The 53,017-nt window shown below is 68.5% G+C and carries 66 protein-coding genes and 1 pseudogene; 55 read left to right on the forward strand and 12 right to left on the reverse strand.

Annotated features, from left to right (window positions below; translation table 11 throughout):
• Together C6Y14_RS41840 and C6Y14_RS41845 are read right to left on the reverse strand one after the other, a co-directional pair.
• Window positions 1-400 (reverse strand): annotated as a pseudogene (locus C6Y14_RS41840) (helix-turn-helix domain-containing protein); the annotation flags it as partial.
• 281 nt (window positions 401-681) lie between these two features.
• Entirely contained in the window at window positions 682-1,179 is a 498-nt protein-coding gene (locus tag C6Y14_RS41845) for an ATP-binding protein (protein ID WP_107022253.1), read from the reverse strand.
• A 140-nt stretch (window positions 1,180-1,319) separates the two neighbouring features.
• On the opposite strand from C6Y14_RS41845, the gene C6Y14_RS41850 reads away from it, so the two are divergent.
• Entirely contained in the window at window positions 1,320-2,171 is an 852-nt protein-coding gene (locus tag C6Y14_RS41850; RefSeq protein ID WP_107022189.1) for a helix-turn-helix domain-containing protein, read from the forward strand.
• On the forward strand, window positions 2,168-2,359 hold the full coding sequence (locus C6Y14_RS41855; RefSeq protein WP_107022190.1) for a DUF397 domain-containing protein: 192 nt from the start codon (window positions 2,168-2,170) through the stop codon (window positions 2,357-2,359). Before C6Y14_RS41850 ends, C6Y14_RS41855 begins: the two co-directional genes overlap by 4 nt.
• An 18-nt stretch (window positions 2,360-2,377) precedes the next feature.
• Here C6Y14_RS41855 and C6Y14_RS41860 read toward each other — a convergent pair whose 3' ends face one another.
• Window positions 2,378-3,421: a hypothetical protein gene (locus C6Y14_RS41860; RefSeq protein ID WP_107022191.1), complete on the reverse strand. Its 1,044-nt coding sequence runs from the start codon at window positions 3,419-3,421 to the stop codon at window positions 2,378-2,380.
• 53 nt (window positions 3,422-3,474) lie between these two features.
• On the opposite strand from C6Y14_RS41860, the gene C6Y14_RS41865 reads away from it, so the two are divergent.
• The 39 genes from C6Y14_RS41865 (at window position 3,475) to C6Y14_RS42060 (ending at window position 30,220) form a co-directional block, all read left to right on the forward strand.
• Complete coding sequence (locus tag C6Y14_RS41865) at window positions 3,475-3,885, forward strand: hypothetical protein (protein WP_225891549.1); 411 nt, start codon at window positions 3,475-3,477, stop codon at window positions 3,883-3,885.
• The gene (locus C6Y14_RS44390; protein WP_159074412.1) at window positions 3,882-4,310 is read left to right on the forward strand and encodes a hypothetical protein; all 429 of its coding nucleotides are present in this window, start codon (window positions 3,882-3,884) and stop codon (window positions 4,308-4,310) included. The genes C6Y14_RS41865 and C6Y14_RS44390 overlap by 4 nt, the downstream gene beginning before the upstream one ends.
• A gap of 39 nt (window positions 4,311-4,349) precedes the next feature.
• A complete protein-coding gene (locus tag C6Y14_RS41875) occupies window positions 4,350-5,072 on the forward strand; it encodes a hypothetical protein (protein WP_107022192.1) in 723 nt (240 codons plus the stop codon).
• A gap of 481 nt (window positions 5,073-5,553) precedes the next feature.
• Window positions 5,554-5,862, forward strand: coding sequence for a 30S ribosomal protein S10 (gene rpsJ / locus C6Y14_RS41880; protein WP_003948644.1), 309 nt, complete (start codon window positions 5,554-5,556; stop codon window positions 5,860-5,862).
• Window positions 5,863-5,878: 16 nt separating this feature from the next.
• Window positions 5,879-6,523 (forward strand): 50S ribosomal protein L3, encoded by a 645-nt coding sequence (gene rplC, locus C6Y14_RS41885; RefSeq protein WP_107022193.1) that lies wholly within the window; start codon window positions 5,879-5,881, stop codon window positions 6,521-6,523.
• A 7-nt stretch (window positions 6,524-6,530) separates the two neighbouring features.
• Window positions 6,531-7,187, forward strand: a complete 657-nt coding sequence (gene rplD / locus C6Y14_RS41890) for a 50S ribosomal protein L4 (protein ID WP_107022194.1) — start codon at window positions 6,531-6,533, stop codon at window positions 7,185-7,187.
• On the forward strand, window positions 7,187-7,603 hold the full coding sequence (gene rplW, locus C6Y14_RS41895) for a 50S ribosomal protein L23 (protein WP_107022195.1): 417 nt from the start codon (window positions 7,187-7,189) through the stop codon (window positions 7,601-7,603). Before rplD ends, rplW begins: the two co-directional genes overlap by 1 nt.
• Window positions 7,604-7,642: 39 nt before the next feature.
• A complete protein-coding gene (gene rplB / locus C6Y14_RS41900) occupies window positions 7,643-8,479 on the forward strand; it encodes a 50S ribosomal protein L2 (protein ID WP_028805741.1) in 837 nt (278 codons plus the stop codon).
• A 12-nt stretch (window positions 8,480-8,491) separates the two neighbouring features.
• Window positions 8,492-8,773 carry a 30S ribosomal protein S19 gene (gene rpsS / locus C6Y14_RS41905; RefSeq protein ID WP_006376029.1) on the forward strand — a complete coding sequence of 94 codons (282 nt, stop codon included), beginning with the start codon at window positions 8,492-8,494 and terminating at the stop codon, window positions 8,771-8,773.
• 42 nt (window positions 8,774-8,815) lie between these two features.
• Window positions 8,816-9,163 carry a 50S ribosomal protein L22 gene (rplV, locus tag C6Y14_RS41910; RefSeq protein ID WP_030619142.1) on the forward strand — a complete coding sequence of 116 codons (348 nt, stop codon included), beginning with the start codon at window positions 8,816-8,818 and terminating at the stop codon, window positions 9,161-9,163.
• Complete coding sequence (rpsC, locus tag C6Y14_RS41915; RefSeq protein WP_107022196.1) at window positions 9,163-10,014, forward strand: 30S ribosomal protein S3; 852 nt, start codon at window positions 9,163-9,165, stop codon at window positions 10,012-10,014. The genes rplV and rpsC overlap by 1 nt, the downstream gene beginning before the upstream one ends.
• Window positions 10,015-10,019: 5 nt before the next feature.
• On the forward strand, window positions 10,020-10,439 hold the full coding sequence (gene rplP, locus C6Y14_RS41920; RefSeq protein WP_099500627.1) for a 50S ribosomal protein L16: 420 nt from the start codon (window positions 10,020-10,022) through the stop codon (window positions 10,437-10,439).
• Window positions 10,439-10,663 carry a 50S ribosomal protein L29 gene (gene rpmC, locus C6Y14_RS41925; RefSeq protein WP_003998824.1) on the forward strand — a complete coding sequence of 75 codons (225 nt, stop codon included), beginning with the start codon at window positions 10,439-10,441 and terminating at the stop codon, window positions 10,661-10,663. Before rplP ends, rpmC begins: the two co-directional genes overlap by 1 nt.
• Window positions 10,660-10,947, forward strand: coding sequence for a 30S ribosomal protein S17 (gene rpsQ / locus C6Y14_RS41930; RefSeq protein WP_107022197.1), 288 nt, complete (start codon window positions 10,660-10,662; stop codon window positions 10,945-10,947). Before rpmC ends, rpsQ begins: the two co-directional genes overlap by 4 nt.
• A 102-nt stretch (window positions 10,948-11,049) precedes the next feature.
• The gene (gene rplN / locus C6Y14_RS41935; RefSeq protein WP_003992364.1) at window positions 11,050-11,418 is read left to right on the forward strand and encodes a 50S ribosomal protein L14; all 369 of its coding nucleotides are present in this window, start codon (window positions 11,050-11,052) and stop codon (window positions 11,416-11,418) included.
• A 2-nt stretch (window positions 11,419-11,420) separates the two neighbouring features.
• Complete coding sequence (gene rplX / locus C6Y14_RS41940) at window positions 11,421-11,744, forward strand: 50S ribosomal protein L24 (protein ID WP_107022198.1); 324 nt, start codon at window positions 11,421-11,423, stop codon at window positions 11,742-11,744.
• Window positions 11,744-12,301, forward strand: coding sequence for a 50S ribosomal protein L5 (gene rplE / locus C6Y14_RS41945; RefSeq protein WP_107022199.1), 558 nt, complete (start codon window positions 11,744-11,746; stop codon window positions 12,299-12,301). Before rplX ends, rplE begins: the two co-directional genes overlap by 1 nt.
• 5 nt (window positions 12,302-12,306) lie before the next feature.
• Window positions 12,307-12,492, forward strand: a complete 186-nt coding sequence (locus C6Y14_RS41950) for a type Z 30S ribosomal protein S14 (protein WP_003948630.1) — start codon at window positions 12,307-12,309, stop codon at window positions 12,490-12,492.
• Window positions 12,493-12,727: 235 nt separating this feature from the next.
• The gene (rpsH, locus tag C6Y14_RS41960; RefSeq protein WP_081218894.1) at window positions 12,728-13,126 is read left to right on the forward strand and encodes a 30S ribosomal protein S8; all 399 of its coding nucleotides are present in this window, start codon (window positions 12,728-12,730) and stop codon (window positions 13,124-13,126) included.
• A gap of 24 nt (window positions 13,127-13,150) precedes the next feature.
• Window positions 13,151-13,690, forward strand: coding sequence for a 50S ribosomal protein L6 (gene rplF, locus C6Y14_RS41965; RefSeq protein WP_107022200.1), 540 nt, complete (start codon window positions 13,151-13,153; stop codon window positions 13,688-13,690).
• Window positions 13,691-13,693: 3 nt separating this feature from the next.
• A complete protein-coding gene (gene rplR / locus C6Y14_RS41970) occupies window positions 13,694-14,077 on the forward strand; it encodes a 50S ribosomal protein L18 (protein WP_107022201.1) in 384 nt (127 codons plus the stop codon).
• A 42-nt stretch (window positions 14,078-14,119) separates the two neighbouring features.
• A complete protein-coding gene (gene rpsE, locus C6Y14_RS41975) occupies window positions 14,120-14,722 on the forward strand; it encodes a 30S ribosomal protein S5 (RefSeq protein ID WP_055513610.1) in 603 nt (200 codons plus the stop codon).
• A gap of 2 nt (window positions 14,723-14,724) precedes the next feature.
• A complete protein-coding gene (rpmD, locus tag C6Y14_RS41980) occupies window positions 14,725-14,907 on the forward strand; it encodes a 50S ribosomal protein L30 (RefSeq protein WP_107022202.1) in 183 nt (60 codons plus the stop codon).
• Between the two features lie 2 nt (window positions 14,908-14,909).
• Window positions 14,910-15,365 (forward strand): 50S ribosomal protein L15, encoded by a 456-nt coding sequence (gene rplO, locus C6Y14_RS41985; RefSeq protein ID WP_107022203.1) that lies wholly within the window; start codon window positions 14,910-14,912, stop codon window positions 15,363-15,365.
• A gap of 248 nt (window positions 15,366-15,613) precedes the next feature.
• A complete protein-coding gene (gene secY / locus C6Y14_RS41990) occupies window positions 15,614-16,930 on the forward strand; it encodes a preprotein translocase subunit SecY (protein ID WP_107022204.1) in 1,317 nt (438 codons plus the stop codon).
• The gene (locus C6Y14_RS41995) at window positions 16,930-17,640 is read left to right on the forward strand and encodes an adenylate kinase (RefSeq protein WP_107022205.1); all 711 of its coding nucleotides are present in this window, start codon (window positions 16,930-16,932) and stop codon (window positions 17,638-17,640) included. Before secY ends, C6Y14_RS41995 begins: the two co-directional genes overlap by 1 nt.
• Window positions 17,641-17,741: 101 nt before the next feature.
• Window positions 17,742-18,578 (forward strand): type I methionyl aminopeptidase, encoded by an 837-nt coding sequence (map, locus tag C6Y14_RS42000; RefSeq protein ID WP_107022206.1) that lies wholly within the window; start codon window positions 17,742-17,744, stop codon window positions 18,576-18,578.
• A gap of 333 nt (window positions 18,579-18,911) precedes the next feature.
• The gene (gene infA / locus C6Y14_RS42005; protein WP_003948620.1) at window positions 18,912-19,133 is read left to right on the forward strand and encodes a translation initiation factor IF-1; all 222 of its coding nucleotides are present in this window, start codon (window positions 18,912-18,914) and stop codon (window positions 19,131-19,133) included.
• Between the two features lie 57 nt (window positions 19,134-19,190).
• Window positions 19,191-19,304, forward strand: a complete 114-nt coding sequence (gene rpmJ, locus C6Y14_RS42010) for a 50S ribosomal protein L36 (protein ID WP_003998809.1) — start codon at window positions 19,191-19,193, stop codon at window positions 19,302-19,304.
• A 216-nt stretch (window positions 19,305-19,520) separates the two neighbouring features.
• The gene (gene rpsM / locus C6Y14_RS42015; protein WP_107022207.1) at window positions 19,521-19,901 is read left to right on the forward strand and encodes a 30S ribosomal protein S13; all 381 of its coding nucleotides are present in this window, start codon (window positions 19,521-19,523) and stop codon (window positions 19,899-19,901) included.
• 69 nt (window positions 19,902-19,970) lie between these two features.
• Entirely contained in the window at window positions 19,971-20,375 is a 405-nt protein-coding gene (rpsK, locus tag C6Y14_RS42020; RefSeq protein WP_003956432.1) for a 30S ribosomal protein S11, read from the forward strand.
• A 120-nt stretch (window positions 20,376-20,495) separates the two neighbouring features.
• Window positions 20,496-21,518 (forward strand): DNA-directed RNA polymerase subunit alpha, encoded by a 1,023-nt coding sequence (locus tag C6Y14_RS42025; RefSeq protein WP_003966937.1) that lies wholly within the window; start codon window positions 20,496-20,498, stop codon window positions 21,516-21,518.
• Between the two features lie 204 nt (window positions 21,519-21,722).
• Window positions 21,723-22,253: a 50S ribosomal protein L17 gene (gene rplQ, locus C6Y14_RS42030; protein ID WP_107022208.1), complete on the forward strand. Its 531-nt coding sequence runs from the start codon at window positions 21,723-21,725 to the stop codon at window positions 22,251-22,253.
• Window positions 22,254-22,398: 145 nt separating this feature from the next.
• A complete protein-coding gene (gene truA / locus C6Y14_RS42035) occupies window positions 22,399-23,256 on the forward strand; it encodes a tRNA pseudouridine(38-40) synthase TruA (protein WP_107022209.1) in 858 nt (285 codons plus the stop codon).
• Window positions 23,257-23,553: 297 nt separating this feature from the next.
• A complete protein-coding gene (locus C6Y14_RS42040) occupies window positions 23,554-25,164 on the forward strand; it encodes a glycosyltransferase family 2 protein (protein WP_404828924.1) in 1,611 nt (536 codons plus the stop codon).
• A complete protein-coding gene (locus C6Y14_RS42045) occupies window positions 25,164-26,189 on the forward strand; it encodes a glycoside hydrolase family 26 protein (protein ID WP_107022210.1) in 1,026 nt (341 codons plus the stop codon). Before C6Y14_RS42040 ends, C6Y14_RS42045 begins: the two co-directional genes overlap by 1 nt.
• Entirely contained in the window at window positions 26,189-28,081 is a 1,893-nt protein-coding gene (locus C6Y14_RS42050; RefSeq protein ID WP_107022211.1) for an ArnT family glycosyltransferase, read from the forward strand. The genes C6Y14_RS42045 and C6Y14_RS42050 overlap by 1 nt, the downstream gene beginning before the upstream one ends.
• Window positions 28,082-28,158: 77 nt before the next feature.
• Window positions 28,159-29,463 carry a UDP-glucose dehydrogenase family protein gene (locus C6Y14_RS42055; RefSeq protein ID WP_107022212.1) on the forward strand — a complete coding sequence of 435 codons (1,305 nt, stop codon included), beginning with the start codon at window positions 28,159-28,161 and terminating at the stop codon, window positions 29,461-29,463.
• 4 nt (window positions 29,464-29,467) lie between these two features.
• Window positions 29,468-30,220: a polyprenol monophosphomannose synthase gene (locus C6Y14_RS42060; protein WP_107022213.1), complete on the forward strand. Its 753-nt coding sequence runs from the start codon at window positions 29,468-29,470 to the stop codon at window positions 30,218-30,220.
• 144 nt (window positions 30,221-30,364) lie between these two features.
• On the opposite strand, the gene C6Y14_RS42065 is transcribed toward C6Y14_RS42060, so the two are convergent.
• The gene (locus C6Y14_RS42065) at window positions 30,365-31,234 is read right to left on the reverse strand and encodes a hypothetical protein (RefSeq protein ID WP_107022256.1); all 870 of its coding nucleotides are present in this window, start codon (window positions 31,232-31,234) and stop codon (window positions 30,365-30,367) included.
• Between the two features lie 379 nt (window positions 31,235-31,613).
• Between C6Y14_RS42065 and rplM the strand changes: the two genes are divergently transcribed.
• The 3 genes from rplM (at window position 31,614) to glmM (ending at window position 34,329) form a co-directional block, all read left to right on the forward strand.
• The gene (rplM, locus tag C6Y14_RS42070) at window positions 31,614-32,057 is read left to right on the forward strand and encodes a 50S ribosomal protein L13 (RefSeq protein ID WP_055614906.1); all 444 of its coding nucleotides are present in this window, start codon (window positions 31,614-31,616) and stop codon (window positions 32,055-32,057) included.
• A gap of 45 nt (window positions 32,058-32,102) precedes the next feature.
• Window positions 32,103-32,627, forward strand: a complete 525-nt coding sequence (gene rpsI, locus C6Y14_RS42075; RefSeq protein WP_107022214.1) for a 30S ribosomal protein S9 — start codon at window positions 32,103-32,105, stop codon at window positions 32,625-32,627.
• Window positions 32,628-32,970: 343 nt separating this feature from the next.
• Window positions 32,971-34,329, forward strand: coding sequence for a phosphoglucosamine mutase (glmM, locus tag C6Y14_RS42080; protein ID WP_107022215.1), 1,359 nt, complete (start codon window positions 32,971-32,973; stop codon window positions 34,327-34,329).
• Between the two features lie 145 nt (window positions 34,330-34,474).
• Here glmM and C6Y14_RS42085 read toward each other — a convergent pair whose 3' ends face one another.
• On the reverse strand, window positions 34,475-35,398 hold the full coding sequence (locus C6Y14_RS42085) for a DUF389 domain-containing protein (protein ID WP_107022216.1): 924 nt from the start codon (window positions 35,396-35,398) through the stop codon (window positions 34,475-34,477).
• Between the two features lie 39 nt (window positions 35,399-35,437).
• A complete protein-coding gene (gene coaA / locus C6Y14_RS42090; RefSeq protein ID WP_107022217.1) occupies window positions 35,438-36,427 on the reverse strand; it encodes a type I pantothenate kinase in 990 nt (329 codons plus the stop codon).
• A gap of 165 nt (window positions 36,428-36,592) precedes the next feature.
• Between coaA and C6Y14_RS42095 the strand changes: the two genes are divergently transcribed.
• Together C6Y14_RS42095 and glmS are read left to right on the forward strand one after the other, a co-directional pair.
• Window positions 36,593-36,853 (forward strand): hypothetical protein, encoded by a 261-nt coding sequence (locus C6Y14_RS42095; RefSeq protein WP_199855060.1) that lies wholly within the window; start codon window positions 36,593-36,595, stop codon window positions 36,851-36,853.
• A 94-nt stretch (window positions 36,854-36,947) separates the two neighbouring features.
• Window positions 36,948-38,795 carry a glutamine--fructose-6-phosphate transaminase (isomerizing) gene (glmS, locus tag C6Y14_RS42100; RefSeq protein WP_107022218.1) on the forward strand — a complete coding sequence of 616 codons (1,848 nt, stop codon included), beginning with the start codon at window positions 36,948-36,950 and terminating at the stop codon, window positions 38,793-38,795.
• On the opposite strand, the gene C6Y14_RS42105 is transcribed toward glmS, so the two are convergent.
• Complete coding sequence (locus C6Y14_RS42105) at window positions 38,756-38,968, reverse strand: DUF397 domain-containing protein (RefSeq protein WP_107022219.1); 213 nt, start codon at window positions 38,966-38,968, stop codon at window positions 38,756-38,758. The two genes, glmS and C6Y14_RS42105, sit on opposite strands and share 40 nt — an antisense overlap.
• 8 nt (window positions 38,969-38,976) lie before the next feature.
• Complete coding sequence (locus C6Y14_RS42110) at window positions 38,977-39,813, reverse strand: helix-turn-helix domain-containing protein (RefSeq protein WP_107022220.1); 837 nt, start codon at window positions 39,811-39,813, stop codon at window positions 38,977-38,979.
• 236 nt (window positions 39,814-40,049) lie between these two features.
• Here C6Y14_RS42110 and C6Y14_RS42115 point away from each other — a divergent pair, with 236 nt between their 5' ends.
• Window positions 40,050-40,472 (forward strand): ATP-binding protein, encoded by a 423-nt coding sequence (locus C6Y14_RS42115; RefSeq protein ID WP_107022221.1) that lies wholly within the window; start codon window positions 40,050-40,052, stop codon window positions 40,470-40,472.
• Between the two features lie 27 nt (window positions 40,473-40,499).
• On the opposite strand, the gene C6Y14_RS42120 is transcribed toward C6Y14_RS42115, so the two are convergent.
• The 3 genes from C6Y14_RS42120 to C6Y14_RS42130 form a co-directional block, all read right to left on the reverse strand.
• Complete coding sequence (locus tag C6Y14_RS42120) at window positions 40,500-41,180, reverse strand: TetR/AcrR family transcriptional regulator (protein ID WP_225891551.1); 681 nt, start codon at window positions 41,178-41,180, stop codon at window positions 40,500-40,502.
• Window positions 41,181-41,286: 106 nt separating this feature from the next.
• Entirely contained in the window at window positions 41,287-41,937 is a 651-nt protein-coding gene (locus tag C6Y14_RS42125) for a TetR/AcrR family transcriptional regulator (RefSeq protein WP_225891552.1), read from the reverse strand.
• 304 nt (window positions 41,938-42,241) lie between these two features.
• Window positions 42,242-42,934 (reverse strand): DUF3159 domain-containing protein, encoded by a 693-nt coding sequence (locus tag C6Y14_RS42130; protein WP_107022223.1) that lies wholly within the window; start codon window positions 42,932-42,934, stop codon window positions 42,242-42,244.
• A 265-nt stretch (window positions 42,935-43,199) separates the two neighbouring features.
• Between C6Y14_RS42130 and C6Y14_RS42135 the strand changes: the two genes are divergently transcribed.
• The 3 genes from C6Y14_RS42135 to C6Y14_RS42145 all read left to right on the forward strand — a co-directional run bounded on the left by C6Y14_RS42135 (window position 43,200) and on the right by C6Y14_RS42145 (window position 46,248).
• Window positions 43,200-45,089, forward strand: a complete 1,890-nt coding sequence (locus C6Y14_RS42135) for an alpha/beta hydrolase family protein (protein WP_107022224.1) — start codon at window positions 43,200-43,202, stop codon at window positions 45,087-45,089.
• A gap of 83 nt (window positions 45,090-45,172) precedes the next feature.
• Window positions 45,173-45,826: a GOLPH3/VPS74 family protein gene (locus tag C6Y14_RS42140; protein WP_107022225.1), complete on the forward strand. Its 654-nt coding sequence runs from the start codon at window positions 45,173-45,175 to the stop codon at window positions 45,824-45,826.
• A 50-nt stretch (window positions 45,827-45,876) separates the two neighbouring features.
• On the forward strand, window positions 45,877-46,248 hold the full coding sequence (locus C6Y14_RS42145) for a holo-ACP synthase (protein WP_107022226.1): 372 nt from the start codon (window positions 45,877-45,879) through the stop codon (window positions 46,246-46,248).
• A 261-nt stretch (window positions 46,249-46,509) separates the two neighbouring features.
• On the opposite strand, the gene C6Y14_RS42150 is transcribed toward C6Y14_RS42145, so the two are convergent.
• On the reverse strand, window positions 46,510-46,830 hold the full coding sequence (locus C6Y14_RS42150) for a hypothetical protein (protein WP_107022227.1): 321 nt from the start codon (window positions 46,828-46,830) through the stop codon (window positions 46,510-46,512).
• 154 nt (window positions 46,831-46,984) lie between these two features.
• Between C6Y14_RS42150 and C6Y14_RS42155 the strand changes: the two genes are divergently transcribed.
• The 5 genes from C6Y14_RS42155 (at window position 46,985) to tsaE (ending at window position 52,655) form a co-directional block, all read left to right on the forward strand.
• Window positions 46,985-48,421 (forward strand): NAD(P)H-hydrate dehydratase, encoded by a 1,437-nt coding sequence (locus C6Y14_RS42155; protein WP_107022228.1) that lies wholly within the window; start codon window positions 46,985-46,987, stop codon window positions 48,419-48,421.
• Between the two features lie 161 nt (window positions 48,422-48,582).
• Window positions 48,583-49,533: a L,D-transpeptidase family protein gene (locus C6Y14_RS42160; protein ID WP_107022229.1), complete on the forward strand. Its 951-nt coding sequence runs from the start codon at window positions 48,583-48,585 to the stop codon at window positions 49,531-49,533.
• Between the two features lie 106 nt (window positions 49,534-49,639).
• Window positions 49,640-50,809: an alanine racemase gene (alr, locus tag C6Y14_RS42165; protein WP_107022230.1), complete on the forward strand. Its 1,170-nt coding sequence runs from the start codon at window positions 49,640-49,642 to the stop codon at window positions 50,807-50,809.
• Between the two features lie 102 nt (window positions 50,810-50,911).
• Window positions 50,912-52,162, forward strand: coding sequence for an alpha/beta fold hydrolase (locus tag C6Y14_RS42170; RefSeq protein ID WP_107022231.1), 1,251 nt, complete (start codon window positions 50,912-50,914; stop codon window positions 52,160-52,162).
• On the forward strand, window positions 52,128-52,655 hold the full coding sequence (gene tsaE / locus C6Y14_RS42175; RefSeq protein ID WP_107022232.1) for a tRNA (adenosine(37)-N6)-threonylcarbamoyltransferase complex ATPase subunit type 1 TsaE: 528 nt from the start codon (window positions 52,128-52,130) through the stop codon (window positions 52,653-52,655). The genes C6Y14_RS42170 and tsaE overlap by 35 nt, the downstream gene beginning before the upstream one ends.
• Window positions 52,656-53,017: the final 362 nt, after the last annotated feature.

The raw sequence follows: 53,017 nt of genomic DNA on the forward strand, positions 1-53,017 counted from the left end.
GGGGCTCCCGGACCGGGATCTCGTTGACCCCCGGCTGGTTGTACGACACCGTTCGTGTGACGACGTGCCCGCTCGGCAGGCGGTGGCGCGTGCGGGTGAGGTAGCCGTGCGCCTCCAGCTCCCGCAGGGCCGACGCGATTCTCGTCTCGCCCTCGGGGAAGCGGTCCGTCAGCGTCCTGATGTCGACGCGGGCGCCGGTGGGCAGCGACTGGATGTGGACGCCGAGCCCGATCGCGAGCCCCGACAGCTGCGGGTGCTGGGCGAGGTGGTTGCCGATCACCGTGAACCGGGCGGTGTGGCGGACTTTGACGTGTGTGACGCCTCGCGGATGCTGCTGCGCAAACTGATGCGGAATCCGGGGCCGGGCGCACGTGGGCGCGCTAGGGTGCTGTTTATCCATGGGGAAGCGTCTTCTTCCTCGGTGGTCAGGCCCTCGATCGGGAGTCCAGTCCCGGCCGGGGGCCGTCGCATGTTCTGGGGTCTGTTCGGGCGAGCATATGACCGACAACCAGTCGGAAATCCAGCTGAGTTGCGGATTGTCACCCTTGTGGGCGATGCGGGTTCGCGGTGCTGACGAGAGGCCGAACCGGGTCAGGTGAGAGCCGGGCGGGGCTGGGTTTGGTGGGTTCTCTCCCTGAGTTCTTGAAAAGCATTTGATGCCGGGCGGTACCGGTCGGTCGTTTACCGGGACGGTGGAATCCGGGGGCCGGTGGGGGCGGGTCCGGAGCCGGCGGGCTTCAGCGCCGGCGTCAGTGCTGATGCCGGTGCCGGATGCGGTACGAAGTTGAGCTCGGCCCAGACCGTCTTGCGCGGGGGTCTGCCGGGCGTGACACCCCAACGGTCGGAAAGCGCCTCCACGATGACGAGCCCGCGCCCCGACTCGTCGGCGGGGCCCGGGTGTTGCGGGCCGAGGGTCCGACGGTCGCCGCGGGTGTCGGTCACCTCGATACGGAGGGTGCCGCCGATCACGTACAGCGTGAGGCGGAAGTCGCGGCCGGGGACGCGGCCGTGCGTGACGGCGTTGGCGGCCAGCTCGGCCACGATGTGCTCCGCGCGGTCGGGGTCCAACGGCAGCCCCCAGGCGCGGACTTGCTCGGTCGTGAACCGCCGGGCGAGACGGGCGCCGCGGGGTGTCGCTGAAAGGAGCAGGCTGAAGCTGCGGACGGTTTCTTGATTCACGTCACACAGCGTGGCCACCCGTGTCTACTCTGAACTGGGGTTACGACTCTGCGTATCGGGACTGTCACTCTGTGGTCCCGGTCTGTCCTGGTTGTCTCGGGTGTCGTACGGGTGCGGGTGGGTGTTGGAGGTGGGTGGAGATGAGCAGCGGTGAGGGCGTGGACGAGGCGGGCTGGGACCTCGAACCGGGGGACGAGAGCGCGCCGTTGGTGGAGGCCGTCGGGCGGCTGGTCAGGATCTGCCGCGAGGCGGCCGGGCTGCGGGTCGCCGACGTCGGTGAGGCCCTCGGATACGGCGAGGACATGATCCGCAAGATCGAGCGCGGGGCGCGGATTCCCCGGCCGGAGTTCCTCGACCGGGCGGACGAGGTGCTGAAGGCGAGCGGGCACCTCAAGGCGTTCAAGGGGGATGTGGAGAGGGCCCGGTACCCGAAAAAGGTGCGGGAGCTGAAGGAGTTGGAGGACGGGGCGGTCGAGTTGCTGCAATACAGCAACCACAACATCCAAGGACTGCTGCAGACGCCGGAGTACGCGCGGGCGCTGTTTGAGATGCGACAGCCCATGCACTCGCCGGACGCGGTGGAACGGGGTATCGCTGCGCGTCTGGCCAGAAAATCGATCTTCGAGCGAGAGCCCGCTCCGACGCTCAGCTTTGTCCAGGAACAGGTGACGCTGGAACGCCCCCTCGGTGGGAACATGGTGCTACGGCGGCAACTCGAACACTTGCTAGAGGTGGGGAAGCTGCGGAACGTCACACTTCAGGTCATGCCGACCAAGCGCGAAGAGCATGCCGGGGTGCAGGGTCTGATCCAGGTGCTGAAGTTCGCCGACGGAACCGCGGTTGGACGTTGCCCTGGCGCGTTCAACGGCCGCCCTGTCAGCGACCCCAGGGATCTTCGTATTCTTGAACTGCGCTATGGCATGATCCGGGCGCAGGCTCTCACGCCTGGGGAGTCGCTGGCCTTCATCGAACGAACGCTGGGAGAGCTATGAGCACCACGGAACTCCGCTGGTTCAAAAGCAGCTACAGCGACAGCGGCGAGATTGACGACTGCGTCGAAATAGCCAAAGCCCCCGCCGCCGTCCACGTCCGTGACTCCAAGAACCCTGCCGGGGCGCGGCTCACCCTCAGCCCTGCCGCCTGGGCGTCGTTCGTGGCCCCCCTGGCGCCGGGCCGCTAGCCGGGGTCGGGGGCCGGGTCACTGCATGTTCTGCACATGCGGATGGTCGGGCGCGGCCGTACACACGTACAGCTGCAAGTTGTAGCTGCGGCCGATGTTCAGCCGGGTCGAGCAGGCCGGGCCGAGGAAGTGCAGGCCCGTATAGCCGGCGTCCTCCACAGGACGCCAACTGCCGCTGCCGCCGTCCCATTCGCCGCCGTCGATCGTGAGCAGGGGCCGCACGTCCGAGCCGCACTCGGGGCACGCCATGGGGAACGGGTCGCTGAAGCTCCAGGGGGCGTGACCGCCGACCTTGCAACCCGGGGCGACGCTGAGGTCGTACTGATAGCCGATGGCGGCGGCGTCATCCAGCTCGTCCGACTCATCCAGTTCCTCCGGGTTCTGCTCTTCCTCCCAGGCCTCGATGCGGTCCGCCAGGTCCTCGGGCAGTTCGTGCGGGGCCGGGTACTCGGTGACCGTTTCGGGGTGGAGCACGCAGGGTTCGGGGAGGTAGTCGTCGTTGCCGATCACCGACGGCCGCGGGGCGGTGGTGAGGGGGTCGGTCACGTCGGCGGAGGCGCGCCAGCGGAGTGTGACCGCGGGGAGGTAGTCCTCGGTGTGGTCGAAGGGGCACCACAGGACCTGGAGCAGATCGGCACCGGCCGGGCGGGGCAGCGCGGGGACGTCGGCGGCGTACAGCTGGACCACGGGGATCATGGGGGCCGGGCCGTCCTGGGGTATCCGTGTCCGGCCGGAGAACGAGGCGCGGTCGACGACGACCTGCTCCTCGGGGGTGAGGAGATCGGCGCCCTCGGCACGTGGCCGCGCCCAGGCCTCGTCGAGGATGCGCCGTCCCAGCCGTACGTCGTCGGGGGTGACACCGCGGTGCGAGGGGCCGGCGTGATCCGGGCAGGTGGGCCACGGTTCGTGGGCCGGCCACAGAAGAGGACCGCCGATCGAACTGTCGGCGGCGGTCGGCGTACCGGCACGCGGGTGCAGTCGTACGGCGGTACGGGCCATCGGCGCCAACTCGGGGAAGAGGGCGGTGATGTCGAGGGGGCGGGGTGGGGTGGTGCGGGGCATGGGGGAGAGGCTATGTGTGCACGCAGGCGCAAGGTGAAGGTGGGGCACGTCCGATGGCCGACGGGGCGCGGGCGGCGGCGTACACCTGGTCCACCGAGGGGGATGCAAACGCCGTGACCGCGGAATTTCACATGAAGCTGGACGAAGGAATGCTCGGCTATTTCCGCGAGATAGCGGACGAAATGGCGGGGCGGTTCGGTATCTCCCGCGCGGAGGCGGTGGCGAGGGTCAGTGAGAGGTACGGAGGTACGGAGATATCTCCGTACCCCGATCTCATGTGCCATGAGCTTCCGGAGTTCTGGGCTTACGGCCTGTACTACTACCCCGACGACGCCGGACGTCTTCCGACGGGGGACGCGGACGCGGGTGTCGACCTGGCGCGACTGCGGATCCGTCCCCGGCCGCCCGAGGATTCGCCCGTGTGGACCCTCCGTGGGGACCTTCGAGGCGGGGGAGAGGCGTGAGCAGCACTGTCGAGTACCGGCTCCGGGGCTCCCGCTCGCAGGGCGGCCTGGCCGCGGACCTTACGGCGGAGCACCGCTCCCCTGGTACCGGTGACGGAAGCTGCCTGCAGATCCATCGCAACGTCTCGCTGGCGCTCCCGGGCGGCACTCACTGGCGCGACGCCGCATGGCTCGCCTTCGGGCTCTCCGTGCACTCCGCGGACCTGTCCTCCGCGCACCCCGACGGCCTGCTCGTCGAGGTCGCCGCGCTCACCTTCCCCCTCGCCCACTACCGGCCCGAGGTCGCGGCGCTGGTGATGGACGCCTGGCTGCGCAACGAATTCGCCCTGCCTGATCAGGGGCTGCGCGCCGCTCGCGACGAGGAGAAGGGGGAATGGGGATTCCAGTGGGGAGGGCATCCTGACCCCTTTTCGGGCGGGCCCTGACTGGTGGTCGTTACCGCGCCGCGCAAAGGAAGAGCTGCAATGGGTGATGCATACGCCTCGTGTGTCTTCTGTGGGGAATTCGTCCTGCATGTCCCCGGGTGGGCCAGCGATGTTCCCTCGTACCGGCTCATGCGGGCGACCTGGCGGGAGGAGCACGCGTTCCTCGTCGGGTCGCTCCACTTCTCCTGCCTGCGGGCGTCGGCCGTCCGGGCGGAGTTCGCCGCCGAGTTCGCGGGGATCGCGACCGGGCACGGGAGGGAGATTGCGTTTCAGGCGGCCGGCGGGACGCGGACCCTGGTCCAGCCCGGTCTCGGGTATGTCGAGGAGATCTTCCGGGGTGACGCGTGCGCCGTCCATCGCAGTGACACCCGGGACAGCTGGCTCGTACAGGAGCATGCCGGGCCCTGGTACGTGCTGGACCGGCCGCAGATCGAGGGCGTCGCGCGAGGGGAGCGGCCTCGTCTCGATTCCGGTGTGGAGCGGATCGTGCTCCCGGGGGAGCCGATGGCGGGCCTCGCCGATGCCACGCTTCCCGGGCTGTTGGACAGCCTCGGTGTCACGGACCGGTATCCGGGCCTCGCTGCGGGGGAGCCGGAGTACGAGTTCTGGAAGTACTCCGCCCCCAAGCGCGTACTGGAGTACGCGGTGATCGCCACCCCGCCCCTGCCCGCGGAGGCCGCCGCGTTCCTGCGTGACCACGCCCCGGGGTATCGGCCGATCGACTTCGACGCGCTCGGACGCGAGGAGCGGCACCGGGGCTGAGAACGCCGGGCGGCGATGCCTGGAAGGCCCCCGCCGGCACCGCCGACAGGGCCGGGATGCCCGAAGAGTTTGACGCGCGTCCCCCCGGGGGTATCCTCTCCGGCTCGATTCGCCAGGTCGGTGCCCCGTGTGGCAGACTGTCGGGGTTGCTCGGTTGAGTGCCGATGCTGCGCGCCTCCCGCCGGGAGGACCGGAAGCGAGTCCCACAGTACTCGTCGCCCCAACTGCCCCAGGGCAGCGCTGGAGCGGACGTACGGGAATCTTCCGGGAAGTGTCAGCGGGGTGCAGACCAGGCACCCGGTGGGTGTTCGGCCCCCGGTCCTGCGGTCGTCTTTGGGATGGGCCGCGTCCCTGGTAGGGAAATCCGCTTGTGGATATCTCTGCGGTGAGGATGCGACACACCCGACCGCGTGGGTCGGAGACAGGACGCGAACCCGCGGGTTGCAGAGCGTTTCACTAGACAAAGGACTACTGAGTAGCCATGGCGGGACAGAAGATCCGCATCCGGCTCAAGGCCTACGACCACGAGGTCATCGATTCCTCGGCGAAGAAGATCGTCGAGACGGTGACGCGCACTGGTGCGTCGGTCGCGGGCCCGGTGCCGCTGCCCACTGAGAAGAACGTGTACTGCGTCATCAAGTCGCCGCACAAGTACAAGGACTCGCGCGAGCACTTCGAGATGCGCACGCACAAGCGCCTGATCGACATTCTCGACCCGACCCCCAAGACCGTTGACTCTTTGATGCGACTCGACCTCCCGGCCGGTGTCGACATCGAGATCAAGCTCTAAGGGATGTGGTCTGAGAATGGTTAAGCAGATCAAGGGCATCCTGGGCGAGAAGCTCGGCATGACGCAGGTGTGGGACGAGAACAACCGTGTTGTTCCGGTCACCGTCGTCAAGGCCAGCCCCAACGTCGTGACCCAGGTCCGTACGAATGACGTCGACGGCTACGAGTCGGTCCAGATCGCCTTCGGCGAGATCGACCCGCGCAAGGTGAACAAGCCCCTCAAGGGCCACTTCGCCAAGGCCGACGTCACTCCCCGCCGTCACCTCGTCGAGATCCGTACCGCTGACGCCAGCGAGTACGTCCTCGGCCAGGAGATCACCGCCGAGACCTTCGAGTCCGGCATCAAGGTGGACGTGACCGGTACGAGCAAGGGCAAGGGCTTCGCCGGTGTCATGAAGCGTCACAACTTCAAGGGACTCGGCGCCGGTCACGGCACCCAGCGCAAGCACCGCTCTCCCGGCTCCATCGGTGGCTGCGCCACCCCGGGCCGTGTGTTCAAGGGCCTCCGCATGGCGGGTCGCATGGGCAACGAGCGCGTCACCACCCAGAACCTGACCGTCCACGCCGTTGACGCGGAGAAGGGTCTGCTGCTCATCAAGGGCGCGGTCCCCGGTCCGAACGGCGGCCTCGTCCTGGTCCGCACCGCGGCCAAGGGGGCCTGAGGTACCGATGAGCACTGTTGACATCATTTCGCCGGCAGGCGACAAGACCGGGACGGTCGAGCTCCCCGCGGAGATCTTCGACGTCGAGAAGATCAGCATCCCGCTGCTTCACCAGGTCGTAGTCGCTCAGCTGGCCGCTGCCCGCCAGGGCACGCACAAGACCAAGACCCGCGGCGAGGTTCGTGGTGGCGGTAAGAAGCCTTACCGTCAGAAGGGCACCGGCCGCGCGCGCCAGGGCTCGACCCGCGCCCCGCAGTTCGCCGGTGGTGGCGTCGTCCACGGCCCGCAGCCGCGTGACTACTCGCAGCGGACCCCGAAGAAGATGAAGGCCGCGGCCCTGCGCCACGCCCTCACCGACCGGGCCCGCAACGCTCGCATCCACGTCGTCTCCGGCGTGATCGAGGGCGACAACCCCTCCACCAAGGCCGCGAAGGTCCTGCTCGGCAAGATCTCGGAGCGCAAGAACCTGCTCCTGGTCATCGACCGTGCCGACGAGGCCGCGCTGCTCTCCGCGCGCAACCTGCCCCAGGTCCACATCCTGGAGCCGGGCCAGCTGAACACGTACGACGTTCTCGTCTCGGACGACGTGGTCTTCACCCAGGCCGCTTTCGAGTCCTTCGTGTCTGGCCCCCAGGCCTCTGACACCGAAGGGAGCGAAGCCTGATGGCTACGCGTCACCCGAGCATCGCCCCCAAGGCGGCCAAGGCCGCCAAGGCCGCGCGCATCGCCAAGGCGAAGCGCCACGAGGCCGAGGGCAAGAACACCGTTGAGACGCCGCTGAGCAAGAGCTTCACGGACCCCCGTGACGTCCTCATCAAGCCGGTCGTCTCCGAGAAGAGCTACGCGCTGCTCGACGAGGGCAAGTACACCTTCGTCGTCGCGCCGGGCGCCAACAAGACCCAGATCAAGCAGGCCGTCCAGGCGGTCTTCTCGGTCAAGGTCACCGGGGTCAACACGATCAACCGCCAGGGAAAGCGCAAGCGGACCAAGAGCGGCTTCGGCAAGCGTGCTGACACCAAGCGCGCCATCGTGACCCTCGCTGAGGGCGACCGTATCGACATCTTCGGCCAGGCCTCCTAACGGAGCGCCCTGGTCCGAATATCGGACGAGGACTGAGAAATGGGAATCCGCAAGTACAAGCCGACTACGCCGGGGCGTCGTGGCTCCAGCGTCGCCGACTTCGTCGAGGTCACGCGGTCCACGCCGGAGAAGTCGCTGGTCCGCCCGCTGCACAGCAAGGGCGGCCGTAACAACGCCGGTCGTGTGACCGTTCGCCACCAGGGTGGCGGACACAAGCGCGCCTACCGAGTGATCGACTTCCGTCGGCACGACAAGGACGGCGTGCCGGCGAAGGTCGCGCACATCGAGTACGACCCCAACCGCACCGCGCGCATCGCGCTGCTTCACTACGCGGACGGCGAGAAGCGCTACATCCTCGCCCCCCGCAACCTGTCGCAGGGCGACCGCGTCGAGAACGGTCCCGGGGCCGACATCAAGCCGGGCAACAACCTGGCCCTCCGCAACATCCCGGTCGGTACCACGATCCACGCGATCGAGCTCCGTCCCGGTGGCGGTGCCAAGTTCGCCCGCTCCGCCGGTGCCTCCGTGCAGCTGCTCGCGAAGGAGGGCCAGATGGCCCACCTGCGCATGCCGTCCGGAGAGATCCGCCTGGTCGACGTGCGCTGCCGCGCCACCGTCGGCGAGGTCGGCAACGCCGAGCAGTCGAACATCAACTGGGGCAAGGCCGGCCGCAAGCGCTGGCTGGGCGTCCGCCCGACCGTTCGCGGTGTGGCGATGAACCCGGTTGACCACCCGCACGGTGGTGGTGAAGGCAAGACCTCCGGTGGACGTCACCCGGTCTCGCCGTGGGGTCAGAAGGAGGGTCGTACTCGTTCGCCGAAGAAGGCTTCGAACAAGTACATCGTCCGCCGCCGCAAGACGAACAAGAAGCGCTAGGAGCGGGTTTAGATGCCGCGCAGTCTCAAGAAGGGGCCCTTCGTCGACGACCACCTCATCAAGAAGGTGGACGTACAGAACGAAGCCGGTTCCAAGAACGTCATCAAGACCTGGTCCCGTCGCTCGATGATCATCCCGGCCATGCTCGGCCACACGATCGCGGTGCACAACGGCAAGACCCACATTCCGGTGTTTGTCACCGAGTCGATGGTCGGCCACAAGCTCGGCGAGTTCTCGCCGACGCGCACCTTCCGGGGTCACGTCAAGGACGACCGGAAGTCGAAGCGCCGCTAACGCGGGGTGGAATCGACCATGACAGACACTGGAAGGACAACCATGGAAGCCAGGGCCCAGGCGCGGTACATCCGCGTCACGCCCATGAAGGCCCGCCGAGTGGTGGACCTTATCCGTGGCATGGATGCCACGGAGGCTCAGGCGGTCCTGCGTTTCGCCCCGCAGGCCGCGAGCGTGCCCGTCGGCAAGGTGCTTGACAGCGCCATCGCCAACGCCGCACACAACTACGACCACACCGACGCCGACAGCCTCGTCATCTCCGAGGCGTATGTCGACGAGGGTCCGACCCTGAAGCGGTTCCGTCCGCGCGCCCAGGGCCGCGCCTACCGGATCCGCAAGCGGACCAGCCACATCACCGTGGTCGTCAGCAGCAAGGAAGGAACCCGGTAATGGGCCAGAAGGTTAACCCGCATGGGTTCCGGCTCGGCATCACCACGGACTTCAAGTCCCGTTGGTACGCCGACAAGCTGTACAAGGACTACGTCAAGGAAGACGTCGCCATCCGTCGGATGATGACGTCCGGCATGGAGCGCGCCGGCATCTCGAAGGTAGAGATCGAGCGCACCCGTGACCGCGTCCGTGTGGACATCCACACCGCGCGCCCGGGCATCGTCATCGGCCGCCGCGGCGCCGAGGCCGACCGCATCCGCGGTGACCTGGAGAAGCTGACCGGCAAGCAGGTCCAGCTGAACATCCTTGAGGTCAAGAGCCCGGAGACGGACGCTCAGCTGGTGGCCCAGGCCGTCGCCGAGCAGCTGTCCTCCCGCGTCTCCTTCCGTCGCGCCATGCGTAAGAGCATGCAGGGCACGATGAAGGCCGGCGCCAAGGGCATCAAGATCCAGTGTGGTGGCCGTCTCGGCGGCGCCGAGATGTCCCGCTCGGAGTTCTACCGCGAGGGCCGTGTGCCCCTGCACACGCTCCGCGCGAACGTCGACTACGGCTTCTTCGAGGCCAAGACGACCTTCGGCCGTATCGGTGTGAAGGTCTGGATCTACAAGGGCGATGTCAAGAACATCGCCGAGGTCCGCGCCGAGAACGCCGCGGCCCGTGCGGGTAACCGCCCGGCCCGTGGTGGAGCCGGTGGCGGCGGCGACCGCCCGGCACGTGGCGGTCGTGGTGGCGAGCGTGGCGGCCGTGGCCGCAAGCCGCAGCAGCAGTCCGCGCCGGCAGCCGAGGCCCCCAAGGCCGACGCTCCCGCCGCCGCTGCCGCTCCGGCCGAGAGCACCGGAACGGAGGCCTGACCGAAATGCTGATCCCTCGTAGGGTCAAGCACCGCAAGCAGCACCACCCGAAGCGCCGCGGTCAGGCCAAGGGCGGTACGCAGGTTTCGTTCGGCGAGTACGGCATTCAGGCCCTCACGCCGGCGTACGTCACGAACCGCCAGATCGAGGCGGCTCGTATCGCGATGACCCGCCACATCAAGCGTGGCGGCAAGGTCTGGATCAACATCTACCCGGACCGCCCGCTGACGAAGAAGCCCGCCGAGACCCGCATGGGTTCCGGTAAGGGTTCCCCCGAGTGGTGGGTCGCGAACGTGCACCCGGGCCGGGTCATGTTCGAACTGTCCTACCCCAACGAGAAGATCGCCCGTGAGGCCCTCACTCGCGCAGCCCACAAGCTGCCGATGAAGTGCCGGATCGTCAAGCGCGAGGCAGGTGAAGCGTGATGTCGGCCGGTACCAAGGCGTCCGAGCTGCGCGAACTGGGTGACGAGGAGCTTCTTGCGAAGCTTCGCGAAGCCAAGGAAGAGCTGTTCAACCTCCGCTTCCAGGCGGCGACCGGTCAGCTCGAAAACCACGGGCGGCTCAAGGCCGTCCGCAAGGACATCGCGCGGATCTACACCCTGATGCGTGAGCGCGAGCTGGGCATCGAGACGGTGGAGAGCGCATGAGCGAGAACAACGTGACCGAAGAGACCAAGACGAGCCGCGGCTTCCGCAAGACCCGTGAGGGTCTCGTCGTCAGCGACAAGATGGACAAGACCGTCGTCGTCGCTGTCGAGGACCGCGTCAAGCACGCGCTGTACGGCAAGGTCATCCGCCGTACGAACAAGCTCAAGGCGCACGACGAGCAGAACGCCGCGGGCGTCGGCGACCGGGTTGTCATCATGGAGACCCGTCCGCTGTCCGCGACGAAGCGCTGGCGCATCGTCGAGATCCTTGAGAAGGCCAAGTAGTAAGTACCTGAGGGGTTTCCCGCAGGTTGGTTCCGCCAGGCTCGGCAGGGGTTTCCGTGAAGGAGCCCCTGCCGGGAACCGGCAGACAATCAGGAGATAGACGTGATCCAGCAGGAGTCGCGACTGCGTGTCGCCGACAACACTGGTGCGAAGGAAATCCTTTGCATCCGTGTGCTCGGTGGCTCCGGTCGCCGCTACGCGGGCATCGGTGACGTCATCGTCGCCACCGTCAAGGACGCGATCCCCGGCGGCAATGTGAAGAAGGGTGACGTCATCAAGGCGGTCATCGTTCGCACCGTCAAGGAGCGTCGTCGTCCCGACGGCTCGTACATCCGCTTCGACGAGAACGCCGCCGTCATTCTGAAGAACGACGGCGACCCTCGTGGCACCCGTATCTTCGGCCCTGTCGGCCGTGAGCTGCGCGAGAAGAAGTTCATGAAGATCATCTCGCTCGCGCCGGAGGTGCTGTAAGCATGAAGATCAAGAAGGGCGACCTGGTTCAGGTCATCACCGGTAAGGACAAGGGCAAGCAGGGCAAGGTCATTGCCGCTTTCCCGCGCGAGGAGCGCGTCCTGGTCGAGGGTGTCAACCGGGTCAAGAAGCACACGAAGGCCGGTCCCACCGCTCGCGGTTCGCAGGCCGGTGGCATCGTCACGACCGAGGCGCCCGTCCACGTCTCCAACGTCCAGCTGGTCGTTGAGAAGGACGGCAACAAGGTCGTCACGCGCGTCGGTTTCCGCTTCGACGACGAGGGCAACAAGATCCGCGTTGCCAAGCGGACGGGTGAGGACATCTGATGGCTACCACCACCATTCCGCGTCTCAAGACGAAGTACCGCGAGGAGATCGCGGGCAAGCTGCAGGAAGAGTTCTCGTACGAGAACGTCATGCAGACCCCGGGCCTCGTCAAGATCGTGGTCAACATGGGTGTGGGCGACGCCGCCCGCGACTCCAAGCTGATCGAGGGCGCCATCCGCGACCTCACCACGATCACCGGTCAGAAGCCGGCCGTCACCAAGGCCCGCAAGTCCATCGCGCAGTTCAAGCTGCGTGAGGGTCAGCCGATCGGTGCCCACGTCACGCTTCGTGGCGACCGCATGTGGGAGTTCCTGGACCGCACCCTGTCGCTCGCGCTTCCGCGCATCCGCGACTTCCGCGGTCTGTCTCCCAAGCAGTTCGACGGTCGTGGCAACTACACCTTCGGTCTCACCGAGCAGGTCATGTTCCACGAGATCGACCAGGACAAGATCGACCGCGTCCGGGGTATGGACATCACCGTGGTCACCACGGCGACCAACGACGCCGAAGGCCGTGCCCTTCTCCGTCACCTCGGCTTCCCCTTCAAGGAGGCGTAAGCGAGATGGCGAAGAAGGCTCTGATTGCCAAGGCTGCTCGTAAGCCCAAGTTCGGTGTGCGTGGCTACACCCGTTGCCAGCGCTGCGGCCGCCCGCACTCCGTGTACCGCAAGTTCGGTCTCTGCCGCGTGTGCCTTCGTGAGATGGCTCACCGTGGAGAGCTCCCGGGCGTGACCAAGAGCTCCTGGTAGTCCCCCCAACAGGGACGACCGGACGCTCTCGGTAAGCAGTGGGTTGGCAGAGGCTCTCCCCTCCATGGCTTAGGCTAGGAGGGTTGGGCGTCTGCCGCCCGGACGCATGTGGGTACAGCCCACTAGTTAACGCTTACTACGCCGTAGGTCCCCGCACCGCACCCGTCCCGCCACTGAGTGGGGAGAGGGATGGCGCATACAGGAAACCCCGGCGAGAGAGGCCGAAGGCCAATTCATGACCATGACTGATCCCATCGCAGACATGCTTACTCGTCTGCGTAACGCGAACTCGGCGTACCACGACGATGTCGCGATGCCCCACAGCAAGATCAAGTCGCACATCGCGGAGATCCTCCAGCAGGAGGGCTTCATCACCGGCTGGAAGGTCGAGGACGCCGAAGTCGGCAAGAAGCTCGTCCTTGAGCTGAAGTTCGGTCCGAACCGCGAGCGCTCCATTGCGGGCATCAAGCGGATCTCGAAGCCGGGTCTGCGTGTGTACGCGAAGTCCACCTCCCTGCCCAAGGTGCTGGGTGGCCTCGGCGTGGCGATCATCTCCACGTCGCACGGTCTCCTCACCGGACAGCAGGCCGGCAAGAAGGGCGTAGGCGGAGAAGTTCTCGCCTACGTCTGGTAGCGGAAGGGAACGGAGGAAACAGCTATGTCGCGTATTGGCAAGCTCCCCATCACGGTTCCCGCCGGCGTGGACGTCACCATCGACGGCCGTACGGTTCAGGTGAAGGGCCCCAAGGGCTCTCTCTCCCACACCGTCGCGGCGCCGATCGAGGTCGCCAAGGGTGAGGACGGCATTCTCAATGTCACCCGCCCGAACGACGAGCGTCAGAACAAGGCCCTCCACGGCCTGTCCCGCACGCTGGTGGCGAACATGATCACCGGCGTGACCACGGGTTACGTGAAGAAGCTCGAAATCAGCGGTGTCGGTTACCGCGTCCTGGCGAAGGGTTCCAACCTGGAATTCTCGCTCGGCTACAGCCACTCGATCACGATCGAGGCGCCCGAGGGCATCTCCTTCAAGGTCGAGAACCCGACACACTTCTCGGTCGAGGGAATCGACAAGCAGAAGGTCGGCGAGGTTGCGGCCAACATCCGCAAGCTGCGCAAGCCCGACCCGTACAAGGCCAAGGGCGTCAAGTACGAGGGCGAAGTCGTCCGGCGCAAGGTCGGAAAGGCGGGTAAGTAAGCCATGGCATACGGTGTCAAGATTGCTAAGGGCGACGCTTACAAGCGTGCTGCCATCAAGCGACGTCACATCCGCATCCGGAAGCACATCTCCGGTACGGCTGAGCGGCCTCGCCTGGTCGTGACGCGCTCGAACCGCCACATCGTGGCCCAGGTGATCGACGACGTTAAGGGTCACACCCTCGCGTCGGCGTCCACCCTGGACACGACCATCCGCGGCGGCGAGAACGACAAGTCCGAGCAGGCCAAGTCGGTCGGCGCCCTGGTCGCCGAGCGCGCCAAGGCCGCCGGTGTCGAGGCTGTCGTATTCGACCGTGGTGGAAACCAGTACGCCGGGCGCATTGCCGCTCTGGCGGACGCCGCCCGCGAAGCCGGACTCAAGTTCTGAGTCCTGTTCCGTAGCTAGCGGAAACAGAGAGAGGTAATTCCAATGGCTGGACCCCAGCGCCGCGGAAGCGGTGCCGGTGGCGGCGAGCGGCGGGACCGGAAGGGCCGTGACGGCGGCGCAGCTGCCGAGAAGACCGCGTACGTCGAGCGTGTCGTCGCGATCAACCGTGTCGCCAAGGTTGTGAAGGGTGGTCGTCGCTTCAGCTTCACTGCGCTCGTCGTAGTGGGCGATGGTGACGGCACCGTCGGTGTCGGTTACGGCAAGGCCAAGGAGGTGCCGGCCGCGATCGCCAAGGGTGTTGAAGAGGCCAAGAAGCACTTCTTCAAGGTCCCCCGTATCCAGGGCACCATCCCGCACCCGATCACGGGCGAGAAGGCCGCGGGCGTCGTCCTGCTCAAGCCTGCCTCCCCCGGTACCGGCGTCATCGCCGGTGGCCCGGTGCGTGCTGTCCTGGAGTGCGCCGGCGTTCACGACATCCTGTCGAAGTCGCTCGGCTCTTCCAACGCGATCAACATCGTGCACGCGACCGTGGCGGCCCTCAAGGGCCTGCAGCGTCCCGAGGAGATCGCGGCCCGCCGCGGTCTGCCCCTTGAGGACGTCGCCCCTGCGGCTCTCCTGCGTGCACGTGCGGGAGCGGGTGCGTAATCATGGCTCAGCTCAAGATCACGCAGAAGAAGTCGTTCATCGGCAGCAAGCAGAACCACCGTGACACCCTTCGTTCGCTTGGTCTCAAGCGGATCAACGATGTGGTCGTCAAGGAGGACCGCCCCGAGTTCCGCGGAATGGTTCACACCGTCCGCCACCTCGTGACGGTTGAGGAGGTCGACTGATCATGGCGGAGAACAACCCGCTCAAGATCCACAACCTCCGTCCCGCCCCGGGCGCCAAGACCGCGAAGACGCGAGTCGGTCGTGGTGAAGCGTCCAAGGGTAAGACGGCCGGTCGTGGTACCAAGGGCACGAAGGCCCGTTACCAGGTTCCGGAGCGCTTCGAGGGTGGCCAGATGCCCCTCCACATGCGTCTCCCGAAGCTCAAGGGCTTCCGGAACCCGTTCAAGACCGAGTACCAGGTCGTGAACCTCGACAAGCTGGCGTCGCTGTACCCGGAGGGTGGCGAGGTCACCGTCGAGGGACTCGTCGCCAACGGTGCGGTTCGCAAGAACAGCCTCGTCAAGGTCCTCGGCCAGGGCGAGATCTCCGTGGCACTGCAGGTGACGGTCGACGCCGTCTCCGGCTCCGCCAAGGAGAAGATCACCGCCGCCGGCGGTACCGTCACCGAGCTGATCTGATCTCTTCAGGCGATTCGATGACTTGAGCGATCCCGACCGGGGATGCCCCACAAAAGGGGCATCCCCGGTTGGTCGTTCCTAGGGGAGCGGTGTCGCCGGTAAGGTGGCCTGCGCTGCTAATTTTCGCCCGGTGTGCCGCCAGGGAACTCCAGGTGGCTTCTGACTGTTAGTTAGCTGTCCGTTACTTATTCGTCGAACCTCAAGACCGTCACCTCTGGCGCACTTGCGCGGGGGTCGCAGGAGGCACCGTGCTCACCGCGTTCGCCCGGGCGTTCAAGACGCCCGACCTGCGCAAGAAGCTGCTCTTCACGCTCGGCATCATCGTGGTCTATCGGGTGGGTACGCACATCCCGATCCCGGGAGTCGACTATACGAACGTCCAGGCCTGTATCGATCAGGCGAGCTCCGGGAACCAGGGTCTGTTCGGCCTGGTGAACATGTTCAGTGGTGGCGCGCTGCTGCAGATCACGATCTTCGCCCTCGGCATCATGCCGTACATCACGGCGAGCATCATCCTGCAGCTGTTGACCGTGGTGATCCCGCGCCTGGAGGCCCTCAAGAAAGAGGGCCAGTCTGGTACGGCGAAGATCACGCAGTACACCCGTTACCTGACGGTGGCGCTGGCCATCCTGCAGGGCACCGGCCTGGTGGCCACCGCCCGCAGTGGTGCCCTGTTCACGGGGTGCACGGTCGGCACCCAGATCGTGCCCGACCAGTCGATCTTCGTCACGATCACGATGGTCATCACCATGACCGCCGGTACGGCCGTCGTCATGTGGCTCGGTGAGCTCATCACCGACCGCGGCATCGGCAACGGCATGTCGATCCTGATGTTCATCTCGATCGCCGCCACGTTCCCGTCGGCACTGTGGGCCATCAAGGTGCAGGGCAACCTGGCGGACGGCTGGATCGAGTTCGGCACCGTCATCGCGGTCGGCCTCGTCATGGTCGGCCTGGTGGTCTTCGTGGAGCAGGCTCAGCGCCGCATTCCCGTCCAGTACGCGAAGCGCATGATCGGCCGCCGGTCCTACGGCGGCACGTCCACGTACATCCCGCTGAAGGTCAACCAGGCCGGCATCATCCCTGTGATCTTTGCCTCGTCGCTGCTCTACATCCCGGCGCTGGTGGCCCAGTTCGCAGGTGGGACCGCGGGTTGGAAGACCTGGATCGAACAGAACCTCACCAAGGGCGACCACCCGATCTACATCGCCACCTACTTCCTGCTGATCGTGTTCTTCGCCTTCTTCTACGTCGCCATCTCCTTCAACCCCGAAGAAGTCGCGGACAACATGAAGAAGTATGGTGGCTTCATCCCGGGCATCCGGGCCGGCCGGCCGACCGCTGAGTACCTGGGATACGTACTCAACCGGATCACGTGGCCGGGTTCGCTGTATCTGGGCCTGATCGCTCTCGTACCGACGATGGCGTTGGTTGGTTTCGGGGCAAACCAGAACTTCCCGTTCGGTGGCACCAGCATCCTGATCATCGTGGGTGTCGGTCTTGAGACGGTGAAGCAGATCGAGAGCCAGCTCCAGCAGCGCAATTACGAAGGGTTCCTCCGCTGATGCGAATCGTCCTCGTCGGGCCGCCCGGGGCGGGCAAGGGAACGCAGGCCGCGTTCCTCGCCAAGAACCTGTTGATCCCGCACATCTCCACGGGCGACCTCTTCCGTGCGAACATCAGCCAGCAGACCGAACTGGGCAAACTGGCGAAGTCGTACATGGACGAGGGCAACCTCGTACCGGACGAGGTCACCATCGCGATGGCCAAGGACCGCATGGAGCAGCCGGACGCCGCGAACGGCTTCCTGCTCGACGGCTTCCCGCGGAACGTCTCGCAGGCCGAGGCGCTGGACCAGGCCCTCAAGGCCGATGGTGTGGAACTCGACGGGGTGCTCGACCTGGAGGTCCCCGAGGACGAGGTCGTCAAGCGCATCGCCGGCCGCCGTGTCTGCCGCAACGAATCGAGTCACGTCTTCCACGTGACGTACAGCCCGCCGAAGAAGGAAGGCGTCTGCGACGTCTGCGGCGGCGAGCTGTACCAGCGCGGCGACGACACCGAGGAGACCGTCCGCAAGCGCCTGGAGGTCTACCACACCCAGACCGAGCCGATCATCGACTACTACGGGGCCCAGGGCCTGGTAGTGACGATCTCGGCGCTCGGCAAGGTGGACGAGGTCACCAAGCGTGCGATGGACGCCCTCAAGCGTCAGGCCGAGGGCAAGGACCAGCGCGACGAGGACAAGAACGACAGCCGGGGCGACGGCGGCAAGTAGCCGTCCCGACCGGTTCGGCCGCGGTGCCCTCCAGGGGCGCCGCGGCCTTACTGTTGTGTACGTAACCCAGTAGGCAGAGAAGACGGAGAGCGCGGGCCCCCATGGTGCAGATCAAGACCCCCGAGCAGATCGCCAAGATGCGTGAGGCGGGCCTGGTCGTCGCCGCCGTCCACAGCGCGACGCGGGAAGCCGCGGTACCCGGTGCCACGACCCGGGATCTCGACCAGGTCGCCCGCAAGGTGCTCGACGAGCACGGCGCGAAGTCGAACTTCCTGGGTTACGGGGGCTTCCCCGCCACGATCTGCACCTCGGTGAACGAGGTCGTCGTGCACGGCATCCCGACCGATGACGTCGTCCTGAAGGACGGGGACATCATCTCGATCGACGCCGGCGCGATCATCGACGGCTGGCACGGGGACGCGGCGTTCACGGCCTTCGTGGGTTCCGGTCACGCGCCGGAGCTCCTTGAGCTGTCCCGGGTGACCGAGGAGTCGATGTGGGCCGGGATCGCGGCGATGAAGCTGGGGAACCGGCTCGTCGACGTGTCCCGGGCGATCGAGACGTACATCCGGCGTCAGCCGAAGCCGGGTGGCGGCAAGTACGGGATCGTCGAGGACTACGGCGGTCATGGCATCGGGACCGAGATGCACATGGATCCCCATCTGCTGAACTACGTCGAGCGGCGGCGGGGGAAGGGGCCGAAGCTGGTGGCCGGGTTCTGCCTCGCCATCGAGCCGATGGTTTCGCTGGGGACGCCTCGGACGGAGGTGCTCGCGGATGACTGGACCGTCATCACCACGGACGGTACGTGGTCGTCCCACTGGGAGCATTCCGTTGCTCTGACGGATGAGGGGCCGCTTGTTCTTACGTCTCCCGACGGGGGTAAGGCGAAGCTTGCGGAGTATGGGATTACTGCTGCGCCTGATCCCCTGGCGTAGGGCGCCCTCCGGGGAGGGGGGTCCCCTTGGGGGGGGGCGGGTGCGGGTTCGGTGGGGGCTGGTCGCGCCGTTCCTCGCGCCCCTGAAGGGGCTGCGCCCCTCCGAGGGCAAAAGATTGCGCCGTTCCCCGCGCCCCTAAAGGCAAAGGACTGCGGCGTTCCCCGCGCCCCTTGAAGGCGTGTCCTGCTTAGGGATCTTCGTCGTGGGGCAGACTTTCTCGATTCGTCTTTCCGGGGGCCCTGGCGTAGACTGACTCGTCGGCTCTCGTGCATCCGCATGTCTGCATGTGGTAAGCGCGGAGTCGATCAAGGTAGTCGATTCGAAGGGCGAAGCGTGGCCAAGAAGCAAGGTGCCATCGAGATCGAGGGCACTGTCGTCGAGTCTCTTCCGAACGCCATGTTCAAGGTTGAGCTCCAGAACGGCCACCAGGTTCTGGCACACATCAGCGGCAAGATGCGTATGCACTACATCCGCATCCTCCCTGACGACAGGGTCGTGGTGGAGTTGTCTCCGTACGACCTGACGCGTGGCCGGATCGTCTACCGGTACAAGTAGATCTTGCCTGTGCCCCGCTTCCGCGGGGTGGTGGCACTGACCCGGAGAACCTCACCAATGAAGGTCAAGCCGAGCGTCAAGAAGATCTGCGACAAGTGCAGGGTGATCCGCCGTCACGGCCGGGTCATGGTCATCTGCGAAAACCCGCGCCACAAGCAGCGCCAGGGCTGACGCACGACCGCACCTTCTGCACCCGCAGAACTTCGCGCGACGCACGAACATGTTCATACGCAGAGCCCGGATCCACTGTGCGCAGTGATCCGACACCCCCGGTCGGAGGCCGGGGACCCGGTTCGTACCGAATCTTCGAGGTGTTCACCTCGGAAGACGACGGCGGGCGGGAGCCGGTTCTGTGGAAGACCTCCGAACGACAACTGGAGCCATTGAATGGCACGCGTTTCCGGTGTTGACATCCCGCGCGAAAAGCGCGTGGAGGTTGCCCTCACCTACGTGTTCGGCATCGGCCGGACCCTCTCGCAGAAGACGCTGGCCGACACCGGCGTCAACCCCAACACCCGCGTCCGTGACCTCTCCGAGGAGGAGCTGGTCCGGATCCGCGAGTACGTGGACAACAACTTCAAGACCGAGGGTGACCTCCGCCGTGAGGTTCAGGCCGACATCCGCCGCAAGGTGGAGATCGGCTGCTACCAGGGTCTGCGCCACCGTCGTGGCCTGCCCGTCCACGGCCAGCGGACCAGCACGAACGCTCGTACCCGCAAGGGCCCGCGTCGCGCCATCGCCGGCAAGAAGAAGCCGGGCAAGAAGTAGTCCTCAGCGGACAACGCTTCATCAGCGGTCTTCGCTGTAGGACCGACCACCTCCCCGTAGGAGTTATAGATGCCCCCCAAGGGTCGTCAGGGCGCTGCCAAGAAGGTGCGCCGCAAGGAAAAGAAGAACGTCGCTCATGGGCACGCCCACATCAAGAGCACGTTCAACAACACCATCGTCTCGATCACGGACCCCTCGGGCAACGTGATCTCCTGGGCCTCCGCCGGCCACGTCGGCTTCAAGGGCTCGCGCAAGTCCACCCCCTTCGCCGCGCAGATGGCCGCCGAGTCGGCCGCCCGTCGCGCGCAGGAGCACGGCATGCGCAAGGTCGACGTCTTCGTCAAGGGTCCGGGTTCCGGTCGTGAGACCGCCATCCGTTCGCTGCAGGCGACCGGCCTTGAGGTCGGCTCGATCCAGGACGTGACGCCCACGCCGCACAACGGCTGCCGTCCGCCCAAGCGCCGTCGCGTCTGACGCACGGTTGTCTTAGTTTTTCCTGGGTTCGGGCGGTACGGCTCTTCGGAGGCGTGCCGCCCGTACCCTTGAAGCACTCAAGGGCATCAAATAGTGGGTGCCCATGACTGAAGGATCACCATGCTTATTGCTCAGCGTCCGTCGCTGACCGAAGAGGTCGTCGACGAATTCCGCTCCCGGTTCGTGATCGAGCCGCTGGAGCCGGGCTTCGGCTACACCCTCGGCAACTCCCTCCGTCGTACGCTCCTCTCCTCGATCCCCGGTGCCGCTGTCACCAGCATCCGGATCGACGGCGTCCTGCACGAGTTCACCACCGTGCCGGGTGTCAAGGAGGACGTCACCGACCTCATCCTCAACATCAAGCAGCTGGTCGTCTCCAGCGAGCACGACGAGCCCGTCGTGATGTACCTGCGCAAGCAGGGTCCCGGCCTCGTCACCGCCGCTGACATCGCCCCGCCCGCCGGTGTCGAGGTGCACAACCCCGACCTCGTCCTCGCCACGCTCAACGGCAAGGGCAAGCTGGAGATGGAGCTGACCGTCGAGCGCGGTCGCGGTTACGTCTCCGCCGTGCAGAACAAGCAGGTCGGTCAGGAGATCGGGCGCATCCCGGTCGACTCGATCTACTCGCCGGTTCTCAAGGTCACGTACAAGGTCGAGGCGACTCGTGTCGAGCAGCGCACCGACTTCGACAAGCTGATCGTCGACGTCGAGACCAAGCAGGCCATGCGTCCCCGTGACGCCATGGCGTCGGCCGGTAAGACCCTGGTCGAGCTGTTCGGTCTGGCGCGCGAGCTCAACATCGACGCCGAGGGCATCGACATGGGTCCGTCCCCGACGGACGCCGCTCTCGCCGCTGATCTCGCCCTGCCGATCGAGGAGCTTGAGCTCACCGTTCGGTCGTACAACTGCCTCAAGCGTGAGGGCATCCACTCCGTGGGTGAGCTCGTCGCCCGTTCCGAGGCGGACCTGCTCGACATCCGCAACTTCGGTGCGAAGTCCATCGACGAGGTCAAGGCCAAGCTCGCGGGCATGGGTCTCGCGCTCAAGGACTCGCCTCCCGGGTTCGACCCCACCGCTGCGGCTGACGCCTTCGGCGCGGACGACGACGCGGACGCCGGGTTCGTCGAGACCGAGCAGTACTGAGCCGCTCCGCGAGGAGGGTTCTTCGACTGCGGGTCCGTCGTGGCTGGTCGCGCAGTTCCCCGCGCCCCTAAAGGCGAAAAGCCCTGGGGCGCGGGTCCTCCGGTCATCTTGAGAAAGGTGGCCGGATCTTCGACAGGCGATCGCCTGCTCGGACACTGACCTCGGTACCTGGTACGGCCGGGGCAGACATCAAGGAGAAACACCATGCCGAAGCCCACCAAGGGTGCCCGTATGGGCGGCAGTGCCGCGCACGAGAAGCTGCTTCTCGCGAACCTCGCGAAGTCGCTCTTCGAGCACGGCAAGATCACGACCACCGAGGCGAAGGCCCGCCGTCTGCGGCCGTACGCCGAGCGTCTGGTCACCAAGGCGAAGAAGGGCGACCTTCACAACCGCCGTCAGGTGCTGTCGGTCATCACGGACAAGAGCATCGTGCACACGCTCTTCACCGAGATCGGCCCGCGTTACGAGAACCGTCCGGGTGGCTACACCCGTATCACCAAGATCGGTAACCGTCGTGGCGACAACGCGCCCATGGCTGTCATCGAGCTGGTGGAGGCCCTGACCGTGGCCCAGCAGGCCACCGGTGAGGCCGAGGCGGCGACGAAGCGCTCCGCCAAGGACGCCGAGGTCGAGACCAAGACCGAGGAGACTCAGGTCGAGGACGCCAAGGTCGAGGACGCCAAGGTCGACACGACCAAGGGCGACGAGGCTGCCGAGGAGTCCAAGGACGCGTAAGCGTCTGCCGGGGGACTGTGCACGGGCGGCTGTAGCGCCGTCGTGGCTGGTCGCGCAGTTCCCCGCGCCCCTTCGGGGGCTTGCTTGAGTGGGCCCGTTCCTTTTTGGAGCGGGCCCGCTTTCGTGTTCCTGAGAGGATTTCTGGGTGAGTGACGAAGTAGCGGCCGGTCATGTGCGGGTCCGGATGGACGTCTCGTACGACGGGAGCGAGTTCTCCGGGTGGGCCAAGCAGGCCAGTGGCCGCAGGACCGTGCAGGGGGAGATCGAGGAGGCCCTGCGGACCGTCACGCGGTCGGGCGGCACGAACTACGACCTGACCGTGGCCGGGCGGACCGATGCGGGCGTGCATGCCCGGGGGCAGGTGGCGCACGTCGATCTGCCCGAGGAGCTGTGGGCCGAGCACCGGGAGAAGCTGCTCAAGCGGATGGCCGGACGGCTGCCCAAGGATGTGCGGGTGTGGGCGCTGGCCGAGGCGCCGAGCGGGTTCAACGCGCGGTTCTCGGCGATGTGGCGGCGGTACGCGTATCGCGTCACCGACAACCCCGGCGGGGTCGACCCGCTGCTGCGCGGCCACGTCCTGTGGCACGACTGGCCGCTCGACGTCGACGCCATGAACGAGGCGGCCCGCGGGCTGCTCGGCGAGTACGACTTCGCCGCCTACTGCAAGAAGCGGGAGGGCGCGACGACCATCCGTACGCTCCAGGAGCTGCGGCTCGAACGGGGGAACGACGGTGTGATCACCGCCACCGTGCGGGCCGACGCCTTCTGCCACAACATGGTGCGGTCGCTGATCGGGGCACTGCTCTTCGTGGGGGACGGGCACCGCGGGGCCGACTGGCCGGCGAAGGTGCTGGCCGCTGGAGTGCGGGACTCCGCCGTGCATGTGGTGCGGCCGCACGGGCTGACCCTGGAGGAGGTCGGTTATCCGGCCGACGAACTGCTGGCCGCGCGGAACAAGGAGGCGCGGAACAAGCGGACTCTGCCGGGAGCCGGGTGCTGCTGAGCACCGTAGGGCGTTGCTGAGAGGCCCCGCCTCCGGCTCGGCCCTGCCCCGCCTCCGCCCTCGTTCCCGCCGTCGCAAAACACCCCTTATGGGCCACGGGGAAATCCAGCCGTAACGCAGATCTTGGCGCCTTATATCGGACGTAAGGCGTCATGTCTGACTTACTTGCTCACGCGAATCTTACGAACCTCTTGAAACTCGGTTATAGTTTCGCGGCCCGGCCTGTTGTTCGAATGGGGTGGCCGGGCAAGGGGCGGGGATCATCGGGCTTCTGCATGCCCGGGGGTGGGTTTTTTCATGACATCAGTAGGTCCTGTGCGGACCGGGGGGCGGCGCAGCACGCGCCAGACCGGGAGACGGAGGGCTGGGCGCGGCGGCCAGGCATCGCTCGGGCTGCTGCCTCTGCCGCCGACGGAGAAGGAGAAGTACTCCTACGCCAGACGGCATCTGTGGATCCTGACGATCAGCTCGCTGATCAGCTTCTGCTGTCTGATCATGAGCCAGTTCAAGCTCGCGCAGTCGACTCCCGTGCTGTGGATCTACACACCGCTCCTCGTCTTCACGGTGATCTACTACCTGATCTCGCTGCGGGTAAACGGATTCACCCGGGACTTCGACATCAAGCACCACCGGGCCCTCGTGGCGAACTGGCGGCCCGCGACCTATCCGTCGGTGGACGTCTTCCTGCCGGTGTGCGGCGAGCCCATCGAGGTCCTGCACAACACCTGGACCCATGTGCGGGCGATGGCCGACCGCTATCCCGGCGTCTGCGTGCCCTTCGTGCTCGACGACGGCGCGAGTGCCGACCTTGAGGCGATGGCCCACGACTTCGGGTTCCGTTACGGGACCCGGGAGAACCGCGGCTGGTTCAAGAAGGCCGGCAACATGCACTTCGGCTTCGAGCAGTCGGACGGGGAGTTCATCCTCATCCTCGACGCCGACTTCACGCCGCGCGCGGACCTGCTCGAAGAGATGCTGCCGTACATGGACGAGAGCCCGAAGACCGGGATCGTCCAGTCGCCGCAGTACTTCCGTGTCCTCGACTCGCAGAACTGGATCGAGCGCGGCGCGGGCGCGGTGCAGGAGCTGTTCTACCGCTCCGTGCAGGTCTCCCGGCAGGGCAGCGACGGCGCGATCTGCGTCGGCTCGTGCGCCATCTACCGGCGGGCGGCGCTGAACGACAACGGCGGTACGACGCTGATCGAGCACTCCGAGGACGTCCACACGGGCTTCGACCTGCGCGGCCTCGGCTGGGACCTGCGGTACATCCCCGTCGCCGTGTCCACGGGTGTGTGCCCGGACAGCGCGGGCGCCTTCTTCAACCAGCAGTACCGCTGGTGCTCGGGGTCGATGAGCCTCATGGGCAGCCGGAAGTTCTGGCAGCGGAAGATCAAGTTCTCCAGCCGGCTCTGCTACATGTCGGGCTTCTTCTACTACATCCACACGGCGCTCTTCACGTTCGCGGCGCCCGTGATCCCCGTCGTACTGCTGCTGATGATGCCGGACAAGCTCAAGGTCGAGCATCTGCTCCTGGTGCTGCCGAGCATCCTCTACACCACGATCATCTTCCCGATGTGGCACAAGGCCCCCTACCGCCTGGAGGCGTGGGCGGCCCGCATGATGTACGGCTGGGCACACTTCTTCGCGATCTACGACATCCTGCGCAAGAACCGTATGGGCTGGCAGCCCACCGGATCCGCCGGCGCGAAGAAGAACAAGACCCGCCGCTTCTGGATCGGCATGTGGGTCTGGGGCGGCGGAACCGCCCTGATCTGGGTGGGCGCCGCGGTGTGGCGGCTGTTCACGATGAACGCCCCCGACTTCGCCCTCATCCTTTCCACCGGACTCTTCTACGCCCTCGTCGTGGGACGTGTCCTGGTGCAGCCCCGAGCGGAGAGCGCCGTCTGATGCTGCTGACACGTGCACGTACCACCGTGGCCGGCTGCGCGCTGGCCCTGTCCGCGCTGCTCACGCTGAGCGGCTGCTCCCTGCTGGACGACTCCGGCACGTCGGCCTCGTCCGAGGGCGGCGGCTCCGCGGGCTCGGGCGAGGGCGCCCAGGGCACGGACGCCGACATCCCCTATGACGTGACGCCGCTGCTCAAGCCCGACAAGAAGTACTTCGGCGCGGCCGTCGACGGGGCCCCGAACTCGATGAAGGGCGTCGACACCTACACCGCGATGACCGGCAAGCAGCCGAACCTCATCGAGTACTACGCGGCCTGGGGCGACGGCTTCGACGCCCAGGGCGTGCGCAACGCCTGGGCCGAGGGCGCGCTGACCCTGGTCTCGTGGGAGCCGTTCGACGTCACGCTGGCCGATATCGCGGCCGGTGAGAAGGACGCGTACCTCAAGAAGTACGCGGCCTCGGTGCGCAAGCTGAACCTGCCCGTCGTGATCTCCTTCGCCGACGAGATGAACGGCCACTGGGAGAGGTGGGGCACCAAGAACGTCACGCCCAAGCAGTACGTGGCCGCGTGGAAGCACATCCACGACACGTTCACGGACGCCGGCGCCTCCAACGTCATCTGGGCCTGGTCGCCCAACATCGTCAACCCGGTCAAGAGCGTCGAGCTGGAGCCGTACTACCCGGGCGACGGCTATGTCGACTGGGTGGGCGTGATCGGCTACTTCACGCTCGAAGAGGACAACGCCTACCAGAGCGTCTTCGGGCCGACCCTGGACGAGATCCGGACCTTCACGAAGAAGCCGACGCTGATCCTGGAGACGGCCGCCGAGCCGGGCGAGCGCCGCCGGGCCGACGTCCGGAACCTGTTCGCCGGGGTCGAGGCGGACGACGACATGCTCGGGTTCGTGTGGTTCGACCACAAGAAGCGCGCCGACTGGCGGCTGAAGGTCAGCCCGCTGGCCCTCAAGGAGTTCAAGCGACTGGCCGCCGGCGGTTCGTTCGGCTTCGACGTTCGGAAGCCGTGATGAATCGCAGCCAGAACCCTCATCCGCCGCAGCCGCAGGGTCCGTACGACGGGCAGCGGTACGACGGGCAGCAGTACGACGGCTCGCAGTACGGCGACCAGCGGTACGGGGACCAGTTCGGTGATCCGTACGGCGACCCGTACGCCGATCCCTACGGAGAGAGCGACTCGGCCTCCTGGTTCAACTCCGACGGCAGCAGGCAGGCCGCGCAGGGGCAGGGGTACGGCACGCAGGCGGCGTACCCGCGGGAGCAGGAGCAGAGTTACGTGCCGGGGATTCCCGGGCAGCGGCAGCGCGAGGACCAGCCGACGTACGCGCTGCACACCGTCGAGGTGACGCCCGCCGAGCCCTCGTACCACATCCCTGTCACGCCCGAGGCGGGCTGGGACATGGCGGCGAGCCGGCGGCGGGCCTGGGTCAGCCGGGCCGTCCTGCTGTGCATCCTGCTGATCCAGACGGTGCTGTCACTGAGGCTGTCCAACACGGCGTTCCAGGACGAGGCGCTGTATCTCAGCTCCGGGCACGAACAGCTGGACCACCTTCTCAACGGCACGCCCGTGACCACGGACTACGCGAGTTACTTCTCCGGCTCGCCGACGCTCTACCCCGTGCTGGCGGCGCTCGTCGACGGCTGGTTCGGGCTGACCGGGGCTCGGGTGCTGAGCCTGCTCTTCATGCTGGGCACGACGGCCCTGCTGTACTCCTTCTCGCGGCGGATGTTCAACGAGCGGGCCGCTCTCGCCGGTGCCGCGCTGTTCGCCGTCACCCAGTCGACGATCGTGCTCGGCTACTTCGCCACGTACGACGCTCCGGCGATCTTCCTGCTCGCCGCCGCGGCCTGGGTCATCGTGCGGACCGACCGCGCACCGGTCGCCGTGGTGCTGCTCGCCGCCCCGCCGGCGGTCCTCGCGGTGGGTGTGAAGTACGCCTCCGCGCTGTTCCTGCCCACGCTCGTCGTGCTCGCCCTGCTGACCGCCTGGCCGCACCGCGGGAAGGCGGCGTTCGTGCGGGCCGTGCTCCTGGGGGTCGGGATCGCGGGTCTGCTGGGTGTCGCGCTGTACGGCACCGATGTGCTCGAAGGCGTGCGGGCCACCACCACGGCCCGTGAGCACGGCACCGACTCGGCCGTCGACCTGCTGAAGAAGTCCGCTCTGTGGGGCGGTCTGATGTTCCTGACCGCGTGCGGCGGTGCCGTCTCCTACATCAGGCGTGGTCGGATGAACGAGTCGCCGCTCGCGTTGCGTCTCAGCGGTCCCGGCTGGCGTTGGCGGCTGCTGCTGGGGCTGCTGCTGTGCGGCACGGCGATGCTCGCTCCCGCGTACCAGATCCATCTGTCCACGTCGGTCGCCCTTTACAAGCACCTGGGCTTCGGGCTGCTGTTCGCCGCGCCCATGGCCGGAATCGGGGTGACCAGGCTCGTCGGAGCGCACTTCCGCTATCCGCAGTTGGGCATCCTGCTCTGGGTCACCGTGCTGTGTCTCGGCCTGTCCCAGTCGGTGGAACGTTTCGCCTCCTGGCCCGGGACGTCCGGTCTCAACACGGTGCTCCGCACGCACATCACGCCGGACAAAGGCCGCTATCTGGCCTCCACGCCGAACGTGCCCGTGTACTACCTGCGGGACATCACCGAGCAGTCCCGGTGGACCTCGCTCTACGGCATCGGTTACAAGGACGACAAGGGCAAGGTCCACCGCGGCGCGGACGGCTACCGCACGGCGATCAAGGACGGCTGGTTCGACATGGTCGTACTCGACGGGGTCGCCACCCCGCAGATGGACAAGGTCGTCATCGCCGCACTCAAGGAGAGCGGCAAGTACCGGCTGGCCGGCACCGTGCCGTTCAAGGTCGGCAGCGGCGACGGCACGTACCGCGTCTGGATCAAGAGTTCCTGACGGGGGCCGCCGGCTCTTCCGGCGGTCACCCATGTCTCGAATCAACCAACACACTGTGTGAGAGAAAGGCCGTGCCCATGCGGCTCACTGTCATCGGCACCGGCTACCTCGGTGCCACCCACGCCGCCTGTATGGCGGAGCTCGGGCACGAGGTGCTCGGGGTCGACGTCGATCCGGACAAGGTCGCCGCGCTGCAGGCGGGGCGGGTGCCGTTCCACGAACCCGTGCTGCCCGAGCTGCTCGCCCGGCACACGGCGAGCGGACGGCTGCGCTTCACCACGTCCTACGAGGAGGCCGCGGCCTTCGGCGAGGTGCACTTCCTCTGCGTGGGCACCCCGCAGCGCAAGGACTCCGAGGGCGCCGACCTGCGGTACGTGGACTCGGCTTTCGCGTCGATGGCCCGGTACGCGGCCGAGGGCGCGCTCCTGGTCGGCAAGTCGACCGTGCCGGTGGGGACGGCCCAGCGCCTCGCGGACACCCACACCGGCGTGGAGATCGCCTGGAACCCGGAGTTCCTGCGTGAGGGCTTCGCCGTCGAGGACACCCTGCGGCCCGACCGGCTGGTCCTCGGCATCGGATCCGAGCGCGCCGAAACGTTGCTGCGCGCGGTGTACGCGCCCGTCATCGGCGCGGGGACCCCGGTGGTCACCGCCGACTTCCCGACCGCCGAGCTGGTCAAGACGGCCGCCAACGCCTTCCTCGCCACCAAGATCTCGTTCATCAACGCCATGGCGGAGGTGTGCGAGGCCACGGGCGGCGACGTCTCCGTACTGGCGGAGGCGATCGGGCACGACGACCGCATCGGGAAGAAGTTCCTGCGGGCCGGCGTCGGCTTCGGCGGCGGCTGTCTGCCCAAGGACATCCGGGCCTTCGCGCACCGCGCCGACGAGCTGGGGGTGTCCCTGGCGTTCCTGCGCGAGGTCGACGCCATCAACATGCGGCGCCGCGACCGGGTCGTCGAGCTGGCCCGCGAACTGTGCGGCGGTGGGGTCCTCGGCGCGCGGATCGCCGTGCTCGGCGCGGCCTTCAAGCCGGACTCCGACGACATCCGCGACTCGCCCGCGCTGAACGTCGCCGCGCGCTTGCGTCTCGACGGCGCCGATGTCACGGTCTACGACCCGGAGGCGATGGACAACGCCCGCAAGGCGTTCCCGCTGCTCGGGTACGCGCTGTCGGCCGAGGACGCGCTGCGCGGAGCCGATCTCGTGCTGCACCTGACCGAATGGCCGCAGTTCCGCGAGCTCGCTCCCGAGCGGGCCCGCACCTTGGTCTCCCGTCCACGGATCGTGGACGGCAGGGGGACGCTCGACGGGGCCACCTGGGCCGCGGCGGGCTGGGAGTTCCGGGCGCTGGGGAGACCCGCGCCCGGTGGGGAGGGGTAAGGACATGACGTACGAGACATTCGACGACGTGCGCGTCACGATCGTGATGCCCACGTACAACGAGGCCGCCAATCTGCCGAGAATGGCCGAGGCGGTGCTTCAACTGCCGCTGAACGGGCTGCACCTGAAGGTGGTGGACGACTCCAGTCCGGACGGTACGGGCCGGATCGCCGAGGAGCTGGCCGAGAAGTACAACGCGGACGGGCGGCGCCGCATGAGCGTGCTGCACCGCACCGAGAAGGACGGCCTCGGGCGCGCGTACGTGGCGGGCATGACCGCCGCGGTCGACGAAGGCGCGGAGTACGTGGTGCAGATGGACGCCGACGGCAGCCATCCCGTGGAGGCGGTGCCGCGCATGCTGGGCACCGCCGTGGCCTCGGAGGTCGGGCTGGTCATCGGCAGCCGGTACGTCGAGGGGGGCTCGCTCGACGAGGACTGGGGGGCGCATCGCGTGCTGTTGTCGCGGTTCGCGAACCGGTATGCGCGGACCGTGCTCGGCACGAAGATCCGCGATATCACCGCGGGGTTCAATCTGTGGTCCGCGCGGGCGCTGAACGACGTGGATCTGTACTCGCTGGACAGCGCGGGGTACAGCTTTCAGGTCGAGTTGAAGTACAAGGCCGTTCGGGCCGGGCACGCTGCGGTGGAGATTCCCATTCGGTTCGAGGAGCGGACCGAAGGGGTTTCGAAGATGACTCTTCGGACGCAGCTGGAATCGGCGTTGGTGCCGGTCAAGTTGCGTCTTAAGAGGGACTGACCTCCGGGCGTTGGCCTCCGGCCGGGAGGGGTGCGGGGGTGGTTCGTCGGCTGCGGGCCGGTGGGGGCTGGTCGCGCAGTTCCCCGCGCCCCTTGGGGCCTGCGGCCCCCTGAAGACACAAGATTGCGCCGTTCCCCGCGCCCCTTATCCGTTGGCCGCTGCCGATGCCTGGGCCTCGCCTCTGCGGCGGATTTGGCGGAAGGTGAATTCGGCCAGGTCGTCGCCCGTGGTGAAGACCTTGGCGTCCTTCTCGGTGACGTCCTTGCCGTTGGTGAAGCCGGCGACCGTGAAGTAGGCGTAGCGGCCGTACGAGTTCGTCGTCGAGCGGCAGATCGCCGAGCGGCAGAAGACGGGGACGCCCTCACCGGTGAGGGACTGGACGACGCTCTGCTTGTCGGCGTCGGTCTTCGCCCTGAGCGCCTTCGCCTCGTTGTCGAAGACGGCCACACCGACGGTGACGGCCACCCCGTCCTTCGAGTACGTGACGCGCATGAGGCGGGTGCAGTCGTTCTTCGTGAGGACCGGGCCGAGCGTGCCCTGGGCGGCCGAGGCGCAGTTCTTCGTGGACGCCAGCGCGCCCTTCTTGTAGACCGTCTCGCCCATCGTCAGCTGGGTGCCCGGGAAGAGGATGTCCGGCGCGAGCGTCGCGGTGTCCTTCTTCACATCGGATATGAAGTCCTTCGGGTCCAGCGGGGGCGGCGCGGAGGTCGCCTCGAAGGACGGGCCGGTCCCCGCGGTGTCCGACGGGATGTCCGCGGAGGCGGGCAGCTCGGAGGCGGGTTTGTTCGACGCCTGCTCCTTGCCGTCCGCCGAGACCACGGCGACCGCGACGGCCGCGCCCACGGCGATGGTGGCCAGGGCGCCGCCGCCGACCAGCATCCACCTGCGACGCCGGTTGCGCGTTTCGGACGCCTCGGCCAGCGCCGCCCAGTCGGGAGACTGACTGCTCCACTGCGGCGGCTGAGAACCCGATCCCCCGGAACCCCACTGGGGTCCCCCCTGCCCAAAGCTCATGGGCCGCATCTTAGACGGGACAAGGGGACAAGGGATCCGCTGGTCCTCTCCCGCAGCACTCGAAGCGCCGATGTGTCAAGCCCGAATTAGAGCAAAGCGAGAGCAAGGGGGCATCTCGGAGGGCTCGGGTACGCTCGGAGCCGGTGTGCGCCTGCCCTCCGGCACGCGTTTTGACCCGTACGGGCCACCGAAGGTATTCTTGCGGTTCGTTATGTGTATTGGCTTGCTCATTCTCACGTGAGGGGCCCTTACACCGGTCCACCGGGCCGATGACCAGCGGCAGGACTCGGTTGCGTCCCGATGTCCGCCAGGGCTGTCGTGCATCGTCCGTGGTGGCCCATTGTCAGGACCCACTCACTGAAGAAGCGAAGGCATGACCGTGCGTACGTTCAGCCCCAAGCCCGGCGACATCACTCGCCAGTGGTACGTCATCGACGCCCAGGATGTCGTCCTGGGTCGTCTGGCCACCACTGCCGCGAACATCCTGCGGGGCAAGCACAAGCCGATTTACGCCCCCCACGTCGACGCTGGTGACTTCGTCATCATCATCAACGCCGACAAGGTGCACCTCTCCGGCAACAAGAAGACCCAGAAGCTGGCGTACCGCCACTCCGGTTACCCGGGTGGTCTGCGCTCCGTCCGTTACGACGAGCTGCTGGCGAAGAACCCCGAGAAGGCCGTCGAGAAGGCCATCAAGGGCATGATCCCCAAGAACACCCTGGGCCGTCAGGTGCTCTCGAAGCTGAAGGTCTACTCGGGCGACCAGCACCCGCACGCTGCACAGCAGCCGGTGCCGTTCGAGATCACCCAGGTCGCGCAGTAGTTCCGGCCACCACCCCCTAAGACTGAACAGAATCTGAGGAGAATCGTGGCCGAGACCACCGTTGAGCAGCCGGTCGAAGAGACCGAGGCTGTCGACATCGAGAGCTACACCACCGAGTCCGAGGCCCCCGTCGTCGAGGGCGAGTACACCTCGGAGTCGCTCGCGGGCCGCTTCGGCGACCCGCAGCCGGCCGCCGGCCTGGGCCGTCGCAAGAACGCGATCGCCCGCGTCCGGATCGTCCCGGGCACCGGCAAGTGGAAGGTCAACGGGCGCACGCTTGAGGACTACTTCCCGAACAAGGTGCACCAGCAGGAAGTCAACGAGCCCTTCAAGGTGCTCGAACTCGACGGCCGCTACGACGTTGTCGCCCGTATCTCGGGTGGCGGCGTCTCCGGTCAGGCCGGTGCCCTGCGCCTCGGCGTGGCCCGCGCGCTGAACGAGGCCGACGTGGACAACAACCGCGGCGCCCTCAAGAAGGCCGGTTACCTCAAGCGTGACGACCGTGCGGTCGAGCGCAAGAAGGCCGGTCTCAAGAAGGCCCGTAAGGCCCCGCAGTACAGCAAGCGCTAAATCTCACCGATTTTCGCTCGCTTTCTGCACGAATCGCCCCGGCGGCACGTTCTGTGTCGCCGGGGCGTTCGTTTATCGCGATCTGGGCACAACCTGTGGCGCCGCTTGTGGGTCAGAGGCTGTGGGGTACCCGGTGCGGCACGTGTCGCGTGCCGCGGTCGGGTGTCGCAGCCGCGTGCCGCGGCCTTTCGGCCACAGCCTTGGAACAGGCGTGGGAGATATACAGGCCCCGGGGATATACCTGACGTGTGCCGGGCCGGAGCGGGACCTTCGGCCGAGCCGCACGTCGCGTCGCGCATTTTGATCAAGACTGATCGAGCCTGAGCAAGTTCGGAGGACACCAGTGGGACGACTCTTCGGGACGGACGGCGTACGGGGTGTCGCCAACGCGGATCTGACGGCAGAGCTCACGCTCGGCCTCTCCGTGGCGGCGGCGCACGTACTGGCCGAAGCGGGAACCTTCGAAGGCCACCGGCCGACGGCGGTGGTCGGACGGGACCCGCGTGCGTCCGGGGAGTTCCTGGAAGCCGCCGTGGTCGCCGGCCTCGCCAGCGCCGGTGTGGACGTGCTGCTCGTCGGCGTCCTGCCGACCCCCGCGGTGGCGTATCTCACGGGCGCCCTCGGCGCCGACCTCGGTGTGATGCTCTCCGCGAGCCATAACGCCATGCCCGACAACGGCGTCAAGTTCTTCGCCCGCGGCGGGCACAAGCTCGCCGACGAGCTGGAGGACCGGATCGAGTCCGTCTACGAGGAGCACCGCACCGGCGCTCCCTGGGACCGGCCGACCGGCTCCGGCGTCGGACGCGTCCGCTCGTACGAGGAGGGCTTCGAGAAGTACGTCGCCCACCTCCTCACCGCCGTTCCCAACCGCCTCGACGGTCTGAAGGTCGTCCTCGACGAGGCGCATGGTGCTGCCGCGCGGGTCTCGCCCGAGGTCTTCACACGTGCGGGCGCCGAGATCGTCACGATCGGCGCCGAGCCCGACGGCCTCAACATCAACGACGGCTGCGGCTCCACCCACCTCGGTCTGCTCAAGGCCGCCGTCATCGAGCACGGCGCCGATCTCGGCATCGCGCACGACGGCGACGCCGACCGGTGCCTCGCCGTGGACCACACCGGTGCGGAGGTCGACGGGGACCAGATCCTCGCCGTGCTCGCCCTCGCGATGCGGGAGCGGTCCGAGCTGCGGTCCGACACCGTCGTCGCCACGGTCATGTCGAACCTCGGGTTCAAGCTGGCCATGGAGCGTGAAGGGGTGTCCCTCGTACAGACCGGGGTGGGCGACCGGTATGTGCTGGAGGAGATGAAGGCCCACGACTACGCGCTCGGCGGTGAGCAGTCGGGGCACGTGATCATCCTGGACCACGCGACGACCGGCGACGGGACGCTGACCGGGTTGCTGCTGGCGGCCCGGGTCGCGCAGACCGGGCGTACGTTGCGGGATCTCGCGTCCGTGATGGAGCGGTTGCCGCAGGTGCTGATCAATGTGCCCGATGTCGATCGGTCGCGGGTGTCCACGTCCGCGGAGTTGGCTTCCGCCGTGGCTGAGGCGGAGCGGGAGCTCGGGGCGACGGGGCGCGTGCTGTTGCGGCCTTCCGGGACCGAGCCGCTTGTGCGGGTCATGGTTGAGGCCGCTGATATCGATCAGGCTCGGTCTGTGGCGGGGCGGCTGGCTGACGCGGTGAAGTCTGCGCTTGGGTGAACCGGGGTTCTTGTTCTGGGCCCCGGGCCCGGGGTGGGGGCTCGGGGAGCGTTGCGGGGTGCGGGTGCGTTGTGGCTGGTCGCGCAGTTCCCCGCGCCCCTTGGGGGCTGCGCCCCCGAAAAGATTGCGCCGTTCCCCGCGCCCCTTAGCGCCTCTGTCTTGACCAGAGCCATTTTTGGGTCAGGAGGGTCAGGGTGCCTGCCAGGGTGATGCCTGCCAGGTTCAGGAGGAGTTGGTTCGTGGAGCCGGCTGTCTGGGACGTGTCTCCGTAGCTGAGGGCGACCGCCGCGTTGGCAGCGGCCGGGACCGTGGTGACGGAGATGGCCACGCCCACCAGCAGGCCCGACTTGGCCGAGGTCAGGGAGAGCGTGCCGGCGATGCCCGCGAGGACCGCCACGACGAACGAGAACGCGTCGGGCGCGTAGACGAAGGCCGTGTTGGGCCGGTCGGCCTCCAGCATGTCCTCGGTGAACAGGCCCATCCCGTCCATCAGCAGGCTGAACAGCACGGTCACGGCCATCGCCACCGCGAAGCCCACGAGCAGGGCGGTCAGAGAGCGCAGTGCCAGGCGCGGCCGGCGTCGGACCACGGCCGTGCTGAATCCCGCCAGCGGGCCGAACTCCGGGCCCACCGCCATCGCGCCCACGATCAGGATCGCGTTGTCGAGGACCACACCGCAGGCCGCGATCATCGTGGCGAGCGTGATGAAGGCCAGGTAGGTGACCGAGAGCGTCGACTCCTCGTGCGTCGCCTCCGTCAGCTGCTCCCACAGGACCGCGTCGACGCCCTCTCCGGGTGCGTCGGCCTCCGCCTGGTCCGCACGCTTCGACAGCGACAGGTCGATGTCCTCGACGGCGATCGAACCGACCGTGTCGATCTCCAGCTCGCGCAGCCCGCCGATCAGTTCGTCGCCCGCCTCGCGTGCCACGTCGACCATCACGAGGTCGCCGACGGGGTTGCGGGCGGCCCCCGGTACGACCGCCAGATGGGTCGTGCCGACGGTCTTCTCGATCAGGCGGATCACCGCCTCGGTCCGGTCGGACGGGGTGATCAGGCGCAGGTGCAGCATGGGGGCAGGGTAGTCGGGGGTAGTCGTGCCGGGTGACGGTCAGAGTTTGCGCAGGCTGAGCTTCTGGACCTTGTGGTCCTGGCCCTTGCGGACGACGAGGGTGGCGCGGCCCCGGGTGGGGGCCACGTTCTCCAGGAGGTTGACCTTGTTGACGGTCCGCCAGGTCGTGCGGGCGTAGTCGAGGGCCTCCTCCTCGGAGACCTGGGTGTACTTGCGGAAGTACGAGGACGGGTTCTGGAACGCCGTCTCGCGCAGCCGGCGGAAGCGGTTGAGGTACCAGCGCTCGATGTCCTCCTCCCGCGCGTCCACGTACACGCTGAAGTCGAAGTAGTCGGCGAGGCCGACGCGGGTGCGGCCGTCCTTGCCGGGGAGGGCGGGCTGCAGGACGTTCAGGCCCTCGACGATCAGGATGTCGGGGCGGCGGACGGTGAGGCGCTCGTCCGGGACGATGTCGTAGATGAGGTGGGAGTAGACGGGGGCCGTCACCTCGTCCTTGCCCGCCTTGATGTCGGCGACGAACCGGGTCAGCGCCCGGCGGTCGTACGACTCGGGGAACCCCTTCCTGGACATCAGACCGCGCGCCTGGAGTTCCTTCGTGGGGAGCAGGAAGCCGTCCGTGGTGACCCGTTCGACCCGCGGGTGTTCCGGCCAGCGGGACAGCAGGGCCTGGAGGAGGCGGGCGACGGTGGACTTGCCGACGGCGACCGAACCCGCCACGCCTATCACGAACGGCGTACCGGACTGCGAGCCCTTCTCGCCGAGGAAGGTGTTCAGGGCGCCGCGCAGGCCGTCGGTCGCGCCCACGTAGAGGTTGAGGAGCCGGGACAGCGGCAGATAGATGTCCCGTACCTCGTCGAGGTCGATGACATCGCCGAGACCGCGCAGTCTCTCCACCTCGTCGGCGGTCAGCGGAAGAGGTGTCTTCTCACGCAGCGCGCTCCACTGAGCACGGGTGAGGTCGACGTAGGGAGTCGCCTCCGGCCTGGGCCGGTGGGCGCTCCGCGGCAACGAGGAGACCGATGAGATCACAGTCCATTGTTACGGGAGTTTGAACGAAGCGTCGGGTGGAGTCCGTCACGCCGGGCCTGTGTTCGGGCGCGTCCGGACCCTGGACCGCTGGGGCGCATGGGCATAGCGTGCCGCCCACCCGGGAGCGAGCCGCCTTCCGGGACGCCGGTGGTGGGGATGGTCGTCATGACCGTACGTTTCCGAGTGCGTGGCCTGGTGGGGCGAAGAACCGGGGGAGGAGTCGGGGGAGGCGCCGGGCGCGGTCCGGCCGACGTGGTGGGCCAGGTGTGCAGTGAGCTGGCCGTCGACCTGCCGGACGAGGACCTGGGGGAGTACCTCTACGACTGCATCGACCTCTACCGGATGGGCAGCAAGCCGCGCTGCGAGGAGGTCGAGTACCTGGGGATGGTGCAGGACGCGATCGACCGCATCGAGTGCGGCGAGTAGGGGACAACGGCCCGGGACGCCGACGGCCCGGGAATTTCCGATATCGGGCACGCGGTGCCTCGGTGGGGCGCGCGTCGGCATCTAGGCTGCCGCCATGTGCGGAATCGTGGGATACGTGGGGTCGCAGTCGGCGCTCGATGTGGTGGTCGCCGGGCTGAAGCGGCTGGAGTACCGGGGATACGACTCGGCGGGCATCGCGGTGCTCGCGGACGGCGGGATGGCCGCGGCGAAGAAGGCCGGCAAGCTCGCCAACCTGGAGAAGGAACTGGTGGAGCGGCCGTTGCCGGCCGGTTCGACGGGGATCGGGCACACGCGCTGGGCCACGCACGGCGGGCCGACTGACCTCAACGCGCATCCGCATCTCGACAACGCGGGGCGGGTCGCGGTCGTCCACAACGGCATCATCGAGAACTTCGCGGAGCTGCGCGCCGAGCTGGCCGAGCGAGGACACGCGCTCTCCTCCGAGACGGACACCGAGGTCGTCGCGCACCTCCTCGCCGAGGAGTTCTCCGCGTGCGCCGACCTCGCCGAGTCCATGCGGCTGGTGTGCCGACGGCTCGAAGGGGCGTTCACGCTGGTGGCCGCGCACGCCGACGAGCCGGACGTGGTGGTCGGCGCCCGGCGCAACTCGCCGCTCGTCGTGGGCGTAGGGGAGGGCGAGGCCTTCCTCGCCTCGGACGTCGCCGCGTTCATCGCGCACACCCGGTCCGCGATCGAACTGGGCCAGGACCAGGTGGTCGAACTGCGGCGCGACGGGGTGCACGTCACCGGGTTCGACGGCTCACCGGCCGAGACCCGCTCGTACCACGTCGACTGGGACGTGTCCGCCGCCGAGAAGGGCGGCTACGACTACTTCATGCTCAAGGAGATCGCCGAGCAGCCGAAGGCGGTCGCCGACACGCTGCTCGGCCGGATCGACGCGAGCGGTTCGCTGACACTCGACGAGGTGCGGATCGCGCCCGGCGCGCTGCGGGAGGTCGACAAGGTCGTGGTGGTGGCCTGCGGGACCGCCTTCCACGCCGGGCTCATCGCCAAGTACGCCATCGAGCACTGGACGCGGATCCCGTGCGAGGTGGAACTGGCGAGCGAGTTCCGGTACCGGGACCCGATCCTGGACGCGCGGACGCTCGTCATCGCCATCTCGCAGTCCGGGGAGACCATGGACACGCTGATGGCGCTGCGGCACGCGCGGGAGCAGGGCGCGAAGGTCCTGGCCGTCTGCAACACGAACGGCTCGACGATTCCGCGCGAGTCCGATGCGGTCCTCTACACCCACGCGGGGCCGGAAGTCGCGGTCGCCTCCACGAAGGCGTTCCTCACCCAGCTCGTGGCCTGCTACCTGGTCGCCCTGTACCTGGGCCAGGTGCGCGGCACCAAGTGGGGCGACGAGATCCGGGCCGTCGTACGCGACCTGTCCCGGATCTCGGAGGAGGTCGAGCAGGTCCTGGAGACGATGGAGCCGGTACGGGAGCTGGCACGCTCACTGGCCTCGAAGAACACCGTGCTGTTCCTGGGCCGGCACGTGGGCTACCCGGTCGCCCTTGAGGGCGCGCTCAAGCTCAAGGAACTCGCCTACATGCACGCCGAGGGCTTCGCGGCGGGCGAACTGAAGCACGGGCCGATCGCTCTGATCGAGGAGGACCTGCCGGTGGTCGTGGTGGTGCCGTCGCCGAAGGGGCGTTCGGTGCTGCACGACAAGATCGTCTCCAACATCCAGGAGATCCGGGCGCGGGGTGCGCGGACGATCGTGATCGCGGAGGAGGGGGACGAGACGGTGGTCCCGTACGCGGACCACCTGATCCGGATCCCCGCGACGCCGGTGCTGTTGCAGCCGCTTGTCGCGACGGTGCCGTTGCAGGTCTTCGCCTGCGAACTGGCGACCGCCCGCGGCAACGAGGTGGATCAGCCGCGCAACTTGGCGAAGTCGGTGACGGTGGAGTAGCGCTGCGCAAGGGCGTCGACGAAGGGGGTGAAGGCTCCGGCCGGGAAGGTGAGTTGGCCCCTGGCCGGGGCTTTTGAGTCTCGGACGGCTATGTGGGTGGGGGTGGTTGCGATCTCCACGCAGTCGTTGCCGTCGTCGGGGCCTGAGTAGGACGACTTCCGCCAGTTGCCCATGGGGCGCCTCACAGCTCTTTCGCCAGTTGATGGATGAAGTCACGCGACCGTTCGGAGCCGAGCGATACGGCTTCCATTTTACGGAAGCGCGTTCGGAAGGCCCCGAGCTGCGCCTCGGAATCGATGAATGCCGAGCCGTGCGGAACGTCGCGCACCACAGTGTCCAGTTTGGGTACGGGGCCACCCAGGTACGTCATCGTGTTGGCGGCTGTTCCGAAGTCGTCCAGGTCGAAGGGGATGGCGCGCACCGTGACGCGGCCCGCATCGGAAAGCTCCAGGAGCCGGGCGAGTTGTGTTCGGGAGGTGGCCCGGTCGCTGACCCTGATGCGCAAGGCCGCCTCGTGGATCACCAGCTCGTACGGGAAGGTGAAGTTCTGCCGTGCCATTCGGTGATGGACACGCAACTCAAGCTCATCCTGGGTGAGCTCGGGGACCCTTGAGGAAAAGACGCCGCGGGCGTAGGCCTCGGTCTGCAGCGGGCCTGGTACGTACAGGATTGCTACGTCGCGTCGGAACGAGCTGTGGTGATCCAGCTCGGACAGATCCAGGAAAGAAGCTGGAAGCTGGCCCCTGTACTCCTCCCACCACCCCTGTGTCCGGTCCGTGGCCATCCCGACCAGGGCATCGATGAACTCCGTGTCCGTGCACGCGTAGTGGGACGCGAGGCGACGGAGGCGTTTCTCGCTCACGCCTGAAGTGCCCAGCTCAATCTGGCTGATCTGGACGGAGTTCACGCCGAGCAGCGCTCCCGCCTCGCGAGCACTGAGTCCTGCCGCCTCGCGGAGCCTGCGCAGTTCGACCGCCAAGCGCATCTGTCGTGCTGTTGGTTCGCGCCGTGCACTCATGGCTGCTCCCTGGCGCAACGCGCCTGCTGCTGTGACTCGTTCGGAGTCAGATTACGCGGTCCAGTTGCTAAAGCTTAAATCTAAGGTCTACCTTCAGTGACGCGACGCACACCCTGCGCCACTTTTCGGGACCTCGGAAGCGCACCACTCCGTCCTGCCGGGACGGCTGAGGCATGCCCACCGCCCGTGATCGGCCGCAGATCTCCGAAACCCCACCACCGAACCGGAGCTGACGCATGCCTGAAACCGAGACCGACGTGCCCTGGGAGTACTCCCTCTACATCCCCAACGACCTCAGAGCGGTCACGGTCAGCCGCCGTACCCTCCGGCTGATCCTCACCATGCACGGCCTGATCCGGCACGTCGACGTGGCCGAACTCCTCGCCGCCGAGCTGGTCGGCAACGCCGTACGGCACACCAAGGGCCCCGCCGCCCTCCGCGTGCGCTGGGCGGCCGGCGTGCTGCGGATCGGCGCCTGGGACGCGGACCCCGGCCCGCCGGAACCGCCGTGCTCGACGGGCGACTTGCTGGACCTCTCGGAGGAGGGCCGCGGGCTGGCCCTGGTCAAGTCCTGCGCCGACACCTGGGGCTGGCACCCCCTGACGAGCGACGGCAATGGCGGCAAGTACGTGTGGTGCGAACTGGCGTCGACGGCGTGACCGCCGGTAGGTAGTCGGTTCCGGGCCTCAGTGGTGCGGTGTGGTCGGGGGTGGTGTGAGTGCGTCGCCGATCGTGCCGCCGGTGGCGTCGCGTATCGCCCGTGCGACGTAGCGGATCACGTCGCCCTCGAACTCCGGGGGGATGGTGCCGCGTAGCGCGGCGGTGCCCAGTTCCTCGTTGACGACCCGGAAGGCGGCGGAGGCCGCCGCCGCGTGCAGCCGTACGTCGAGGTCGGTGGCCGGCAGGCCCAGGCGCTTCGCGATGATCGCGGTCATCTCGCGTTCCACCTGGTCGCAGGCCATCAGCCACGCGGTGCGGATCGCCGGTTCATGGTCCGCCAGCCTGATCATCCTGATCGCGAGCAGGGTGTCGGCCTGCTCGACCGCGTCGGCGGCACGCGCGTAACCCGTGGCCTCCGTGGCGAGGTGATCCTCAAGGGAGAGGTGGCGCGGCCAGCTCCGCAGCATGCGCATCTCCCACTCGACGCCCTGGGTGACGATGGGTTCGGCGCAGCTCTCCTTGCTGCGGAAGTGGCGCCAGACGGTGCGGGTGGACAGGCCCACGGCCCGCGCGATCCGGTCGCCGCTGGTGGCGGCCACCCCGTGCTCCCAGAAGAGGCGTGACGCCTCGCGGGAGATCTCCAGGCGCAGCCGGTGGCGCCGCCGCTCGCTCATTCCCGCGGCGCCGGGGCTCGGGAGTGTGTCCACCTGAACCTGAATCACCCCATCATGGGACATGTGGAGACGGCGTCAAGTGTCACGATGTCACTAAGTGGCATTGCTGGCAAGTGGCGGCAAACGGACGTCCCGCCGCTCAGGTGGCGACAGGGTCCCCCACGGCCCCACCCGTGGCCCTGCGGACGGCGTGCGCCACGCGCTCCGGGGCGTCGGCGAACTGCGCGGGGTCGGCGCCGTCGAGGAGGGCCGCGCCGATCTCCTCGTTGATGACCCGAAGGGCGGCGGAGGCCGCCGCCGCGTGCAGCCGTACGTCGAGGTCGGTGGCCGGCAGGCCCAGGCGTTTCGCGATGATCGCGGTCATCTCGCGTTCCACCTGGTCGCAGGCCATCAACCAGGCGGTGCGCAGGGCCGGTTCCGTGTCGGCCAGCCGGATCATCCGCACCGCGAGCCCGTTGTCCGCCAGCTCGACGGCGCTGGCCTCGGTACGGAACCGGCGGGCCTCCGTGCTGAAGCGCTCTTCGAGCGAGAGATGGGCGGGCCAGTCGCGCAGCGTGCGCATCTCCCATTCGACGCCCTGGGTGACGATGGGTTCGGCGCAGCTCTCCTTGCTGCGGAAGTGGCGCCAGATGGTACGGGTGGACAGACCCACCGCCTCGGCGATCTGGTCACCGCTGGTGCGGTCGACTCCCTGCTCCCAGAAGAGGCGTGACGCCTCGCGGGAGATCTCCAGACGCAGCCGGTGGCGCCGCTGCTCGCTCATCCCGCCGCCGCGCTTGGCCGTCGCCATACCGGTCACCTCCGCTCGCTCACCCCTGTCAGCACGTGAGTGACATGATGACATTAAGTGACGCTCGGATGCGAACGGGGCGGCCTAGGTGCGGCCACCCGGCGCACACTCACGCTCAGGCTTCGCGCGTATCGTCGTCCGGTTCGGCGCAGGCTTTGCGCGACCGTCGTCCGGCTCGGCGAACGCCCCGGCCGGTACGGCTGCCATGTCTCCGACCGGACCCCGCGACGGTGACCGCGCCGGAGGACCGTCATCGCCTCCGGCCTCCGGCCTCCGTCGCGCTCGCGGGGTGGCACGGAAAGGGTCAGGCGTGATCCGCGGGGAGCAGGCCGACGGTCTTCAGGTGTTTGTCCGAGCGGCGGCCGGCCCAGGCGACGACCAGGAGGGCCAGGGCGAGCAGGGGGAAGCCCATGACGATCTTGGCGGCGCCCAGCGAACCGACCTGGTCGGTCGCGTAGAAGTACTGCTGGACGGCGAACCGGGCACCGAAGACGGCGGCCAGTACCAGGGTGGCCACGCCGTGGTAACGCCGCGAGCGCTTGTCCGCGCGCCAGGCGCCGCCCTTGCCGGTGGCCGTGCTCCAGAGCACGCCGGCCAGCGGCCACCGCGCCAGGACGGAGGCGAGGAACAGGACGGCGCCGGCCAGGCTCGCCCAGATGCCGATGAGGAAGTAGTCCTTGGCCGACCCGGTGAACCAGACGACCCCGGCGGCGACCGCGACGCCGAACACGCCGCCGATCGCGGGCTGCAGCGATTCCCCGCGTACCAGGCGCACCACGGCGATGGCCAACGCGACGGCGAAGGCGGCGACGATCGACGTCGTCAGGCTGCTGACGTTGTGGGCGACGACGAATGCCAGCGCGGGCAGTGCCGAGTAGACGATTCCCTTGGTGCCGCCCGCCTGGTCGAGGACCGACGGTCGCTGCTCGGGGGGTGCCTGCGTCGTCTGTGCCGTCCGTGTGCCGGACTCTGTCTCCAGGAAGCTCTTGGCCTTCATGGTGGTCAGTTCTCCCGACTGCGTCTGGGGCAAGACACACCAGCGGTGCGTCACTTAATGCCAGTGTGGCAGTAAGTGACAGATCTGGCTACCCCCACTCGTCGGACTCGTCGGAGTGGGTCGTGTGGCGGCCGTGTTCGGCCGCTTGCCCCGTGGTGACAACCCCACTCCCCGAGGTGTGCTTGCGGTGGGTGTCATTAAGTGACACAGTCTGGGAATGTCACTAAGTGACAGAAGCGACAGGAGCGAACAAGGAGGGACCGATATGGCACAGCGCGACACCCTCTCCGTCGAGGAGTTCTTCGGACCGCCGCCGCGCGCGAAGACCACGCTCTCGCCGGACGGCACGAAGCTGGCGTACCTGGCGCCGTGGAAGAACCGTATGAACGTGTGGATCGAGAGCGTCGACACCCCGGGCGACGCGCGATGCGTGACCACCGAGGACCGCGGGGTGGTGAGCTACCACTGGACTCGTGACCCGCGCTGGCTGCTCTACACCCGGGACCAGGGCGGCGACGAGAACCTGCACCTCCACCGCGTCGACCTGACGGACCCGGACGCCGCCGCGGTGGACCTCACGCCCTACCCCGGCGTACGCACCGTCGGCCTCGACCTTCCCGAAGGGCGGCCCGGCAAGGTCGTCACCCAGCTGAACCTGCGCGACCACGCCCGCTTCGACCTGGTCGAACTGGACATCGCCACCGGTGACCTCACGACCCTCGCCGAGAACCCCGGCAGCGGGGTCGAAGGCTGGCTGTACGGCGAGCACGGCCTGTTCACGGTGGCGACAACCCCTGAGGGCGACGTCGAACTGTCCCGCTGGGACGCGGTCACGGGTACCACGGCCCGGGTGGCGAGCTTCGACGGCGCTGACTTCCCCCTGGGGATCTACCCCATGGAGGTCACACCGGACGGCACCGGGGTGTGGCTGGGCTCGTACCGTGACAGCGACCGTCTCCGCCTGGTCCGCCTCGACCCCGCCACCGGCGAGGAGCACGAGGTCGACTCCCATCCGAGCCACGACCTGGACACCCGGGCGCGGGTCTTTCCCGCACTGCCCTCCCCGCTGATCCGCAGCCGCCGCACAGGCGAACTGCTCGGGGTCCGCTACCTGGGGGAGCGCCAGGTCGTCCACGCCCTGGACCCGCACTTCGCCGCCGTGCTCAAGAACCTGGAGGAACTGTCCGACGGCGACCTCGCCGCGCTCTCCTCGGACGAGAGCGGCCGGCGGTGGGTGGCCTCCTTCACCCACGACCGCGACCCCGGGGTCACCTTCCTGTACGACCACGACACCGGCGGGAGCCGCCTCCTCCACCGGGCGAAGCCGCACCTCGACCCCGCGGCACTGGCGCCGATGCGAACGGTGTCGACCACCTCCCGCGACGGCCTGACCCTGCCCATGCACCTGACCCTGCCGGTCGGCGTCGAACCGTCAGGACTGCCCCTGGTCCTGTTCGTCCACGGCGGTCCGTGGAGCCGCGACAGCTGGGGCTACCACCCCGCCGCACAGCTCTTCGCCAACCGCGGGTGCGCGGTGCTGCAGGTCGACTTCCGGGGTTCCACCGGCTACGGCAAGGCCCATACCAGGGCCGGTATCGGGGAGTTCGCCGGGAAGATGCACGACGACCTCGTGGACGGCGTGCGGTGGGCGGTCGACCAGGGGTACGCCGACCCGGAGCGCGTCGCCGTCATGGGCGGCTCCTACGGCGGTTACGCGGCACTGGTCGGCATCACGTTCACCCCGGACGTCTTCGCCGCCGCCATCGACGTCGTCGGAATCTCCGACCTGGCCAACTTCATGCGCAACCAGCCCGACTTCGTCAAACCGATGCTCGCCCCCAACTGGTTCACCTACGTCGGCGACCCGGCCGACCCGGAGCAGGAGGCCGACATGCTGGCCCGCTCCCCGATCAGCCGCGTCGACCGTATCCGCACGCCGCTGATGGTGGTGCACGGCGCCAACGACGCACGGGTCGTCCTGGCCGAGTCCGACCGGCTCGTCGAAGCCCTGCGTGCGCGCGACGTCCCCGTCGAGTACATCGTCATGGAGGACGAGGGCCACGCCATCGAGAACCCGGAGAACGTGATCGCCCTCTACACCGCGGCGGAACGCTTCCTGGCCGAGCATCTTCACTTCGAGACGCAGCAGGCCTGACGCCGTCCGGCACGCGGCCTGAAGCCGTCCGGCACACGGCCCGACGCCATCCGGCCGTACGACGCACACCCCTGGAGACAACCATGGTCCAGACACTGCCCCAGCGGCTCTACCTCCTCTGCTACACCGTGGACAAGGGCAAGTTCCAGCTCGACAACCTGCAGGGCCGCGGCCAGTTGCTGCGGGCCGGCGCACTGACCGAACTGGCCCGCGACGGGCTGCTCGACGCCACCGGGGGAAAGGTGATCCGGAAGCCCGGGAGGGAACCGGACGACCCCTTCGCCGCCACGGTGTGGCACGACCTGCCCGACAACAAGCCCAAGAGCTGGCTCCAGTTCGTCCACAACAAGGCCCACACCGCCGAGAAGCCGGTACGCGACCAGCTCGTCGCCGTCGGAGAGATCACCGTCACCCGCGGCAGGAAACTGGGACTCATCCCGGCCGACCTCGTCACCGTCCCCGACCCGGAGCGGGTGCGCGTTCTCCGGGAACGAGTGCGCGACACCGTCCTCGGCGGCGCCGACCCCGCGTCGATCCCGCTGGAGGACCTGGCCGCGGCCGTGTTCACGGTGGAACTGGAGACCAGCTCCGTGTGGAGCGGCGCGGACCGCAAGACCTACAAGGAGCCGCTCAAGGCGCTCGCCGCCCGGTACGACGGCATCGTCCCGGGTCTGCGCAAGGCGCTGCGCGACTCGTACCTGTCGAGCCGGGCCGTCGGCGGGGGCTGGAGCGCCTGACCGGGCATCGGCCCGGCGCCGGTGCGGCCGCCGGGCCGTAAGGTGCCCGGATGAGCATCATCGGGGTCGGTATCGATGTGGCCGAGATCGAGCGGTTCGCCACGTCGCTGGAGCGGACGCCGGGGATGGCCGAGCGGCTGTTCCTGGAGAGCGAGTTGCTGCTGGGCAGCGGGGAACGGCGGGGGGTCGCCTCGCTGGCCGCCCGCTTCGCCGCGAAGGAGGCGCTGGCCAAGGCGTTGGGGGCGCCCGGGGGGCTGCGGTGGACCGATGCCGAGGTGTACGTCGAGGAGAGTGGGCAGCCTCGGCTTCGGGTCACGGGGACCGTTGCCGCGCGGGCGGCGGTGTTGGGGGTGCGGTCGTGGCACGTATCGCTCAGCCATGACGCGGGGGTGGCGTCCGCGGTGGTGATCGCGGAGGGGTAGCCGCTCCGCGGGGGGTGGGGTCGTCGGGTGGGGGTGCGGGTGCGGGTGCGTCGTGGCTGGTCGCGCAGTTCCCCGCGCCCCTAAAAGCGACAGGATTGCGCCGTTCCTCGCGCCCCTTGAGGGTGAAAGCGACAAGATTGCGCCGTTCCCCGCGCCCCTTGAGGGCGAAAGACACAGGATTGCGCCGCTCCCCGCGCCCCTTGAGGGCGAAAGACGCAAGATTGCGCCGTTCCCCGCGCCCCTGAAAGCGTGTGCCGCTGTCTACATGCCGCTCAGGGCCACCATCAGGGCTGCGACTGAGAGCAGGGTGCTGAGGGCGTAGGCGGCGCCGGCTGTCAGCATGGCTTGGGGGGCCGGTAGGCGGGTGCGGGCTATCAGGTAGATCACCAGGCCCACCGTGAAGCCCAGTAACGCGTGGAAGAGCGTCAGCAGCCAGCCGGTGCCCACTGCCACGGCGGCGCAGGCCGTGGCCAGCAGCGCTCCTGACGGGGTGAGGTCGAGCCGGGCGATCCGGTAGGTCACGGCAGCGGCGATCGCCACCACGACCGTGGTGGCGACGGCAATCGCCAGGGCATCGCTCATGGCGGACCTTCCGATCGGCAGACTCGCGGATTCACCGGATTAGATGAGTTGCAGAGGCGCGCGGTTGCGTCACCGCCCAGGGGCGCGGGGAACTGCGCGAGCAGCCCTCACCGGCCCGCAGCCGAAGGGCGCGATGTGAGGGAGACTCGAACTCATGCGTACTGCTTACAGCGTGGAGACCGTGCGGGCCGCCGAGCAGGAGCTGATGGCGCGGCTGCCGGACGGGGCACTCATGCAGCGGGCCGTGGCCGGGCTCACCGCCGCCTGCGCCGAGTTGCTGGGGCGGGTCTACGGCCGGCGCGTTGTGCTGCTCGTCGGCAGCGGTGACAACGGCGGCGATGCCCTCTACGCCGGTGCCCGGCTCGCGAAGCGGGGCGCCGGTGTCGTCGCCGCCCTGCTCGCCCCCGACCGCGCCCACCCCGGCGGCCTCGCCGCCCTGCGACGCGCCGGCGGGAGCGTGGTCAACGGGGCGGAGGCCGCAGAGGAGCCGCTCCGGCGCGCCGATCTCGTCCTGGACGGCATCGTCGGGATCGGCGGCAAGGGCGGACTCCGCCCCGACGCCGCCGAACTCCTCGACGTGCTGGGCGAGATCCGCGCCGCCGTCGTCGCCGTCGACCTGCCCAGCGGCGTCGAGGCCGACACCGGCGAGGTCCGCGGAGCCGCCGTACGCGCCGATCTGACCGTCACCTTCGGGACCCACAAGCCGGGGCTGCTCGTGGACCCGGCAAGGGAGTACGCCGGTTCCGTACGGCTCGTCGACATCGGGCTCGCGCTCCCCGGCGAGGCCGAACTGCAGGCGCTCCAGCACGCCGACGTCGCCGCCCTGCTCCCCGTCCCCGGTGCCGAGAGCGACAAGTACCGGCGAGGCGTCGTGGGGATCGCCGCCGGGTCCTCCCGTTATCCGGGCGCGGCCGTGCTCGCCGTCTCCGGCGCCCTGCGCGGCGGCGCCGGCGCCGTCCGGTACGTCGGACCCGCGGGCGACGCCGTCATCGCACGCTTCCCCGAGACGCTCGTGTCCACCGGTTCGCCGGAACAGGCCGGGCGCGTCCAGGCATGGGTCGTCGGCCCCGGCGCCGGTGACGACGGCGACGTCGTGGCGGCCGTACTCAAGGCGGATGTGCCTGTACTGATCGACGCCGACGGGCTGCGGCTCGCCGACCGCGACGCCGTACGGGCCCGGCGGGCACCCACCCTGCTCACCCCGCACGCCGGAGAGGCCGCCGCCCTGCTCGGTGTCCCGCGCGAGGAGGTCGAGAGCGCGCGGCTGGCATCCGTACGAGAACTTGCCGAGCGGTACGGGGCCACCGTGCTGCTGAAGGGGTCCACGACCCTCGTCGCCTCGCCCGGCGGCGGGCCCGTGCGGGTGAACTCCACCGGCACCGGGTGGCTCGCCACCGCCGGCAGCGGTGACGTGCTGTCCGGGCTGACCGGGTCCCTGCTCGCCGCTGGGCTCGACGCGCGGGACGCGGGCAGCGTGGGCGCGTACCTCCACGGACTGGCCGGGCGGCTGGCCGCGGACGGCGCGCCCGTTGGGGCGCACGACGTGGCCGAGGCGGTGCGCGAGGCCTGGCGGGACGTCACGACGGGATGACGTCACGACGGCATGGCGTCACGACGCCGTGATGCCGTGACGCCGTGAGCTGAGCTGAGCTGAGCTGAGCTGAGCGGGGCGTACGCGGGCGTGCGCCACAACGGGCGACCCTGCCGCGCGGCTGACCGGGCCCCGGCACCCTCCCGGGTTTCGCTGAGCACATGGCCCGTATCCGCAGGAGAACCGCCGCCGCGCCGACCACCGCCCTCGTCGCCCTCGCCACGCTCTTCGCCGTGCTGTCCGGGCCGGGGGCTGCCGCTGCCCCTACAGCCCCGCCCCCGCCCGCGCCCGGTGCTCCCGGCGTGCCCCGCGCACCCGCACCGCAGAACGAACTCGTGCCCGGCGTGCACCCGGGCCCGTACCAGCCCTGGCAGCTGGACACCCCCGACCAGGTGCTCGCCCCGCAGGTCTACACCCCCTCCGCCGCGGAGGACGCCGTCGAGCCGCCGAGCCCCGCCGAGGGGAGCGACGCGCTGATCGAGTACGTACCGCTGAGCGAAGCCGTCGCACGGGAGGCCGGGGTGACGGCGTGCAGCCGGCAGGCCGGCCCCCACCAGCGGCAGGTCGAACGGTGGCTGCGGCTCAAGGTGGACGGCAAGCAGTCGGCGGCGGACTGCCGGGCCGTCCGGGCCTTCCAGAGCAAGCAGGGCATCCGGCCCGACATCGGTTTCGCCGGGCCCGTGACCTGGGGCCGGATGCGGCTGCTGTCCGCCGCGAAGGCGCCGAACGCGGCCGGGAGATGCCCCGTACGGGCCGGTCGCGTCGCCTGTGTCGACCTCCGCCGGCAACTGGTCTGGGTGCAGAAGGGGAAGCGGGTGGTGTTCGGGCCCGTACCGGTCCGCAGCGGCAAGGCCGGGTACCGGACCAGGACCGGCTGGTTCAAGGTCTACTGGAAGCACAAGAACCACTGGTCGACGCTGTACAACACCCCCATGCCGTACAGCCAGTTCTTCAGCGGCGGCCAGGCCTTCCACGCCATCTACGGCAGCGTCTACAGCCCGCCCGGGTCACGCGGCTGCGTCAACATGCGGCTCGCCGACGCCCGCACCCTGTGGAGCAGGCTGTACACGGGCGACCGCGTGTACGTGTGGGGGCGCAAGCCAGGTACCTGAGACCTGATGGTTGATGGTCACCTGCTGATGTCCGGCAGCCGGGACCTGGGGCCCGGGACCCGGTGCCCGAGAACGGTGTCGGACCCCTCTGAGACACTGGTCGGCGATGACTGAGACAGCACCCGCGCGTGCCCGCGCCGAGATCGATCTGGCCGCCCTGAGGGCCAATGTGCGGACCCTGCGCGCCCAGGCGCCGGCCGCCGCCCTCATGGCGGTGGTCAAGTCCGACGCGTACGGACACGGGGCCGTGCCGTGCGCCCGCGCGGCCCTGGACGCGGGCGCGACCTGGCTGGGCACGGCCACCCCCGAGGAGGCGCTGGCCCTCCGCGCGGCCGGGCTGCCGGGGCGGATCATGTGCTGGCTGTGGACGCCGGGCGGGCCCTGGCGGGAGGCCGTCGACGCCGACCTGGACCTGGGGATCAGCGGGCTCTGGGCGCTGCGCGAGGCCGCCGAGGCCGCGCGCGCCGCAGGGCGTACCGCGCGCGTGCAGCTCAAGGCCGACACCGGACTCGGACGCAACGGCTGCCAGCCCGCAGACTGGGCCGAACTCGTCGCCGAGGCACGGCGGGCCGAGGCCGAGGGCCTGGTCGCCGTCACCGGCCTGTGGTCGCACTTCGCCTGCGCCGACGAACCGGGGCACCCCTCCATCGCCGCCCAGCTCACCCTCTTCCGCGAGATGCTGGCCCACGCGGAGGGAGCGGGGCTGCGCCCCGAGGTGCGGCACATCGCCAACTCGCCCGCCACGCTCACGCTTCCCGAGTCCCACTTCGACCTCGTACGGACCGGGATCGCCACGTACGGCATCTCGCCAAGCCCCGAGCTGGGCACCTCCGCCGACCTCGGGCTGCGGCCCGTGATGACCCTCTGGGCCTCGCTCGCGCTGGTGAAGCACGTGCCCGCGGGCCACGGCGTGAGTTACGGACACCACTACGTCACCGCAGGCGACACGACCCTCGGCCTCGTGCCCGTCGGGTACGCGGACGGCGTCCCGCGCCACGCCTCCGGCACCGGACCCGTCCTGGTGGGCGGCAAGTGGCGGACGGTCGCGGGGCGCGTCGCGATGGACCAGTTCGCGGTCGACCTCGGCGGGGACGAACCGCCGGTCGGCGAGCGGGCGGTCCTCTTCGGGCCCGGCGACCACGGCGAGCCCACCGCCGAGGACTGGGCCCGCGCCGCGGGCACGATCGCGTACGAGATCGTCACCCGCATCGGAACCCGCGTACCGCGCGTCTACGTGGATGACCTGGATGACGTGGATGACTACGTGAACGAGTAACAAGCGGGGTATCCGCATGAGTGCGGAGCACGGCACTGCACGGCATGCACGGCACCCGTACAGGACGAAGAAGACGAAGAAGACGAAGAAGAGGAGCGGTTCGTGAGCGAGAGCAGCGCGGAGGCAGCGGTGGAAGCGGCCACGGCCGCGACCTCGGCACTCTCCGCGGCCGGGCCCGCGAACTGGCGCAGGGCAGGCGTCGCAGGCGCCGCGATAGGCGTGGTCGCCGCGGGCGCCGCCGCCGGAGTCGCCATAGAGCGGCTCACGGTCGGCCGCGGAATGCGCAGGAAGGCGCGGCTCGCCCTCGACTCGGCCGGTCCGTACGGGGCATTGCGCGGGATGCCGGGCAAGGCCGCCGCGGACGACGGCACCGAGCTGTACTACGAGGTCGACGAGGTGGAGACCGACACCGCGCTGGCCCCACGCCGCCGCCGGCTCTTCGGCCGCAAGGCGCCCGCCCCCGTCACCGTCGTCTTCAGCCACGGCTACTGCCTCAGCCAGGACTCCTGGCACTTCCAGCGGGCCGCGCTGCGCGGAGTCGTCCGGACCGTCCACTGGGACCAGCGCAGCCACGGGCGCTCCGGGCGGGGCGTGGCCCAGGTCCGGGACGACCAGCCGGTCACCATCGACCAGCTGGGCCGGGACCTGAAAGCCGTCATCGACGCGGCGGCGCCCGAGGGGCCACTCGTGCTCGTCGGCCACTCGATGGGCGGCATGACGATGATGGCCCTGGCCGACCAGTACCCCGCCCTGATCCGCGACCGCGTCGTCGGCGTGGCGCTCGTCGGTACGTCGTCCGGGCGGCTCGGCGAGGTCAACTTCGGGCTGCCCGTCGCGGGCGTCAACGCGGTGCGGCGGATCCTGCCCGGCGTGCTGAAGGCGCTCGGGCAGCGGGCCGAACTGGTGGAGCGCGGGCGGCGGGCCACCGCGGACCTGTTCGCGGGGATCATCAAGCGGTACTCGTTCGCGTCCCGGGACATCGACCCGGCGGTCGCGCGGTTCGCGGAGCGGCTCATCGAGGCCACGCCCATCGACGTGGTCGCCGAGTTCTACCCGGCGTTCACCGACCACGACAAGACCGAGGCGCTCGCGTACTTCGCCGATCTGCCCGTGCTCGTACTCGCCGGGGTCAAGGACCTCGTGACGCCGAGCGAGCACAGCGAGTCCATCGCCGATCTGCTCCCCGACGCCGAGCTGGTGCTCGTTCCGGACGCCGGGCACCTCGTGATGCTGGAGCATCCGGAGGTCGTCATAGACCGGCTCGCCGACCTGCTCACCCGCGTCGGCGCCGTGCCCGCAGGGGCTACCGTTGGTGGCTATGGAAGCACCAGCAGCACCGCGCAACCCGGCTGACCCCGGTGTCGTGACCGCGGAGATCGTCGTCAACTCGCCCGAACAGATGAAGGAGTTGGGGCGCAGACTCGCCAAGCTCCTGCGGGCCGGGGACCTCGTGATGCTCACCGGCGAACTGGGCGCGGGCAAGACCACGCTGACGCGCGGGCTCGGGGAAGGGCTCGGGGTCCGGGGCGCGGTCACCTCGCCGACGTTCGTGATCGCCCGCGTGCACCCCCCGCTCGGGGGCGGGCCGCCGCTCGTCCACGTCGACGCGTACCGCCTGGGCGGCGGGCTCGACGAGATGGAGGACCTCGACCTCGACGTGTCGCTGTCCGACTCCGTGATCGTCGTGGAGTGGGGCGAGGGGAAGGTCGAGGAGCTGACGGACGACCGGCTGCATCTGCTGATCCACCGGGCCGTGGGGGACACCACGGACGAGGTGCGGCATGTCGCCGTGACCGGGGTGGGGGAGCGGTGGGGGGCCGTGGACCTGGGTGCGCTCTCCGCCTGAGGCGATTGGGTGACTAGGCGCTGAAGCGCTGCGGCTCTGCGGCTCTGCGGCTCTGAGCCCGGGGGGCAGGGTTCGGTTTGTACGTTCGCCCCAACATTCCGACAGGGTGTCGGGAAGATGTTGCGGCGGGGGGCTTCGGCGTGTTCACATGGGCGGAGGAGTTGGTTAGGTCTACCTAACCATGTCTGCTCCCGGAGCTCTTCAGGAGGCCGCGATGCCTGCGTCTGCGTCTGCGTCTGCGTCGGAACGTGTTCCTTCCAGGGGTGGTGGGGTTTCGGTGTCGGTGGGGGAGTTGCTTGCCGTGGGTGGGCTTGTGCGGGCTGTGTCTGTGCCGCCGCCTGCGCCTGCGCCTGTGCCTGCGC

This window comes from Streptomyces dioscori (assembly GCF_003024195.1).
Classification (GTDB): Bacteria; Actinomycetota; Actinomycetes; order Streptomycetales; family Streptomycetaceae; genus Streptomyces; species Streptomyces dioscori.

Bases quoted from the DNA above. Each gene is read 5' to 3' on its own strand.
- C6Y14_RS41850 (WP_107022189.1), top strand. From the start codon at position 1,320: ATGAGCAGCGGTGAGGGCGTGGACGAGGCGGGCTGGGACCTCGAACCG.
- C6Y14_RS41855 (WP_107022190.1), top strand. From the start codon at position 2,168: ATGAGCACCACGGAACTCCGCTGGTTCAAAAGCAGCTACAGCGACAGC.
- C6Y14_RS41860 (WP_107022191.1), bottom strand. From the start codon at position 3,421: ATGCCCCGCACCACCCCACCCCGCCCCCTCGACATCACCGCCCTCTTC.
- C6Y14_RS41865 (WP_225891549.1), top strand. From the start codon at position 3,475: ATGGCCGACGGGGCGCGGGCGGCGGCGTACACCTGGTCCACCGAGGGG.
- C6Y14_RS41875 (WP_107022192.1), top strand. From the start codon at position 4,350: ATGGGTGATGCATACGCCTCGTGTGTCTTCTGTGGGGAATTCGTCCTG.
- rpsJ (WP_003948644.1), top strand. From the start codon at position 5,554: ATGGCGGGACAGAAGATCCGCATCCGGCTCAAGGCCTACGACCACGAG.
- rplC (WP_107022193.1), top strand. From the start codon at position 5,879: ATGGTTAAGCAGATCAAGGGCATCCTGGGCGAGAAGCTCGGCATGACG.
- rplD (WP_107022194.1), top strand. From the start codon at position 6,531: ATGAGCACTGTTGACATCATTTCGCCGGCAGGCGACAAGACCGGGACG.
- rplW (WP_107022195.1), top strand. From the start codon at position 7,187: ATGGCTACGCGTCACCCGAGCATCGCCCCCAAGGCGGCCAAGGCCGCC.
- rplB (WP_028805741.1), top strand. From the start codon at position 7,643: ATGGGAATCCGCAAGTACAAGCCGACTACGCCGGGGCGTCGTGGCTCC.
- rpsS (WP_006376029.1), top strand. From the start codon at position 8,492: ATGCCGCGCAGTCTCAAGAAGGGGCCCTTCGTCGACGACCACCTCATC.
- rplV (WP_030619142.1), top strand. From the start codon at position 8,816: ATGGAAGCCAGGGCCCAGGCGCGGTACATCCGCGTCACGCCCATGAAG.
- rpsC (WP_107022196.1), top strand. From the start codon at position 9,163: ATGGGCCAGAAGGTTAACCCGCATGGGTTCCGGCTCGGCATCACCACG.
- rplP (WP_099500627.1), top strand. From the start codon at position 10,020: ATGCTGATCCCTCGTAGGGTCAAGCACCGCAAGCAGCACCACCCGAAG.
- rpmC (WP_003998824.1), top strand. From the start codon at position 10,439: ATGTCGGCCGGTACCAAGGCGTCCGAGCTGCGCGAACTGGGTGACGAG.
- rpsQ (WP_107022197.1), top strand. From the start codon at position 10,660: ATGAGCGAGAACAACGTGACCGAAGAGACCAAGACGAGCCGCGGCTTC.
- rplX (WP_107022198.1), top strand. From the start codon at position 11,421: ATGAAGATCAAGAAGGGCGACCTGGTTCAGGTCATCACCGGTAAGGAC.
- rplE (WP_107022199.1), top strand. From the start codon at position 11,744: ATGGCTACCACCACCATTCCGCGTCTCAAGACGAAGTACCGCGAGGAG.
- C6Y14_RS41950 (WP_003948630.1), top strand. From the start codon at position 12,307: ATGGCGAAGAAGGCTCTGATTGCCAAGGCTGCTCGTAAGCCCAAGTTC.
- rpsH (WP_081218894.1), top strand. From the start codon at position 12,728: ATGACCATGACTGATCCCATCGCAGACATGCTTACTCGTCTGCGTAAC.
- rplF (WP_107022200.1), top strand. From the start codon at position 13,151: ATGTCGCGTATTGGCAAGCTCCCCATCACGGTTCCCGCCGGCGTGGAC.
- rplR (WP_107022201.1), top strand. From the start codon at position 13,694: ATGGCATACGGTGTCAAGATTGCTAAGGGCGACGCTTACAAGCGTGCT.
- rpsE (WP_055513610.1), top strand. From the start codon at position 14,120: ATGGCTGGACCCCAGCGCCGCGGAAGCGGTGCCGGTGGCGGCGAGCGG.
- rpmD (WP_107022202.1), top strand. From the start codon at position 14,725: ATGGCTCAGCTCAAGATCACGCAGAAGAAGTCGTTCATCGGCAGCAAG.
- rplO (WP_107022203.1), top strand. From the start codon at position 14,910: ATGGCGGAGAACAACCCGCTCAAGATCCACAACCTCCGTCCCGCCCCG.
- C6Y14_RS41995 (WP_107022205.1), top strand. From the start codon at position 16,930: ATGCGAATCGTCCTCGTCGGGCCGCCCGGGGCGGGCAAGGGAACGCAG.
- map (WP_107022206.1), top strand. From the start codon at position 17,742: ATGGTGCAGATCAAGACCCCCGAGCAGATCGCCAAGATGCGTGAGGCG.
- rpmJ (WP_003998809.1), top strand. From the start codon at position 19,191: ATGAAGGTCAAGCCGAGCGTCAAGAAGATCTGCGACAAGTGCAGGGTG.
- rpsM (WP_107022207.1), top strand. From the start codon at position 19,521: ATGGCACGCGTTTCCGGTGTTGACATCCCGCGCGAAAAGCGCGTGGAG.
- rpsK (WP_003956432.1), top strand. From the start codon at position 19,971: ATGCCCCCCAAGGGTCGTCAGGGCGCTGCCAAGAAGGTGCGCCGCAAG.
- C6Y14_RS42025 (WP_003966937.1), top strand. From the start codon at position 20,496: ATGCTTATTGCTCAGCGTCCGTCGCTGACCGAAGAGGTCGTCGACGAA.
- rplQ (WP_107022208.1), top strand. From the start codon at position 21,723: ATGCCGAAGCCCACCAAGGGTGCCCGTATGGGCGGCAGTGCCGCGCAC.
- C6Y14_RS42040 (WP_404828924.1), top strand. From the start codon at position 23,554: ATGACATCAGTAGGTCCTGTGCGGACCGGGGGGCGGCGCAGCACGCGC.
- C6Y14_RS42045 (WP_107022210.1), top strand. From the start codon at position 25,164: ATGCTGCTGACACGTGCACGTACCACCGTGGCCGGCTGCGCGCTGGCC.
- C6Y14_RS42050 (WP_107022211.1), top strand. From the start codon at position 26,189: ATGAATCGCAGCCAGAACCCTCATCCGCCGCAGCCGCAGGGTCCGTAC.
- C6Y14_RS42055 (WP_107022212.1), top strand. From the start codon at position 28,159: ATGCGGCTCACTGTCATCGGCACCGGCTACCTCGGTGCCACCCACGCC.
- C6Y14_RS42060 (WP_107022213.1), top strand. From the start codon at position 29,468: ATGACGTACGAGACATTCGACGACGTGCGCGTCACGATCGTGATGCCC.
- C6Y14_RS42065 (WP_107022256.1), bottom strand. From the start codon at position 31,234: ATGAGCTTTGGGCAGGGGGGACCCCAGTGGGGTTCCGGGGGATCGGGT.
- C6Y14_RS42085 (WP_107022216.1), bottom strand. From the start codon at position 35,398: ATGCTGCACCTGCGCCTGATCACCCCGTCCGACCGGACCGAGGCGGTG.
- C6Y14_RS42095 (WP_199855060.1), top strand. From the start codon at position 36,593: ATGACCGTACGTTTCCGAGTGCGTGGCCTGGTGGGGCGAAGAACCGGG.
- glmS (WP_107022218.1), top strand. From the start codon at position 36,948: ATGTGCGGAATCGTGGGATACGTGGGGTCGCAGTCGGCGCTCGATGTG.
- C6Y14_RS42105 (WP_107022219.1), bottom strand. From the start codon at position 38,968: ATGGGCAACTGGCGGAAGTCGTCCTACTCAGGCCCCGACGACGGCAAC.
- C6Y14_RS42110 (WP_107022220.1), bottom strand. From the start codon at position 39,813: ATGAGTGCACGGCGCGAACCAACAGCACGACAGATGCGCTTGGCGGTC.
- C6Y14_RS42115 (WP_107022221.1), top strand. From the start codon at position 40,050: ATGCCTGAAACCGAGACCGACGTGCCCTGGGAGTACTCCCTCTACATC.
- C6Y14_RS42125 (WP_225891552.1), bottom strand. From the start codon at position 41,937: ATGGCGACGGCCAAGCGCGGCGGCGGGATGAGCGAGCAGCGGCGCCAC.
- C6Y14_RS42130 (WP_107022223.1), bottom strand. From the start codon at position 42,934: ATGAAGGCCAAGAGCTTCCTGGAGACAGAGTCCGGCACACGGACGGCA.
- C6Y14_RS42135 (WP_107022224.1), top strand. From the start codon at position 43,200: ATGGCACAGCGCGACACCCTCTCCGTCGAGGAGTTCTTCGGACCGCCG.
- C6Y14_RS42140 (WP_107022225.1), top strand. From the start codon at position 45,173: ATGGTCCAGACACTGCCCCAGCGGCTCTACCTCCTCTGCTACACCGTG.
- C6Y14_RS42145 (WP_107022226.1), top strand. From the start codon at position 45,877: ATGAGCATCATCGGGGTCGGTATCGATGTGGCCGAGATCGAGCGGTTC.
- C6Y14_RS42150 (WP_107022227.1), bottom strand. From the start codon at position 46,830: ATGAGCGATGCCCTGGCGATTGCCGTCGCCACCACGGTCGTGGTGGCG.
- C6Y14_RS42155 (WP_107022228.1), top strand. From the start codon at position 46,985: ATGCGTACTGCTTACAGCGTGGAGACCGTGCGGGCCGCCGAGCAGGAG.
- C6Y14_RS42160 (WP_107022229.1), top strand. From the start codon at position 48,583: ATGGCCCGTATCCGCAGGAGAACCGCCGCCGCGCCGACCACCGCCCTC.
- alr (WP_107022230.1), top strand. From the start codon at position 49,640: ATGACTGAGACAGCACCCGCGCGTGCCCGCGCCGAGATCGATCTGGCC.
- tsaE (WP_107022232.1), top strand. From the start codon at position 52,128: ATGGAAGCACCAGCAGCACCGCGCAACCCGGCTGACCCCGGTGTCGTG.